Origin of the sequence: Agrobacterium tumefaciens (assembly GCF_031801495.1) — a bacterium.
Taxonomy (GTDB): domain Bacteria; phylum Pseudomonadota; class Alphaproteobacteria; order Rhizobiales; family Rhizobiaceae; genus Agrobacterium; species Agrobacterium tumefaciens_K.
On sequence record NZ_JAOEGC010000001.1, the window covers coordinates 944,185 to 1,001,855 of the forward strand.

Here is a 57,671-nt window from a genome sequence, read left to right on the forward strand (position 1 = left end):
TTCTGCTCGTCATCGGCGTTCTCGGCATTTCGGTTCCGGTTGGAACGGTGCTGGGCCTTGTCGCCGGTTACTTCGGCGGCTGGGTGGAAAAGGTCATCAGCGGCCTGACCAACGTCATGCTTGCCATGCCGCCGCTCGTCATGGCGCTCGCTGTCTCCAACCTGCTCGAACCGACGCTGATGAATGCCATGATCGCGATCACGCTGCTGTGGTGGACCTGGCATGCCCGCCTGATCTACTCGGTGTCGAAGTCCATCGCATCGGAAGATTATATCGAAGCCGCGCGTCTCGCCGGGGCCGGACCGTTGCACATTCTCTTCCGCGAAATCCTGCCCAACTGCGTCTCGGTCATTTCGGTCAAGACGACCCTGGATGCCGCCTTCGTCATCCTGTTTGGCGCAACGCTCAGCTTCCTTGGTTTCGGCGTCAAGCCGCCGACACCTGATCTGGGCTCGATGGTGGCCGATGGCCGGCAGTTCATGCCGGAGTTCTGGTGGGAAGTTCTCTGCCCCGGCGCTGCCGTCCTCTATGTGACGCTGGGCTTCAACCTCCTGGGCGATGGCCTGCGCGATATGTTCGACGTGGAAAGCTGAGCAATGACTGAACCGCTTCTCAAGGTCGAAGACCTCAACGTTACCTTCACGAATTATGGCCGCACGCGGCAGGTGCTGCGCAATGTCGGCTTCACCGTTGCCGCCGGAGAGCGCGTTGCGCTGATCGGTGAAACGGGATCGGGCAAGTCGGTCACCGCCAAGGCGATCATCGGCACCCTGCCCAAGAACGCCACGATTACCGCCGGATCGATTGTCATCGAAGGGCGTGAAGTGCTGGCGATGCCGCGTTCGGAACGCGAAGCGCTGAAGGGAACGGCCTTCTCACTCATCATGCAGGACCCGCTTTCCTCGTTCAATCCGGTCTTCAAGATCGGCACGCATCTCGATGATGTCATGCGCTTTTCCGACCGTCGTGACGGCATCTCGTCCAGCAAGGCGGAGCGCCGCAAGCGTATCGCGGCCGTCCTGCGTCGCGTGCAGCTTGGCGATACCGAGCGTGTCATGAATGCCTATCCGTCAGAGCTTTCCGGCGGTATGCGACAGCGCGTGCTCATCGGTCTCGCGCTGCTGCACCAGCCCAAGCTCCTGATCGCGGACGAACCGGGCACCGCACTCGATGTGACGACACAGGACGAGATCCTCAATCTCATCAACCAGCTCGTCGCCGAAGAAAACATGGCGCTGCTGATGATTACCCACAATCTCGGTGTGGTGCGCAAGGTGGCCGACCGCGTGGTCGTCATGCATCACGGCGATATCGTCGAAACCGGCCCCTGTGCAGAAATCCTGCGTGAGCCAGCCAAGGACTATACCCGCTCGCTGCTGGATGCGGTTCCGCCGCTTTACGGTCCGCGCGTGGCCGACCTGCCGCAGAGCACGCGTGCGCCCATCGTGACGATTGATGGTCTGAACAAGATTTACGGCCGCCGCAACGGGTACCATGCGGTGCGCGATGTAACGCTGACTCTCCGCGAGGGCGAGATTTTCGGTCTTGCCGGTGAATCCGGCTCCGGCAAAACCTCGGTTGCGCGCATGGTCATGGGCCTGTCGCGTCCGACATCCGGCAGCCTCGTCATCGATGCGCCGGATCCCGGCCGGGGCAAGCGCCTGACGCAGATCGTCTATCAGAATCCCGGTACCTCGCTCAATCCGAAGCGGACGGTGAAGCAGACGCTGACCTTGCCGTTGAAGTCCATCGGCATGGACACAACGGCGCGCGACGCCCGCATGGCGGAGTTGCTGGATCTGGTGCGCCTGCCGAAATCCTATCTCGCCAAGTACCCGCACGAGCTTTCCGGCGGCCAGAAACAGCGCATTGCGATTGCCCGCGCTCTGGCTGCCGAACCGAAAATCCTCATCCTCGACGAGCCGACGGCGGCTCTGGACGTGTCCGTGCAGAAGACGGTCATCGATCTGCTTCTGCAGCTGCGCGAGGAACTGGGGCTGACATACATGATGATCTCCCACGATCTGTCGCTGATGCGGAATTTCTGTTCGCGCATCGCGATCATGTTGCGGGGAAGGATCATCGAGGAGGGCGCGACTGCCGAGGTCTTCGCCAATCCGGAACATCCCTATACCCGTGCGCTGATTGCCGCGATCCCCGTCGTGACGGACGAGGAAGAACGCCTGAAGCCCACCGTGACGGAGGAAGAGCGCATGCGCTTCCTCGTAAAATCCACCGATTGATAAAAGAGGAGTCTGGCGTGTATCGCGTTGGAATTGACGTCGGCGGCACGAATACCGATGCTGTCGTGTTGCAGGAAAAAACCGTTCTGGCGGGGGTGAAGGCATCCACGACGGAAGATGTAACCTCCGGTGTCATCGAAGCCCTTGAAAAGGTGATCGAGGCCTCCGGCATCGATCGGGCGGCAATTGGTGCCGTGATGATCGGCACGACGCATTTCACCAATGCGGTGATCGAGCGCCGTCATATGGATGAGGTCGCGGCCATCCGGCTCGGTCTTCCGTCCGGTGCCGGTCTGCCTCCGATGGTCGATTGGCCTGCCGATCTCAAGGAGATCGTCGGCAATCACGGCTATCAGGTTAAGGGCGGCTATGAATTCGACGGGCGTGAGATTGCGCCGCTCGATGAGGATGCGATTATCCGCATCGCCTCCGACATCCGCGCCAAGGGTCTGAAGGCTGCTGCCGTGACCTGCGTTTTCAGTGGTATCAACGATGCCATGGAAGTCCGCACCAGGGAAATCCTGCAGGAGCGTTGCCCCGGCCTGCCGGTGGTCATGTCGAAGGATATCGGCCGTCACGGCCTCTTGGCCCGTGAGAGCGCCGCTATCATGAATGCGAGCCTTCTGTCGCTTGCCGACCGCACGGTCGAGGCATTTGGCAAGGCGCTCAAGGCGGCCGGCATTACCTGCCCGTTCTATATCACCCAGAACGACGGTACACTGATGGCGGCGGACGTAGTTCGTGCATTCCCTGTTCTGACCTTTGCTTCGGGCCCGACAAATTCCATGCGCGGCGCTGCCTTCCTCACCGGCCTCAAGGATGCCGTCGTGGTCGATGTCGGCGGCACGACATCTGACGTCGGCTCGCTTGCCCACGGTTTCCCGCGTCAGGCTTCAACGACCGTCGATATCGGCGGCGTTCGCACCAATTTCCGTATGCCGGACGTTTTTTCGATCGGTCTTGGCGGCGGGTCGCTCGTCGTCAATGGTGATCACGGCCTGACTGTAGGCCCCAAATCCGTCGGCTATCGCGTTCGTAAGGACGCCCTGTGCTTCGGCGGTTCAACGCTGACGGCCACGGATATCGCTGTTGCCTCCGGCAAGGCGGATGTCGGCGACAGGGCGCTGGTTTCGGGCCTCGATCCGTCGCTGGTGGAAGCGGCCGTCGCCAAGATGAACGCCATGCTCGAATCCTGCGTCGAACGCAGCCGCATTTCCTCGACACCGGTGCCGGTGATCGCGGTCGGTGGCGGGTCCATCCTCATGCCGGATCGCATCGGTGAGCTTGAAGTCATCCGTCCGGAAAACTTCGCCGTCGCCAATGCCGTCGGTGCGGCCATAGCCCAGATCAGCGGCGAGACGGATCGCGTCTTTTCTCTGATTGATGGACGCACGCGTGAAAGCGCGCTGGCCGAGGCGGAAGCCGAAGCCCGCGAAAAGGCAATCGCCGCAGGTGCATCCGCCGAGACGCTGGAAGTCATCGAGCGCGAGGATATGCCGCTCGCCTACCTGCCCGGCAATGCCACCCGCATTCATGTGAAAGTCGTCGGAGAAATGGGAGCCCATCATGGCTGAGACGAGCAAGCTCAAATATGACGAGGCGGCACTGCGCACGCTGACGGTCGAGGATCTGGATGCGCTGGAAATCGGCGCGGGCATTCTTGGAACGGGCGGCGGCGGCAACCCCTATCTGGGCAAGCTTTTGGCGCTGGAGGCGATGAAGGCCGGTTACGAGCTGAAAATCCTCGCGACCGACGCTATCGAGCCTGATGCGCTCTGCATGTCCATCGGCGGAATCGGTGCGCCGGTCGTCGGTGTCGAACGTATCCGCGAAGGTCGCGAAGGCCTGCGTTGCCTGCGGGCAATGGAAGAGCTGATCCGCACGCCGATCGATGCCATCGTCTGCGAGGAAATCGGCGGTTCCAACTCCATGAACCCGCTCGTCACGGCAGCGCTCGGCGGCCTGCCGATCCTCGACTGCGACGGTATGGGCCGCGCATTCCCGGAAATGCAGATGACGACCTTCTCCATCTACGGCCACAGCTCCACGCCGTCCGTGATGTGCGACCTGCACGGCAATGCCGTCATCTTCAGCCATGCGGTTTCCGAAATATGGCATGAGCGCATGGCGCGCGCCTGCGTGGTTTCGCAGGGCGGCGGCGCGATGCTGGCGACGGCACCGATGCAGGCGCATTACGTGCACCAGTACGGCATTCCGAAAAGCTACACCAAGGCAATCGCTCTTGGTGAGGCGGTCATCCAGGCCCGCAAGAATCAGGAAGACCCGATTGCCGCCGTCTGTGCGCTGGAAGGCGGACGCCGCATCTTCAATGGCAAGATCACCGATCTGAAGCGTCACCTGCGCGGCGGTTTCGCTGTTGGCGACATCGAGCTTTCCGGCTTTGACGATTGCACGGGCCAGACGGCAAGCGTCGCCATCCAGAACGAGTTCCTGCTGTTCAAGCGTGACGGCAAGGTTGAAGTGACGGTGCCTGACCTCATCGTCCTGCTCGATGTCGATACCGGTTACCCGATCACCACCGAGGTTCTGCGCTATGGCCAGCGTGTCGCGGTGCTCGCCATTCCCTGCCACGACCTGCTGCGGACTGCGCGTGCGCTCGAAGTCGTCGGCCCTGCTGCCTTCGGATATCCGGAGATCGCTTTTTCGCCACTGCCCGCTCTGACGCGGAAGGCTGCGTGACCATAAGCGGGACGTTCCCGCATAAAGAGGAGAACTAAAATGAAAGTGCATGCCCTTCATTCCCGTCTCGCCGTGCTGGCGCTCGGCACGGCTCTTGCGTTGCCCATGGCCCTGTCGGCCAAGGCTGCGGAAGAAAAGGTGTCGATTGCGGTCAACACCATGCAGATCTTCAACTCGCTCGACCCGGCGAAGGTGACCGATTACACCGGCTACATGGCCATCGTGAACATGTATGACGGCTTGACCACGGTGAACCCCAAGGGTGAGATCGTTCCGCATCTGGCGAAATCCTGGGATATCTCCGAGGACGGTCTGACCTACACGTTCCACCTGCGCGACGATGTGAAGTTCCAGGACGGTACCCCGGTCAAGGCATCGGATATCGCATGGTCCGTGCAGCGTCTGCTCGGCATCAACAAAGGACCGTCGAACCTCATCGTCGGCGTTCTGAAGCCTGAAAACGTAACGACGCCGGATGAAAAGACGATCGTCATGAAGATCGACCGTCAGTTCTCGCCATTCATGGCGGCAACGCCGCTGATGATGGCGATGAACAAGACGCTTATCGAAGCCAATGCGAAGCCCGACGACAAGTGGGGCGAGGCTTATGTCGGTGAACATTCTGCTGGCTCCGGTCCATACAAGCTCGTGAGCTACAACCGCTCCGCCGATATGGTCATCGACCGTAACCCGGATTACTTCCTCGGCTGGACGAAGGGCAAGCCGATTGATGAGGTTCGTTTCGTCCAGACCAGTGACGACGCGACGGTAAAGGCGCTTGCCGAGAAGGGCGAACTCGGCCTGACCTCGCATGGCCTCGGTAACGACACCTACGAATCCATCGGCAAGATGGAAGGCTACAAGCTGATCCAGACGCGTACCTCCGGCGGCTTCGTCATCAAGCTGAACACCAAGGTGTATCCGACCGACGACGTTCACGTTCGCCGCGCGATCGCCTACGCGACCGACTACAAGACGATTCAGGAAGTGATCTATCCTGGCTTCGACATGCAGGGTCCGCTGTCGACTGCGTTCAAGGATGCACATAACGGCGACATTCAGCCGGGCGTCTACGATCTGGAAAAGGCAAAGGAGGAGCTGGCGAAATCCAAGTACGCGGGACAGAAGATCACGCTGGTCAACAGCTACGTCGCCTCGCTCGCGTTTGAGGCCGAAGTCGCGCTGCTTCTGCAATCCAGCCTCGAACAGATCGGCATTACGCTCGACATCAAGCCGGAGCCGTGGAACCGCATCGTGGAATTGTCTTCGAAGGTGGAAACGACACCTGCCTCTACGCAGGTGAACATTTCGCCGACCTATCCTTCGCCGGACGCGATGTTCTACAACCAGTACCACTCCAAGGCATCGGGCACATGGATGTCCATGGAATGGTTGCAGAACGCTGAAATCGACAGCCTGATCGACAAGGCACGTTCGACGACCGATGTTAACGAGCAGAACGCCACCTACAAGGAACTCCAGACTAAGATCGCCGATCTTCAGCCGGATGTTTGGGCTGTATCGCCGAACCGTCGCTACGGTGCGAATAAGTGCCTTCAGGGTTACGAGTTCATTCCGATGCAGAGCTGGGATCTGAACTTCTCCAACTTCCATTGGGACTGCAAGGCGAACTGATCGCCTCCCTGTGACGACCATTGGCCTCGCCTCTCAGGCGGGGCCAGCTTCCACACGCTTCCGCGCATGCATTTCGACAGGCCTGCGCAATCTGAAAAAGGACAGGGCGCCCTTGTCGCATCCGGTCGGATGCCGCGGCGCTTCAGGGTGACGCATGTTCCAGGAATTTTCCGAAGACGATATCGAGCCTCTTGCCACTGGTGCGTGGATATTGGGTACTGGGGGCGGGGGAAACCCGTATATCTCCACCCTCAATCTGCGCCGTCTCTATGCCGAAGGCCGCCGCGTCCAGGTCATGGACCCGATGGCGCTCGAGGATGATGACATGGTTGCGGTCGTTTCCAAGATGGGCGCGCCACTTGTCGGGCAGGAGCGTCTGGGCGACCCCGTCCATCTGGCCCGCGCCGTCGAGGTCATGGAAGATTATCTCGGCAAGCCGTTCCGCGCGATCATGAGCGTCGAGATCGGCGGTTCGAATGCGCTTTCGTCTTTCCTCGCTGCCGCCATGCTCGACCGTCCGGTCGTCAATGCGGATGCGATGGGCCGAGCCTATCCGGAAGCACAGATGACATCCTTCGCCATCGGCAACCTTCCGATGTTCCCGCTGTCGCTGGTCGATGTGCGCGACAATGAGGTCATCGTCACCCGCGCCGCTTCTTGGAAGTGGATGGAGCGCATCTCGCGCAAGGTCTGCACCGAGGTCGGCTCGACCGCAGCTACCTGCAAGGCGCCTCGCACCGGCAAGGAAGTCAAGGAGTGGGGCATCCACTACACGGTCACCAAGGCGACGGCACTTGGCCGGGCTGTCATGGAAGCCCGTGCACGCCATGACGATCCCGTCCGGGCGGTTCTCGATCATGAGGGCGGCAAGCAGCTGTTCCGTGGCAAGGTTATTGACGTGGCCCGCGAAACGACCGGTGGCTTCCTGCGCGGTAGCACCATCATCGAGGGTATCGATGCCGACAAGGGCTCGCGTATGGAGCTGGCGTTCCAGAACGAATGGGCTGTCGCTTTCCGTGACGGCGAGCCTGTCGGCATGACGCCGGACCTGCTTTGCCTGCTCGACACCATTTCCGGCAGCGCCATCGGCACAGAGTCGGTTCGGTACGGACAGCGTGTGACCGTTGTTGCGTTGCCTGCGCCCGAGCTTTTGACGACGCCTGCCGGCATCGCTGCCGTCGGTCCTCGCGCCTTCGGTTATGACATTGATTTCAGATCGGTATTCCCATGAAACGCATCGGTATTGACGTTGGCGGCACCAATACGGATGCCGTGCTGATTGATGGAGAGAAGATCGTTGCATCGATCAAGATGCCGACGACACAGGATGTTTTGTCCGGCGTGAAAGCGGCGCTCGGTCACGTTGCGGGTTATGTCGGCCCGACGGATCTTCCCATCGATGCCGTCATGATCGGCACCACGCATTTTACCAATGCGGTCGTCGAGCGCGCCCGCCTGGAACGGGTCGCGGCTATCCGCATTGCGTTGCCGACCGGTTCGTCGCTGCCGCCGATGTGCGACTGGCCGAAGGATCTATATGATGCTGTCGATCCGATGATCTTCATGGTTCACGGCGGTCATGAATATGACGGCAGCCCGCTGGTGCCGATGATCCCCGGCGAAATTCGCGATGCGGCGATGAAAATCCGCGATGCAGGCATCACCTCCATAGCCATTTCGGCAACCTTTTCGCCGCTGACGACGGAATGTGAAGTCCAGGCAGCGGAAATCGTCCGTTCGGTTATCCCGGATGCGCGTATCACGCTTTCCCACACGCTCGGGCGCATCGGCCTTCTGGAACGTGAAAACGTCGCACTTCTCAATGCCGCCCTGCAGACGCTCGGCAAAACCACGGTGCAGGCATTCTCTGATGCCCTTTCCGAAGCGGGCGTGACGGCGCCGTTCTATCTCACGCAGAACGACGGCACGGTGGCGTTGGCGGATATCGCCGCGGCAAATCCCGTGCACAGCTTTGCCTCCGGTCCGACGAACTCCATGCGTGGTGCCGCGTTCCTCACCGGCCTGTCGGATGCCATGGTTGTCGATGTCGGCGGAACGACGTCGGACATCGGCTGCCTTGTCGGTGGGTTCCCGCGTGAGGCGAACAACATCGTCCACATCGGCGGCGTGCGCACGCTGTTCCGCATGCCGGACCTGTTGCCGATCGCCCTCGGCGGCGGCACGATCATCGATCCCGAAACCGGCAAGATCGGTCCGCGCTCCGTCGGGTATCGCATTCTGACCGAGGCCCGGGTGTTCGGCGGTGAGACGCTCACCACATCGGACATCGCCGTTGCGGCAGGTTTGATCGAGATGGGTGACAAGGATCGCGTCAAAAATCTCGACCCTGCCTTCGTGAAGGCGACGCTTGCCCGTATCCGCGACATGGTGGCTGACAGCTTCGACCAGATGAAGACATCCGCCGACGACGTGCCGCTCGTGGCAGTCGGCGGCGGCGCGTTTCTCATTCCGGAAGACGTGCCTGGTGCATCGGAAGTCCTGCGTGTCGAGAACGCGGGCGTTGCCAACGCGCTGGGTGCTGCAATGGCGCAGGTATCCGGTGAAGTCGATCAGGTCTTTTCCGGCATGAGCCGTGACGAAGCACTCTCAAAGGCGGAATCTGAGGCGCAGGATGCCGCAGTGTCGTCCGGAGCGGAACGCTCCAGCCTGAAGACGCTCGAGGTCGAGGATATCCCGATTGCCTATTTGCCGGGTGGTGCGCGGCGTGTTCGCGTCCGCGTCATTGGCGATATCGCATTCGGTTGATAGGAACGGCTTAGCCGTAAGGGAGTAACAGAATGACGAAAATCGCATTGGCGATCCATGGTGGTTGCGGCGTTATGCCGGAAGACAGCATGACAGCGGAGGAGTGGGCCGGAGCGCGTACCGATCTGGCCGCTGCGCTGCGTGCCGGTTATGCCGTCCTCAAGGCGGGCGGGACGGCGCTCAAGGCAGTTGAAGCGGCTGTTGTCGTGATGGAAGACAGCCCTCATTTCAATGCAGGCCATGGTGCGGCTCTCAATGAGAACGGCATTCATGAACTGGATGCCTCAATCATGGATGGCGCGACGCTGGCCGCCGGTGCCATCAGCGCGTCGCGCGCCATTCGCAATCCGGTCAAGGCGGCACGCGCCTTGATGGAGGATGAGCGTGCCGTCTACCTGACGGGTGCTGCCGCGGACGGATTTGCCAGGGAGAAGGGGCTTGCGGTTGAACCGCAGTCCTATTTCACCACGCAAAAGCGTGTGGAAGCCCTTCAGGCAATGAAAGCTCATGCCGCAGCGGGGACCGAGGCAACAGAAAATGAAAAGCACGGCACGGTTGGAGCCGTCGCGCTCGATGCGGCGGGCCATCTTGCCGCGGCCACATCCACGGGTGGTTACACCAACAAGCCGGATGGCCGCGTCGGTGATAGTCCCGTGATCGGTGCGGGTACCTATGCGCGTGATGGCGTCTGTGCCGTCTCGGGTACCGGCAAGGGTGAGTTCTTCATCCGATATGTCGTCGGTCATGAAATCGCGTCTCGCATCGCCTATCTCGGGCAGGATCTCAAAACCGCTGCTGGTGGTCTCGTGCATGAGGATCTGGCACCGTACGAGATTGGGGCTGGCCTCGTTGCAATCGACGGCGAAGGTGTGGTCGCCGCGCCTTACAATACGCCGGGCATGTTCCGTGGTTGGGTGACGCCGGACGGCCATGCATCTGTTGCGACGCATGATAAGGTTTTCGAAGTAACGCTTTGAAAAAAAGCAAGTATTTCGGGCTGATGCGATGATTTGAATGGCCGCCCGGCCTGGACGGCATCAGCCAGTGATCCTTAAGATTTCACGTAACATTGATAGGCGCTGGAATAGCTGTTCCAGCGCCTTTTTCCGTGCCCCTATTCTTCGCCCTAGTGTGTAATCCATTGATCCCGATGGAGGATTTCGTGTCCCTTTAATGCCGGGCCGTTTCATCGGCAATTCACGTCCTGAACTTTCCGTGCGGTTTGGTTGTCTTCATCACGCATCAAATAAGGAAAAGATTGACGTCTGGTCAAAAAATAGAATAAATATACCGAACATTGGGCAAATCGGTTCCAATATTCCGTTTTGTCGATGTGAGAAGGAGCGGCAGGACTTCGTGTTCTGCTTCCGGCTGGGAGAGGTGGCGCCGGACACCGAGGAGGAGAAAATCAGAATGAGAAAGCTTATTATCAGCGCGGCCATGTCGGTGCTGCTCGGGACCGCCGCGCATGCTGAAACCGTAGGTGTTTCAATGGCTCTGTTTGACGACAACTTCCTGACGGTCCTGCGCAACGGCATGCAGGACTACGCCAAGGGCATGAACGGTGTGACGCTGCAGGTGGAGGATGCGCAGAACGACGTTGCCAAACAGCAGAGCCAGATCCAGAATTTTATTGCGTCCAAGGTTGATGCGATCATCGTGAATCCGGTGGACACCGATGCAACGGCGGCGATGTCGAAGATCGCAGCTGACGCGAAGATCCCGCTTGTTTACGTGAACCGTCAGCCGGTAAATGTCGATAGTCTTCCCGATGGTCAGGCATTCGTGGCGTCCGAAGAGGTGGTTGCCGGTACGCTGGAAACCAAGGAAGTCTGCCGCCTTCTCGGTGGCAAGGGCAAGGCCGTCGTGATGATGGGCGAGCTTTCCAATCAAGGCGCGCGCATGCGTACGCAGGCCGTGCATGACGTGCTGAAGACCGATGACTGCAAGGGCATCTCCGTCGTTGAGGAGCAGACGGCGAACTGGCAGCGCACGCAAGGGGCCGACCTTGTGACGAACTGGCTCTCCAGTGGCATCGAATTCAACGCGGTCATCGCCAACAATGACGAGATGGCCATCGGCGCTGTTCAGGCTCTCAAGGCTGCCGGCAAGGACATGAAGGACTACGTCGTTGCCGGTGTGGATGCCACGCAGGACGCACTTGCTGCCATGCAGGCTGGCGATCTGGACGTCACGGTGTTCCAGGACGCTGCGGGGCAGGGCAAGGGTGCACTGGACGCGGCGCTGAAGCTCGCCAAGGGCGATAAGGTCGAGAAGAAGGTCTACATTCCCTTCCAGCTCGTAACGCCTGAAAACGTCAAGGACTACGTGGCGAAAAACTAAACCTCCCCGAAGGGAAGGGCGCAGAGCAGGCGCCTTTCCCTTCGAATTATCTGGTTTTTGTGGAGGATAAGATGGTCGTCAGTCCGTCTACGATGGCTGCCGTGCGCGCCAGTGGGGCAGTACCGAATGCGGAGTTTCTTCTCGCAGCGGAAGGAATTCGCAAGGAATTTCCGGGCGTCGTCGCGCTTGATGATGTTTCGTTTCGCCTGAAGCGCGGCAGCGTTCATGCCCTGATGGGAGAAAACGGCGCTGGCAAATCGACGCTGATGAAAATCCTTGCCGGCATCTACCAGCCCGACACCGGCGAGATACGTCTGAAGGGGGCTGCGATCCGGCTGGATTCGCCGCTCGACGCCCTGGAGAACGGTATCGCCATGATCCATCAGGAACTGAACCTGATGGCCTACATGACCGTCGCGGAAAACATATGGATCCGCCGCGAGCCGAAAAACCGTCTTGGTTTCATCGATCACGGCGAAATGTATCGCCGTACGCAGGCACTTCTCGACAGGCTCGGCATCGATATTGATCCCGAAACGCCGGTGAAGGAGCTGTCCGTTGCCAGTCGGCAGATGGTGGAAATCGCCAAGGCCGTTTCCTACGATTCCGATGTGCTCATCATGGACGAGCCGACCTCGGCGTTGACCGAGCGCGAGGTGGAGCATCTTTTCCGCATCATCCGCGACCTGCGTGAGCGCGGCATCGGCATCGTCTACATCACGCACAAGATGAATGAACTGTTTGAGATTGCCGACGAGTTCTCGGTCTTCCGCGACGGCAAATACATCGGCACGCATGCTTCGACGGATGTGACCCGTGATGACATCATCCGCATGATGGTGGGGCGCGAAATCACGCAGATGTTCCCGAAAGAGGAAGTCCCGATCGGAGACGTGGTGCTTGCGGTAAAGAACCTCACGCTCGATGGCGTATTCCGTGACGTCTCATTCGAGGTTCGCGCTGGCGAAATTCTGGGCGTTGCCGGGCTTGTCGGCTCCGGCCGTTCGAACGTGGCCGAAACCGTTTTCGGCGTTACGCCCGCGTCGTCCGGCGTGATCGAAATCGATGGCAAGCCTGTCACGATTGCAAGCCCTACGGAGGCCATCCGGCGTCGTATGGCGTTTCTGACGGAAGACCGGAAGGATACCGGTTGTCTGCTGATCCTCGACATTCTCGAGAACATGCAGATTGCCGTCCTGCAGGACCAATATGTCAGCAAGGGGTTTGTGCAGGAGGGCGCGTTGTCGGACGCTTGTGAGGACATGTGCCGCAAGCTCCGGGTCAAAACGCCAAACCTGCAGGAGCGCATCGAAAATCTGTCGGGTGGCAACCAGCAGAAGGTACTGATCGGCCGATGGATGCTGACCAATCCGCGCATCCTCATTCTCGATGAGCCGACGCGCGGTATCGATGTCGGCGCCAAGGCGGAAATTCACAAGCTGGTCTGTGAAATGGCCCGGCGTGGTGTCGCCGTGATCATGATTTCATCTGAGATGCCGGAGGTTCTCGGCATGAGCGACCGTATCATGGTCATGCATGAGGGGCGGGTAACGGGCTTCCTCGACAGAAGCGAAGCAACGCAGGTCAAGGTGATGGATCTCGCGTCGCGCTAGGCTGCACCGGGATTTTTGGGAGGATAAATCATGAATACGAACGTCGCCGCCAAGAGCGAACAGGACGTCAAACCTGGCCGCAAGCCGCACCGTCGCCTGCCGCCGGAAGCAAACATTTTCTTTGTCCTGATCGGTATTGCGCTGGTTTATGAAGTGCTGGGCTGGATTTTCATCGGTCAGAGCTTTTTGATGAACCAGCAGCGCCTGACAATCATGATCCTGCAGGTTTCGGTGATCGGCATCATTGCCGTGGGCGTTACGCAGGTCATCATCACCGGCGGCATTGACCTGTCATCCGGCTCGGTGGTGGGGATGACGGCCATGCTGTCAGCCAGCGTCGGCCAATCCTCGACATGGCCGCGTGCGCTCTACCCCGGCCTGACGGATCTGCCTTTCTTCATCCCTCTGGCTGTCGGCATTCTGTTCGGCATGCTTGCCGGGTTCATCAACGGGCAGCTCATTGCCAGAACGAAAATCCCGCCCTTCATCGCCACGCTTGGCATGATGGTGACGGCGCGCGGTATTTCAAAATGGTACACGAAGGGCCAGCCGATCTCGGGCCTGACCGATGGCTTCAACTTCATCGGTTCGGGAATCTGGCCCGTCGTCGTCTTCCTGGTCGTTGCGGTGATCTTCCATATCGCTCTGCGCTACACGCGTTACGGCAAGTTTACCTACGCCATCGGCGCGAACCAGCAGGCGGCTCGCGTTTCCGGTATCAACATCGAAGCGCATCTCATCAAGGTGTACGCGATTGCCGGCATGCTGGCGGGACTGGCGGGTGTCGTGACCGCGGCCCGCGCACAGACCGCGCAGGCTGGCATGGGCGTGATGTACGAGCTCGACGCCATCGCTGCGGCGGTCATCGGCGGCACGTCGCTTGCCGGTGGTGCGGGACGCATCACGGGAACGGTGATCGGCACGATCATTCTCGGTGTCATGACGTCAGGTTTCACCTTCCTGCGCGTCGACGCCTATTATCAGGAGATCGTCAAAGGCCTGATCATCGTCGCGGCCGTGGTTGCTGACGTCTATCGCCAGAAAAAGCGCGCAAAACGCTGAAGCTTCCTCCCGGTGCCTTGGGGGCAGGAGCGATCTTGCCCCATTTTTTTTGGAAAAACTCATGACACATCCACGCTTTGCGCTGAACCACATGGTCGCGCCACGTATGCACCTCGAGGATTTTTTCGATCTGGCCGCAAAACTCGGAATTTCGGCAGTCGAAATCCGCAATGACCTTGCTGGCAAAGCCATTCTCGATGGTACGGAACCCGCAAAGGTCAGGGGACTGGCTTCGGAGCGGGGGCTTTCAGTCCTCTCGATCAACGCCTTGCAGCTTTTCAATGAATGGACGGCTGAGCGGGAAAAAGAAGCGAAGGAGCTTGCCATCTACGCGCGGAGTTGCGGCGCGGAAGCACTTGTTCTGGTGCCGGTCAATGATGGTTCAGGGCGGGCAGACGGTGAGCGGCAGACGAACCTGCGCGCAGCGCTCAAAGGCTTGCAGCCAATCCTTGCGGATGCGGGGCTTGTCGGGCTCGTGGAGCCGCTCGGTTTTTCGGTCTGCTCGCTGCGTTCCAAGCGCGAAGCGCTTGAGGCGATTGATGAGCTTGGTATCGGCGACCGGTTCCGCCTGGTGCACGATACGTTTCATCATCATCTGGCTGGCGAGCCGGAGCTTTTTCCTCAAAGAACCGGCCTTGTTCACATCTCGGGTGTGACGGAACGCGCTGTCACTGTCGAGGATATGCGCGACGCACACCGCGTCCTTGTGGATGGCAACGACAGGCTGGGTAACTTCGCGCAGATCACGGGGCTGATAGCAGGTGGTTATGATGGGTATTTCTCTTTCGAGCCCTTCGCCGACACGGTTCATTCACTCGGTGATCCTGCCGCGGATTTGATCGTATCCATGCAGCATATCCGTGCTGCGCTTTGAGTGTTCCTTTTCCCGCATGAAAAAGGCCGCTTTCGCGGCCCTTTTTATTCTGCGATCTCGTTTGTCATCACCCATCGTCGCTCCGCGAAGGAACGCGCCATGGCGTGAATGCTGCGCTCAATTTTCAGGCCGTTCTCGAAGTCGATGAGATGTGCTTTTTCACCATCAATTGCCGCCATGAGTTCGCGGCATTCGATGACTTTGAGGTCGTTGAAGCCGAGGCCGTGGCCGGCTGCTGGGATAAAACGATCATAGGGCTTGTGATGCGGTGCGGTTAGTACCGTACGGAAACCCTGCTCTTCAGGCCGTCCGTCGGTCGTATAGATCTGGAATTCGTTCATCCTCTCCTGATCGAAGAGGATGGAACCTGTCGACCCGAAAATCTGGATGGCGATGCGGCCCTTACGGCCCCAGGCGGAGCGGTTCGCCATCAGCACCGCGGATATGCCGCCCTGCAATTTCAGGAGCACGCTGGCCAGATCATGCGTTTCGACCGCACGGTTCCCGCCACCTTTAAGCGGACGTGTCTCGTAGGGCTTAACCATGTCGGTGATTGCGCTTTCGACATGACCGAACAGCGCGAAAAGCAGTGACAATGGGTGAACGGCAAAGTCGTCCAGAGCGCCGTATCCGGAGGAGGCCTCGCTCTTCCAGTAGAACGGCTGAGTGGCATCCGCCATGAAGTCCTCGTCCATCTCGGCACGGACATGATAGACGGTGCCAATCGCGCCCTCATCGATCAGGTGGCGCATATGACGGATGGCGGGGTTCTGAATGTAGTTGTAGCCCATGGCGGCGCTCTTGCCGGAACGACGCGCTGCATCCCGCATCTTCACCGCATCGGCAAAAGCAGGCGCCATCGGCTTTTCGCACCAGACATGCTTGCCGGCATCCAGAGCGGCAATCGCCATTTCTGGATGGAAAGCATTGGGTGTCGTCACCGAGATCACATCGATTTCGGGATCGGACAGCAGGTCGCGCCAGTTCCCCGTGGATTTCGCAAAGCCGAATTCCTGCGCCTTCTTTTCGGCCAGTTGCGGATTGACCTCAGCAAGTGTCACCAGCTTCGGACGCGCAACGTCACCGAAGACGCTTGCCACGTTATTCCATGCGAGGGCGTGGCACTTGCCCATATAGCCCGTGCCGATAAGACCCACACCGAGAGCGGCCATCGTTTCCTCCTCCAGAAAATATGAGATGCTGAAAGGCGCGATCAGGGATTGTCGCGCTTGAAAATCCAGTCGTGATCGGGATGGTTCCTGAAACGCCATTTGCGCATCGGACCGGCCATGACGTTCAGATAATACATCTCGTAGCCATAGGGTGCGCCGCAAGGGTGGTGTCCCTTGGGAACGAGCACCACATCGCCATCGGCAACGGCCATGGTTTCGTCCAGCGATCCGTCTTCCGTGAACACGCGCTGGAAACCAAAGCCCTGGGCCGGGTTGAGGCGATGGTAGTACGTTTCTTCCAGATAGGTCATGTCGGGGAAATTGTCTTCGTCGTGCCGGTGCGGCGGATAGGACGACCAGTTGCCGGAGGGCGTGAAGACCTCCGTGACAAGCAGGCTGTCGGCAACATCCCGTTCTTCCATGGCGATGGGGAAAATATAACGCGTGTTGGCACCCTTGCCGCGTTCCGTCAGTTGGATGCCGGTCGGACCGATCTGCTGGGCTTCTCGGCTGCCTTTTTCTGCGGGGGCAGTGCAAACGCCAACGGTGCAATCCGTCGTCGCCTCCAGCGACCATTGCGAGCCTGCCGGAACATAAACGCAATGCGGCGGCTTGCGCTCGAATACATTCATGCGGTCGCCGAGTTCGCCGAAATCCTTGCCTCCCGCTGAGATTTTCGCCTTGCCTTCGACCAGGACGAGGATGACTTCCGTGTCTCCGGTTTCCTCAGCGGACGTTTCACCCGGTTTCAGGCGATAAAGGCCGAAACCGACATAACCCCATTCCGCGCTTTGGGGCGTGATATCGTGCACCTTGCCGGTTTTTGCTACGGGCTTGCGCAGAAGTGAGGTCATGGTGTGTCTCCGTATCATTTCTAGCGTCAAGCGGCTTCCGCTTTGTCGAGTCCGGCCTCGTTGGCGAATGCCTTCAAGGATGTGAGGCCGAGGCTCTGATATTCGAAGGGGTTGCGGACATCCGGGTCCTGCTCCGCTTCGATGACCAGCCAGCCGCTGTAACCATGCTCTGCCGCGATCTTCAGCACGGGCAGGAAATCGACGCCGCCCTCGCTGTCGCCAGGCACCGTAAAGACGCCGCGGCGTACCCCTTCCAAAAATGAGAGGCGCTCGCCCCGAACCTGATCGGCAATGACCGGACGCACGTTCTTGGCATGGATGTGGCCGACGCGGTTCATGTACTTCTTTGCGACGCGAGCCGGATCGCCACCGCCGAACAGGCAATGGCCGGTATCGAGCAGAAGATGCGTCTTCGGGCCGGTATGCTGCATCAAAAGATCGATCTCTTCCTCGCTCTCGACCACGGTTCCCATATGGTGGTGGTAGACGAGTGTAATGCCCTGTTCGGCGGCAAAAGCGGCGAGTGCCTCCACGCCGGCGCCAAAGGCAGCCCAGTCTTCTGCCTTGAGACGAGGCCGGTCAACCAGCGCCTTGCCATCATCGCCGTGAATGGCGTTCGAGGTTTCGCAGACGATGATAACCTTTGACCCCATCGCCTTCAGCAGATCGAGTGCGGGCTGCATCGCCTTCTTTTCCGATTCGATGCTATCCGTCAGAAGGTTGAGCGAGTGCCAGCCGGATACGTAGGAAAGTCCGCGTGGAGAAAGCACAGCCTTTAACCCTACCGGATCCTGCGGGAACTTGTGACCTTTTTCGATGCCGTCGAAACCGATCTTGGCGGTTTCATCGAGGCACTGGTCGAGGCTGATGTGGCTGCCGAGCGTGCGGTCGTCGTCATTGGACCAGGCAATCGGGTTGGTTCCGTAGCGGATCATCTTACTGTCTTTCCTTCAGGGCGGATTCATAACGGATACGCGCATCTTTGACTTCGCGGCGCTCGGACACTTCCGGCACGGCGACGTCCCACCAGTAGCCACCGGCTCCTGTCGTTGGATAAGGGTCGGTATCGATAACGATCACCGTCGTCCGTGTAGCGGCGCGAGCGGCATCAAGCGCGGTTTCAAGTTCGGTGATGGTGGAGACTTTCCTCGCATCGGCACCCATGGATGCCGCGTGCGCGGCGAAATCGATGGCGATCGGGTTGACGTTGGTGTGGGCATAGAGATTGTTGAACTCGGCGCCGCCCGTTCCCATCTGCAAACGGTTGATGCAGCCGTAACCACGATTGTCCGTAATCACGACGGTAATCTTCGCGCCCATCGCGACGGAGGTGGCAAGCTCGGAATTCATCATCATATAGGAGCCGTCGCCGACCATGACGATGACGTCGCGATCCGGTTCCGCCATCTTGATGCCGAGGCCGCCGGCAACCTCATATCCCATGCAGGAAAAACCGTATTCCATATGATAGGAAAGCGGCAGGTTCGCTTTCCAGAGCTGATGCAACTCACCCGGCATGGTGCCTGCGGCGCACATGACGACCGTATTGTCACGCGAAGCACGCTGTACGGCACCGATGACCTGCATATCGGTCGGCAGGCTGTTGGCATCGCCGGGCGGCGCGGTTACGGCATCGGCCTTTGCAAACCATGCCGCCTTCAGACCGGAATCCGGCGGCGTGTAACGGTGGTTTCCAAGCGCCGCCGACAGTTTTTCAAGGCCGATCCTTGCGTCTGCCGTCAGGCTGATCGCATCGTGCTTGGTGCTGTCATAGTGTTGCACATTCAGCGCCAGTATCTTCCGGTTCGGGTTCTTGAAAAGCGCCCAGGAACCGGTGGTGAAATCCTGAAAGCGTGTGCCGATGCCGAACACCAGATCGGCGTTCTCGCTGATGATATTGGCACTTTCCGCACCCGTCACGCCAACCGGGCCGAAGTTGAGATCGTGATCCCATGCGAGTGCGGACTTGCCCGCCTGCGTCTCGACAACGGGAATGGAATGCTTTTCGGCAAAGGCTTTCAGCGTTTCGGTCGCGTCGGAAAAATGCACCCCGCCGCCCGCGACGATCACGGGATTTTTTGCGGCTTGCAGCGCTGCGAGGGCACTTTCGAATTCGGCAAGATCGGGCTCAGGGCGGCGCTGTCGCCAGACACGCTTTTTAAAGAAGCTTTCCGGGTAATCATATGCCTCGGCCTGCACGTCCTGACAGAAGGCGAGCGTCACCGGCCCGCAGTCGGCCGGGTCCGTCATCGTCCGCATGGCACGGGGCAGGGCAGTCAATAACTGTTCGGGGCGCATGATCCGGTCGAAATATCGGCTGACGGGCCGGAAGCAATCGTTGACCGTGGTCGTGCCATCGCCGAAGTCTTCCACCTGTTGCAAGACGGGATCGGGTCCGCGATTGGCGAAGACATCGCCGGGGATCAGAAGAACAGGCAGGCGGTTCACATGGGCAAGGGCAGCGGCCGTCACCATGTTCGTGGCGCCGGGGCCGATGGAGGAGGTAACGGCCATGGCGCGTCTGCGGCGCAGTTGCTTGGAATAAGCAATCGCGGCATGCGCCATCGACTGCTCGTTCTGGCCGCGATAGGTCGGCAGCTCATCGCGTATGCCGTAAAGCGCCTCGCCGATACCCGCAACATTGCCATGGCCGAAGATGGCCCATACGCCGGCGATATAGGTTTCGCCATGGTCATTCATCTGCGCGGCAAGATAGCGAACCATCGCCTGCGCAGCCGTCAGTCTTATCGTTTTCACGCTGCCTCTCCCTTTTTGGCGCGCGCCTCATCCCATACGCGACACAGGCTCGTGTAGCGCTCTGCCATATCCTTGATTGCGTCTTCGTCGCTGATCCTGCCGCCCAGCCAGGCGCGTGCGGCCTCCGCAAAAATTGTGCGCCCAACGGCAAAACCCTTGACTAGATCGAATCCTGCCGCGAGGCGGAAGCTCTCTTCCAGATCGCTTTGTGGTGCCTCCAGACCGAGGACGACGATGCCCCTGACATAAGGATCGTGTCGCTGGACCGCATCGCAGGCGTTTTTCCAAGCGGCTCTGGTCTTCATCGGTTCCAGTTTCCACCAGTCGGGGTAGATACCGATCTCGTAAAACCGGTCCACGATGCGGGCCACTGTCATATCATCCGTAGGTCCGACCTTGGACGGGATAATTTCCAGAAGCATTTCCAGTCGGTTACGGCGGGCAGCCTGGAAAAGACGCGTGACTGTCTCTTCCTGTTCAGAGCGCATTTCGGCGGTGTCGTCGGGGTGGTAGAAGCACAGTACCTTGACGACATCCTCCACCGGCCACTCAGAAAGACCGCCAAAATCAGCGCCAAGTTCAGGCTCCAGTGTCAGGGGGCGGGAGCCGGGCCATTCGACTGGCCTGCCGATCCACAATCCGGAGCCGCTCGCCTCATAAAGCGCATCACGCCCAAGCCGACCGTCGCAGAGAATGCCATAACCGGATCCGTCGCCAGCAACCTTTCGCGTTGCCGCGAGGCAGAGTTTCTTGAAGGCACCGATCTTCCCGTGATCCGCGCCCAGCTCGTCGGCTATCGCTTCAAGCTGCATGCGGTGATCGAAGGCGAAAACGCGCATCGTGTTCCAGTCGCCCTTGCGGTTGGTGGACCAGTGCACCTGTTCCAGCGCCTGATCCTTGCGGAGCGCCCTGTTGCGAATGCCGGTCCGGAAGAAATATTGCAGCTCCTCCCAGCTCGGATAGGCGGGGGTGCAGCCGTGGCGGGAAACGGCAAACGCCCCGCAGGCATTGGCGTATTTCAGTGTGGTCGGCCAGTCCTCGCCCCGCAGCCAACCGCGGAAGATTCCGGCCATGAAACCGTCACCCGCACCAAGCACATTGAAGACCTCGATGGGGAAACCTTCCCCCGTCTCGCCATCGTCTAGGCTGGCAGGAATATCGCCGGCAAAAACTGAAGCGCCCATGGGGCCACGCTTGCACACCAGCGTCGCATTCGAAACCTTGCGCACGGCCTTTAACGCGGTCAGCGTATCCGTCGATCCTCCTGCAATGTGGAACTCTTCTTCCGTTCCGACGATCAGATCAAACAGGTGGAGTGTCGATTGCAGTTTGGCCGTAACTTTCTGCGACTCGACGAACCTGCTTTCGCCATCGCCATGCCCGGCGACGCCCCATAGGTTGGGGCGGTAGTCGATGTCGAGCGCGGTTCTTGCCCCGCTTTCGCGTGCTATCCTCAGCGCCTTTAGAACAGCTGCTTCCGTTTGGGGATGCGACAGGTGCGTGCCGGTTGCGCAGACACAGGCCGCCTCCGAGATGAAGGCCGGGTCTATATCGTCTTCGCACAAGGCCATGTCGGCGCAGTTTTCGCGGTAGAAAATCAGCGGAAACTGGTTCTGGTCGCGAATGCCGAGAAGAACCAGTGCCGTAAGCCGCTCAGGGTCCGTCTTGACCCCGCGGACGTCGACGCCCTCACGGACCAGCTGTTCGCGAATGAACCGGCCCATATGCTCGTCACCAACCCGTGTGATGACGGCGCTGCTAAGGCCCAGCCGTGCGGCGCCGGCGGCAATGTTGGTGGGAGAACCGCCTATATACTTGTTGAAGGAGGCCATGTCCTCCAGACGCCCGCCCACTTGCGCCCCGTATAGGTCGACCGACGAGCGCCCAATCGTGATGAGATCGAGTGTTTTCAAAAAGGCTCCTCCTTGGCGGCTGGAAATCAGTCGCCGATGTCAGACGAGCCTCCTCTGCTCATCTGTCTTTCCCGCCATCATCTGGCGCTTTGAGAAAACGGCAGCTTTGGAATGCCGTTTCATTAATTTGGAGCATAAATTCTATTTTTTCGATTTTCAATCAAAATATTCAGGCTGTTTTCTTTGCTCCAACGGCCACCGCAAGCGTTATCGCGACGCAAAGCGTGGCGGAAAGCGACCGAAAAGCACCGAAATCGATTTCCGTTACGGTCAGCAGCGTTGCACCGGATTTTCGCAGTGGATTAACGGCCGAATCTGAGAGTGCGATAACGGGTATGCCTTTGGCGCGCGCGGCCTCCGCAAGATCGAGCGTTTCCGTGGAATAGGGAGAAAAGGTGATCGCGATCAGGGCGTCATCGGGTGAGATTGCGCTGATATTGCCAAGCCCGCCTACGGCGCTGTGAAGCACGGCAGGCACCTTCATTTTCTCGAACGCATAAGCCAGGTAGCTCGCAACCGGAAAAGAGCGGCGCAGGCCGATGATATGGACCGTTTTCGCCTTCGCAAGTACGGAAACGGCTTCATCAAGCTGACGGGTATCGACCGATTTCAACAGCGATTCTAGCGATGCGCGGCCAGCCTCGACAAACTCTGCAAGCAGACCCGAAGCGCTCTCGTCGCCTTTTTCGCGCAGATGATACAGCCGGGTGGCATAGTCTGGCCAGCCGCCGACGTAGGAATCCCGAAACAGGCGTTGCATTTCCGAAAAACCGGAAAAGCCCATGATCTGACAGAAACGCATGAAGGCAGAGGGCTGAACGCCAGCACCATCCGCCATTTCCGCCACCGTCGAAACGGCAATACGGTCCTGATTGGATGCCACGTAGTCAGCGCATTGCCGCAGACGCTTGGGCAGACCCTCTGCCACCTGATGCAACCTTTCCTCAAACGCCTTGACTGAACCCGGAGCCTCGATGACGGTCATTGTTCGTTCCATTCCCTGTGATAGCGACTCATTTTAACGGAATGGAATTTTTATTCCATGATGTTTTTGGTGCTGTGGCTCTCGCATTGTCGTCTCCCGGCGAAATGCTGATGCTCGTGTTTGCTCAAACCGCCGCTTCCACTTGACGATGCTTCGACCACTCGGCCAAAAAGAGCCGACGCTAGGCTGAAGGAAGGCGGCGGCGGACGTTAGCGGTACAAGCACGTGGTAGGTTTCGCCTCTCTTGCGCGAGTGTTGCTTGAAGATTCTAGCGGTGAGACGCCTGTTGCCATTGGCCCATGTCGTCCATCACCGCGGGTATCTTCGTCCGATCTCGCAACGTCAAACAATCCGGCAGGACAAAGTACGGCCTAAATCGATCTGGCTGAAACCTATAAGACATCAGTGGGTTATGTTTTTGTTCTGTGAAGCTGAACGAGCGATTTAACACTGTGGATTTTGTGCTGAACCCGGTTGCCTTGATGAGGTGTGCGGCAAGAAGTCGAAAATATCGCGCACGCAGTTAAAGATGATTAAGTTTAGCTGCGGGGGCGTCCAGACGCTCAACTGTACGGCTACTTTTCGGAAAAGTTATGAGATAACACACATTCGCCTTCGGATAAGTCGTAACTGCGGATACCAGTTCCCTGCAACGGAGAATGAAACGCACACTCACGCCAGAGGAGCCAGTTTCTCGAGATGTTTCCTGGATGACAAGCTAGCAGGCAGCAGTGCGTCGAGCGTAAGATGTCATTCAGATCGAAGCGACATTCTGACCTCTTCCGAAGCAGTCTACTGATTGGCAGTTATCGCATGGTCATCGCGACGCGTTTCCTGTGGCGTGATATAAATCACTTATGTATATGCCGGGCAGTGTAGCCCACGTCGAGGGCATCAGTCGCAACCTTATTGGGCTTTCAATGAACATTCTTTTGACAGGTGGAACAGGTTACATCGGCAGTCATGTCGCCGTGGTTTTTGCTGAGCTCGGCCATGATGTCGTTCTATATGATAATCTGTCCAATAGCACAGCAGCTGTTGCGAATCATATTGGTGAGATCGTGGGCAGATCCTGCAGTTTCGTATGTGGAGACATTCGCGACACTGATCTCCTCCAAGCTACGCTTCGGGAGTACCAGATTGATGCAGTTGTTCACCTCGCAGGCCTGAAAGCAGTTGGTGAATCTGTCGAAAAGCCTGTTGAATATTATGCAAATAACGTGACGGGAACGATAAGCCTACTGGAGGCAATGAAAGCGGAAAGCGTCAAGACGCTGGTTTTCAGCAGCAGTGCCACGGTATATGGCAAGCCTCAATATCTGCCGATCGACGAGAGCCACCCGACAAGCGCCACCAACCCTTATGGGCGCAGCAAGCTTCACATCGAAGAAATGCTAAGCGATCTCGCGGCCTCCGACCCCGAATGGCATATTGCATGCCTGCGCTATTTCAATCCCGTGGGCGCGCATGAAACCGCGCTTCTTGGAGAGAAGCCTTCGGGAAAACCCAACAATCTCGTACCGTTCATCGCGCAAGTTGCAGCGGGAACAAGGGCTATTCTCAGTGTGTTCGGAGACGACTACGACACGCCGGATGGAACCGGACTAAGGGACTACATCCACGTCATGGACCTCGCTGAGGGGCATGCGATGGCATTGCGATTTTTGGGGTCAAATGCTGGCTGGCACGCAATCAATTTAGGCACAGGTCAAGCCTACAGCGTTCTGCAGATGATCAAATTCTTCGAAAATGCCAGCGGTCGAAAAGTGACATTCGAAGTGATGCCGCGTCGCCTTGGAGATGTCGCGTCGTGCTACGCCAACCCGAAAAAGGCGCGTGAGTTGCTTGGTTGGACCGCAAGCAGGACGCTGGATGAGATGTGTTCAAGCACATGGCGATTCCAGCAAGCCGTTGATAAAGCCAACGTCTAGTGTCATCAGAGACCGAAACGAGCTAAATCGCGGGATCTGGGTGTTAGGATAGCTGTTGTGCAGATAAGCATGACCGACCGTCAATAACGAAACGCAGATTGTCCGCACGTGGAGTGAACAATGACTGAAGCGCTAAAGATTTACGTCGCCGGCCACCGTGGCATGGTGGGTTCCGCGATCGTGCGCGTACTGCAGCGGATGGGGCAGGCAAACATCGTTACGCGAACTCACCGCGAGTTGGATCTAACTGTACAGGCCGATGTGCGGAAATTTTTCGAAACCGAGAAGCCGGACCAGGTTTATCTTGCTGCCGCGAAAGTCGGCGGTATTCACGCTAACAACACGTATCCTGCGGAATTCATCTATGAAAACCTGATGATGGAAGCGAACGTGATCGATGCTGCCTTCCGGTCGGGGGTAAAGCAACTTCTGTTTCTCGGCTCTAGCTGCATTTATCCCAAGCTCGCTCCGCAGCCCATGAGTGAGAACGCATTGCTTACTGGCGAGTTGGAGCCGACAAACGAGCCTTACGCGATCGCAAAAATTGCGGGGATCAAGCTCTGCGAAAGCTATAATCGCCAGTATGGACGCGAGCATGGCATAGATTACCGGAGCGTCATGCCGACGAATCTCTACGGGCCGGGTGACAACTACCACCCCGAAAATTCACACGTCATTCCTGCACTGATCCGTCGATTTCATGAGGCCAAGATACACCAAACGCCTTCAGTACAGATTTGGGGCACTGGTACGCCGCGTCGCGAGTTTCTGTACGTCGACGACATGGCAGAGGCGAGCGTTCACGTGATGAATCTGGATAAGGAAACCTATTCCCAGAACACGCAACCTATGCTCAGCCACATTAATGTCGGATATGGACAAGATGTAACCATACGCGAGTTGGCAGAAGCGATCGGCCAGGTCACTGGTTATAACGGCGAGATCGGGTTTGACACTTCCAAGCCAGATGGAACTCCACGGAAGTTGATGTTAAGTACCCGGCTGAACAATATGGGCTGGGAAGCCAAGGTGTCACTGCTGGAGGGACTGGCGATCGCCTACGATGATTTTTTGGATCGGAGCGCAAGCAATGAAAAGTAAAGTGGCGCTCATTACGGGCATTACCGGACAGGATGGGTCGTATCTTGCCGAATTCCTTCTGGAAAAAGGCTACGAGGTACACGGTATCAAACGGCGCTCGAGCAGCTTCAATACCAACCGGGTGGATCACATCTACCAGGACCCTCACACCGAAAATCAACGCTTCACGCTGCACTACGGCGATCTTTCCGATACTAGCAATCTGGTGCGGATCATTCAGCAGGTGCAGCCGGACGAAATTTATAATCTGGGCGCCCAGAGCCACGTCGCCGTCAGCTTCGAGAGTCCCGAATATACAGCCGACATCGATGCACTCGGTACTCTTCGGCTTCTCGAGGCCATCAGGATTCTAGGCCTCGACAAGAAGACTCGTTTCTACCAGGCGAGCACCAGCGAACTGTACGGGCTTGTTCAGGAAACGCCGCAGAAAGAAACGACACCGTTCTATCCGCGGTCACCTTATGCCGTCGCCAAGCTCTATGCCTACTGGATTGTCGTGAATTATCGGGAAGCTTACGGAATCTATGCTTGCAACGGCATCCTCTTCAATCATGAAAGCCCGCGTAGAGGCGAGACGTTCGTGACGCGAAAGATAACGCGCGGGATTGCCAACATCGCTTTGGGCCTGGATCGCTGTCTCTATATGGGCAACATGGATGCGTTGCGCGACTGGGGCCACGCACGTGACTACGTCCGCATGCAGTGGATGATGTTGCAACAGGAACACCCAGAGGACTTTGTCATTGGCACAGGTGTGCAGTACAGCGTAAGGCAATTCATCCAGTGGTCTGCCGCCGAACTCGGCATAACGCTTGCGTTCAAGGGCGCAGGCGTGGACGAATACGCGGTTGTCGAGCATATCGATGGCGACAAGGCGCCAGCTCTGAAGGTCGGCGATGTCGTGGTTCGAGTAGACCCACGCTATTTCCGGCCCACGGAAGTCGAAACCTTGCTCGGAGACCCAACAAAGGCACGTGAAAAGTTAGGTTGGGTTCCGGAGATTACCGTTCAGGAGATGTGTCGGGAAATGGTTGCGCATGACATTGAGCAGGCCCGGCAGGGAGCGCTCCTAAGGAGCCACGGCTACGCCTTCACTGTAAATCGCGAGTAGATTCATTGCTATGAGAGAAACTGTTCTGTCGGCAAATTCCACCGGCGCAAAATCCGCGTTGAAGGCGCTGTGGGGGGCGAGAGAGCTACTGGTCTTTCTTGCTTGGCGCGACATCGTCGTTAAGTATAAGCAGGCTGTACTGGGGATTGCTTGGGCTGTTTTGCGGCCGGTCCTAACAACGATGGTATTTACGCTCGTATTTGGGAAGATCGCGCGCCTACCCTCGGGTGAAATTCCGTACCCGCTACTTGTGCTGTCTGGAATAACGCTTTGGCTGTATTTCGCGAACACCGTCAATGATTGTGGTAATAGCCTTGTCGCCAACTCGACGCTGATCAGTAAGGTTTATTTTCCTCGGCTTGTTGTCCCTGCAAGCTGTGTGATCGCCAACTTGGTTGACCTGTTGATCACTGTGCTGCTTTTGTGTGGAATGCTTCTCTGGTTCGGCGTCGGCCTGAAGCCGACAATAATGCTTGTACCTTTGGTCGTGTTGGCGCTGGCAATGCTGACTGTTGGCATAGGGATCTGGGCGGCCGCGTTGAACGCAAAATATCGGGACGTTTCATTCATAATGCCGTTCCTGGTTACGTTTGGCCTATATCTGTCGCCAATTGGTTTTTCCTCGGGAGCTATACCGGAAACTTGGCGTACCGTTTACGGTCTGAATCCGATAGTTGGCTTGGTTGACGGCTTTCGTTTTGCACTCTTCGGCGAACAGTACCCGTTCCAGGTCTGGACCTTGGCATACTCGTCTGTTCTTGCGCTTTTGCTAATCGTGACCGGCATCATGTATTTCCGCCACGTCGAACGCGATATCGTTGACATAATCTGAGGTCTGATATGAGTTATTCGGTACGCGTCGAGGGCCTCGGCAAGCGCTATATGATCAAAGGCAGCAATCGCCGGAATCAACTCCTGCGTGATGAGATCATGAGTTTTGTTAAAGAGTTTCCTCGAAAGGCGGGACCTCGCCAGGAGTTTTGGGCGTTGCGCGATCTTGGATTCGAGATCGCTGAGGGCGATAAGGTCGGTATAATCGGTAAGAACGGTGCTGGAAAGTCCACGCTACTTAAGTTGTTGAGTCGTGTGGCCGAGCCGACGACAGGCGAAATACGCTTGCGCGGACGCGTATCAAGTCTACTTGAGGTCGGAACAGGTTTTCATCCCGAACTTACCGGAAGAGAGAATATTTTTCTCAACGGCGTTATCCTTGGGATGAGCCGTGTTGAGGTTCGACGTAAGTTTGACGAGATCGTCAGTTTTGCAGGTGTCGAGCGTTTTCTTGAGACACAAGTCAAACATTATTCGTCTGGGATGTATATGCGGTTAGCCTTCTCGGTTGCCGCACATCTTGATCCTGAGATTCTGATTGTGGACGAAGTGCTGGCCGTTGGCGATGCGGAATTCCAGAAAAAATGTCTCGGCAAGATGCAAGATATTAGTACTGGTGGTCGAACGGTTATCTTTGTCAGCCACAGTATGCAAACCGTAACCTCCCTTTGTAATCAATGTATTTTGTTGGATGGGGGGCAAATTCGGAAACAGGGCAGGCCGTCGGAGGTTATCGTTGAGTATTTGGGGGGCGATGCGGAGTCGGTCGGCCGGGTTGACTTTCAAAGGCAAGGGAAGACCGTAGCTGACGAACATGTACAGCTTTTGTACGGCGAGGTCCTCAATGAGGATGATCAGCCCATTTTGGAAGCCGATATCCGGAAATCAATACGGGTCAAGATGGGCTTTCGTGTGAAAAGCAGATCAGGCATTCGTTTCATGCCTAATTTTCATTTCGTTGTGCCTGGCGGCACATATGCCTTTGTGAGTACGCCCGATGTTTTGAACGAACTCGCACCCGGTGACTACGAGGCGAGTTGCTACATTCCGGGTGATTTCCTGAATGAGGGTAGTTACTTTGTTGGATTGGCAATTAGCTCTTATGCGCCGGGGCTCACAATTCACTTTTTCGAGCCGAGTGCCATGACTTTTAATGTCCGAGACTCGATGGATGGCAGTGTCGGCCGCCATGGATACGCAAATGTAATGCCTGGCGTCGTGCGACCACGCCTGCAGTGGAAGGTTGAGGAGGCGTAAAATTGAAAGCGGTAATTTTAGCGGGCGGGTTTGGGACAAGGCTCTCCGAAGAGACGCATCTGAAGCCGAAGCCAATGGTCGAGATAGGTGGTAAGCCTATCCTTTGGCACATCCTAAAAATTTACGCTGCCCATGGTGTCAATGATTTTGTGATCTGCTGCGGCTATAAAGGTTATGTGATCAAGGAATACTTCGCGAACTATTTTCTGCACATGTCGGACGTGACGTTCGACATGGCTGATAATCGCATGATTGTTCATCAGCAGAAGGCGGAGCCTTGGCGTGTGACCCTTGTAGATACGGGTGATGACACGTTGACTGGTGGACGTTTGAAACGCGTTAGCGATTATGTCAAAGACGAAGAAGCTTTTTGCTTTACGTACGGCGATGGTGTTTCTGATGTCGATATTACGGCCGCAATTGCTTTTCATCGTGCACACGGAAAGCTCGCGACGGTCACGGCCGTTTCGCCGCCCGGGCGTTATGGAGCGCTCAAGCGCGAGGGTAATGAAGTCAAAGGTTTTATTGAGAAACCTCGCGGCGATGGTGGTATGATTAATGGCGGTTACTTCATTCTGTCGCCGAAAGTGCTGGATTACATTGAGGGCGACCGTACAAGCTGGGAGGTTGAGCCGCTGACTAAGATTTCTGCGGCAGGACAACTGATGGCATATGAGCACACCGGTTTCTGGGCAGCTATGGACACCCTCCGGGAGAAGAATGCCTTGGAAGACCTCTGGCTAAATGGAGCTGCACCATGGAAGGTGTGGAGATGAGTGCCAGGCCGTCGCCCGAATTCTGGGTCGGCAAACGTGTTCTGATCACTGGTCATACAGGCTTCAAGGGCAGCTGGCTGGCACTGATGCTGAATCGGCTGGGTGCCGACATCACAGGCATCAGTCTTGAACCGGAAACGTCGCCAAGCCTGCATCGATTGGATGATGTCGGCTCCTGCTGCAAAACGCTTATCTGTGATATCCGAGATCGCCCTCGTTTCGAGCACTTGGTGCAAGACGCCCAGCCACAAATCGTCCTGCATCTCGCGGCCCAGCCTTTGGTGCGGGCGAGCTATAAGCATCCGGTCGATACATTTGCAACTAATGTCATGGGTACGGCGCATTTGCTAGAAGCCTTGCGGTCAACGCCTGATTGTCGTGTTGCAGTGATGGTAACAACGGACAAGGTTTACGAGAATCGAGAATGGAACTGGCCATATCGTGAAACTGATGGGCTTGGCGGACATGACCCCTATAGTGCGAGTAAGGCGGCCAGCGAGATTGTCATTGCCAGTTACCGCAAGTCCTTTTTGCAGGCGCGCGGCTTGGCAATTGCGAGTGCGCGTGCTGGCAACGTCATTGGTGGCGGAGACTGGTCGCAGGATCGATTGCTTCCGGATGCAATTCGCGCTTGGCAAGATGGCGCCTCGTTGTCCATCCGCAATCCCTCTGCGATCCGGCCCTGGCAACATGTTTTGGAACCTGTGACAGGCTATTTGGTCCTCGCCGAAGCGCTGTGGTCGCACGTTGAGTTTGCGGATGCCTGGAACTTCGGGCCGGATCCCGCAGAGGCGGCGAGCGTGCGCACTGTTATAGAACTTGCACGAACGGCATGGGCTGGCGCCGAAGTTGAATACGGTGATCTTGGCGGACCACATGAAGCTGGACGGTTGTCGCTGGAGACGGCGAAAGCGCGGGAACTGCTAAAAGTACGTCCGCGCTGGAATCTTCAGCAGTCAGTCACGCGCACCATCGACTGGTATCGCCGACAGTACGCTGGGGAATCGGCGCGTGTCCTCTGCGAGATGGATATGGATGCCTGGGAGCGTGGCGAGTGAGCCGTTTTTCGTTAACGACGTGTCCGATCGACGGCTTGATGTTGATCGACCGCGGCCAGATTGGTGATAGCCGCGGCTTTTTAAGCCGCGTGTTTTGCAGCGATGAGCTGAGCGCCGCAGGCTGGCACAAACCCATTGCACAGATCAACCACACGCGGACTGAACGTCGTGGAACATTGCGGGGTATGCATTTCCAAACCCCGCCGCATGCGGAGCTGAAGCTTGTCAGTTGTATTCGGGGCGAAGTCTGGGACGTTGCCGTCGACCTGAGAACCAACTCCCCCACCTTTTTACATTGGCACGCGGAACATCTCTCGGCCGAAAACCGCCGGGCCTTTCTGATTCCAGAGGGGTTTGCACATGGTTTTCAGGTGTTGTCCGATGGTGCGGAACTTCTATACTGTCATTCAGAGCCTTACACGCCGCAAGCCGAAGCTGGGGTGCACCCGCAAGATCCAAAACTGGGGATTTCCTGGCCACTGCCCATTGCTGAAATTTCTGAGCGTGATAACCAGCGTCCTGCACTTACGCCATCGTTTACGGGTGTCAGACTATGAATTGCCGCCACTGCTCAACGCCGCTCGAGCACAGTTTTGTCGACCTCGGCCACGCGCCCCCTTCAAATAGCTATCTCACGCTTGAGGGCTTGAGCAGGCCCGAAAAGACGTATCCTCTCAAGGTCATGGTATGTACAGAATGCTGGCTTGTGCAGACATTGGACTATACGGATGCTGGCGAACTTTTTGATGCTGACTATGCGTATTTCTCGAGCACCTCAACTGGATGGCTGGCTCATGCGCGGCGGTACTGCGACGAAATCCGCTCTCGCCTGGCACTCGATGAGCGCAGCTTGGTCATCGAGGTTGCTTCCAACGATGGTTACCTTCTGAAGAACTTCGTGGAATGGGGCATTCCGTGCCTTGGGGTCGAGCCGACAGCCAGCACAGCGGCCGCCGCCGAAGCGCTGGGCGTTCCCGTAACGCGTGAGTTTTTCGGCGAAGTGCTTGCTCGTCGTTTGCGCGCCGAGGGCAAGCAAGCGGATCTGATCGTGGGAAACAATGTCTATGCGCACGTCCCTGACATCAATGACTTCACACGCGGCTTGAAAACCGCGTTGAAAGCCAGTGGAACCATCACGCTTGAATTTCCGCATCTGCTACGTCTCATTCAAGAGGTTCAGTTCGATACGATCTATCACGAGCACTTCTCCTATCTATCGCTGACGTCTGTAAGCAGGATCTTCAAGGCAGCGGGCTTGAAGGTTTGGGATGTACAAGAGTTGCCGACACATGGTGGTAGCCTGCGCGTTTTCGGCTGTCACGCAGAGGACAGTCGACCGATTGCACAGGCCGTTTCCGACTTGCTTGAAAATGAAGAAAAGGCCGGCCTTCTGTCGCTGAAAGTGTATGAGGATTTCCAAGGAAGGGCCGAGCAAGTAAAACTCGGATTTCTGGATTTTCTGATCGAGCAGAAGAAAGCCGGCAAGCGTGTGGGGGCTTACGGCGCCGCCGCAAAAGGCAATACGTTGATGAATTTTGCGGGTGTCAAACCTGATCTTCTGCCATTCGTGGCCGACGCCGCGCCATCGAAACAGGGCAAGTTCATGCCTGGAAGCCATTTGCCGATCGTGACACCGGACATTCTGCGGAAAAATCGTCCTGACTTTGTGATCATATTCCCATGGAATATAGCAAACGAAGTCCGTGCGCAAAATGCGGATCTTGTTAATTTGGGAACCCAGATGGTGACATTGGTTCCGAGGTTGGAGGTTATATGAAGACGCGTATCCATTACACACGTCCTTCAATCACCGACCTAGAAGTCAGATACGCGAGTGACGCTGCCGCAAACGGTTGGGGTGACCAGTGCTATGACTATATAGATCGTTTCGAGAGAGCTTTTAAAGATCATCTTGGTGTCGAATTCGCAATAGCTACCTCGAGCTGTACCGGTGCGATGCACATAGGTATGGCTGCTGCCGGTATAACTTCTGGAGATGAAGTAATTTTGGCCGACACAAATTGGATTGCGTCGGCCGCGCCTATTGTTCACTTAGGTGCGAAGCCAGTTTTCGTGGATATCCTGCCTGATACATGGTGCTTGGATCCGGCTGCCGTAGAGCGCGCTATTACGCCGCGTACGAAGGCTATTCTTGCCGTACACCTTTATGGAAATCTTTGTGCAATGGAGGATTTGCTGGCTATTGGCAGCAAATATCAGATACCGGTCATCGAAGATGCAGCAGAAGCAATCGGCTCAGTATATCGGGGGCGTCGCGCAGGTTCGCTTGGCTTGTTCGGTGCATTTTCTTTTCATGGTACAAAGACCATCACTACCGGCGAAGGTGGCATCTTTGTTACCAACAATGTAAGTCTCTTCGAACGTGCTTTGACACTCAGTAACCACGGTCGCGCACGTAACCAAGAACGGCAGTTCTGGCCTGATGAGCTGGGTTTCAAATTTAAAATGTCCAACATTCAGGCGGCGCTTGGTGTGGGGCAGATGGAGCGTGTCGAGGAGCTAATTGGCCGAAAGCGCTCTATTTTTCAGTTTTACCGAGACCATCTTGCTTCGTTACCCGATGTCACCATCAACGCTGAGCATGATGGAACAACTATCGGCGCATGGATGCCTACATTGGTATTTTCGCACCGTTCCGGCGTCACGCGCGAGCGCCTACAGCACGCATTCAAAAATGAGAACATAGACGCTCGTGTCTTTTTTTGGCCGTTGAGCTCGTTGCCTTTTTTCGAACCGGTCCCGAGCAACGTCCATTCTTGGGATATTCCACAGCGCGCAATTAATCTTCCTTCCTATCACGATATTGCTGAGGAGGATTTGAGGCGGGTGGTGAATGTGGTGCGCGGTGTGGTAGGCGAGGCTTGATGCTTATGCGAATGGCTTTGTTTGCGCACGGGAACGTGGGTTTGGCGATTGCCGAATTTCTAATCGCTAACTTTCGTAACGATCTAGCGGCCGTTGTCGTTAACTCAGATGATACAATATCGCGCATTGCGGATGCGGCGGGATTGCGTGTTATCCACTTTGAGAGCGAAGAACAGATTGTATCGGATTTACCTACCGAACTTGACCTTGGCGTGCTAGCTTGGTGGCCTAAAATCATCAAAAAGCCACTGCTGGGTGTTGCTAAGCTGGGCTTTATCAACACTCATCCTAGCTTGCTCCCGTTCAATCGTGGCAAGAATTATAATTTCTGGGCATTGGTGGAAAATTCTCCCTTTGGAGTAACGCTGCATAAAGTAGATGATGGCGTAGACACTGGGGATATTATCGCTCAGCAAGCGATCACATACGATTGGACCGATACTGGCAAAACGCTGTACGAGAAGGCGCAGTCAGCGATGGTGGAGTTGTTTGAGCGAACGTGGCCAAGAATTCGCGGTGGAAAATTCTTGGCGGTTCCGCAGCTAGATGAATTAGCCACATTCCATCGTGCGTCAGAACTCGAAATGGCTAGCAAAATAGTGCTGGATCAACACTATCGGGCTGACGAGTTGTTAAATGTGCTTCGTGCCCGTACGTTCCACCCGCATCCAGGCTGTTGGTTTGAGGTAGATGGGCAACGTTACGAAATTTCTATCGAGATCAAGAAAGTAAATCCATGAACCCGCATGATGAATTCAAGCAACAGCGCATCTACGAAATCGAGGCCATGGGTCAGAACGAGCGAGCGCAATCGGAGTCGCGTGCCTTCCTAGAGACCGTTAATAGTCTACGTTATTCTTACCACTTCGATTGGATGGGGCGTCCAATCATTCAATATCCGCAGGATATTGTTGCTATGCAGGAACTGATTTGGGAAATTAAGCCTGACCTAATTATCGAGACCGGCATTGCGCACGGCGGGTCGCTGATTTTAAGCGCGTCAATGCTTGCATTGCTCGACATGGCGGAAGCTATAGAGAGTGGCAGCAAATTGGACCCCCGAAAGTCGTCACGTCGCGTTGTTGGCGTAGACATTGACATTCGAGAACATAACCGTGCAGCAATTGAAGCGCACCCGATGTCTTCTCGAATTACGATGATTCAAGGGTCTAGCGTTTCTGAAGATGTTGTAAGCCATGTTCATGAAATAGCGAAGGACTACAATCGTGTACTTGTTTGCTTGGACAGCAACCATACACACGATCACGTACTGGCCGAGTTGAATGCATATGCCTCGCTAACAAGTGTGGGTAGCTATTGCGTTGTGTTTGATACCGTGGTTGAGGATTTGCCCAAATCAATGTTCCCAGATCGACCTTGGGGACCCAGCGATAACCCGAAGACCGCTGTGCACGAGTTTCTTAAATCCCACTCTGAGTTTGAGATAGACAAATCGTTCCAGAATAAGCTGCTATTGACTGTCGCGCCGGACGGCTATCTGCGTCGCCGGTCTTAAGAAATACCAATATGGGAAATAGAGACCAAATTCCTCTTTACGATGTATTAGTGAGTGTGGGCGTTCCAACTTACAATCGGGCAGATTTGCTTGAGCTTGCGCTTAAGAAGTTACTAGCGCAAACCCATAAAAACATTGAGATTATAGTCTCGGACAATGCGTCAACTAATCCAAGTGTCGCTGGTGTTATCGCTAGTTATGCTTCAAAAGACTCCCGTATTAGGGCATTTAGGCAGCCTTCGAACATTGGGGCAATGCCAAATTTTCTCTTTGTGCTTAGGGAGGCGAGAGGTGAGTTTTTCATGTGGGCAGCTGACGATGACGAATGGTCACCTGACTGCATAGAGTTTTATTTAGCGAACATTGGTTCTGCTGGGCTCGTGAGTGGAAATTTCGAAACTGTGTTTCATGCTCAAAACAAGGTACTACTCACCGAAGTGCCGAGGCTCGATCCCGATAAGCCTGTTTACAAAAATGCGGAGGCATTTATTGCCAATCTGCAGCCTAGCATGATTTATGGTCTTCATAAGACGGAATGCTTACGCGCCAATATTCCTGCTGAAAATTTCGACTTTTGGGACTGCGCGCTCGTCTATTCAATCTTGTTGGATCAAGGGGTAAAAACCGTGGCGGGAGCGCGCTATCGTGCGGGTGTGCACTCGCTTGAGTATGAAATCAAACTAGCAAATCCCGCCGTAGCAAAGCTTCAGTTTCGTGGGTTCCTAGTGCATGCGCTTAAAGAAACGTTGCGTTGCCCAAAAATCTCATCTTTTGGCAAATTCTCTCTTTTTGTCGCCATAGTGAAGCTGGTGCAGACCCTTAAGAAACATCATCGCGCGCGAGTTAGAGAACAGTATTCGAGAAACAATGAAAAATAAGATTATACGGTTTTGCCAGCGTCTGCTCACGAAGCATCATGGCCGGATTTCGTTCTCTCAATCCGGAGAGGATATGATTATCGATTTCATTTTTCGGGCGCTGCAAATCTCCGCGCCGACCTATTTGGACATAGGTGCGAACGATCCTCGGATGTTCAACAACACTTACTTCTTTTATCTCAAGGGTTGTAAGGGGGTATCGATCGAGCCTGATCCAGATCTTCTCCGCGCCCTAGTCCGGGAGCGGCCGAACGAGACGCTATTGAACGTGGGAGTTGCTGATGCGCCATCGCCAAGTCTGCCTTTCTACGTGATGTCGACGCCGACACTAAATACGTTTTCAGAATCGGAAGCAAATCGCTATGCCGAAACCGGCATGCATAAGATAGTGCGCGTCGATAGCATCGAAGTTCTTACTGTCGAACAGATTGTAACCGATCATTTTGATGGCGCGTCTCCTGACTTGCTGTCGGTAGATGTCGAAGGGATGGACTTCGAGATTATAAGCTCCATCGATTTCGACAGAATCCGGCCAACCGTCATCTGTGTCGAGACGTTGACCTTCAGCGAATCGCGGGACGAGATAAAGCTTGAAGACATACGCGATCTCATATTGGGGAAAGGCTACAAGCTTTATGCCGACACCTACATAAACTCCATATTTGTGGATGAACACAAATGGCTCAACCGGCATTGATTGGCGCCAAACTAAAAACGCGAACTTCATGTTTCATTTGCACGGACCATTATGGGGTACCCGGCGTCGGCCTGATGAGGATTTGGCATTGAGTTTCATTAAGAGAGTACTTGGTGCAGACAAGAACATAACTGTCGGCACCCACAATGCTGCCGTACGGGAAAAATGGATTGAGCAGACACTTCAGTCTGTGCCGACGGGAGCACGCCTTCTTGACGCGGGGGCCGGCGAATGCCAATTCCGGCGTTTTTGCAAACACCTCAATTATGTTTCTCAGGACTTGGCGCAATACGACGGCTCGGGAAATGATGCCGGGCTACAGACGGGAACCTGGGACACCTCTGCAATCGATATCGTGTCTGATATTTGTGATGTTCCAGAACCAGATGGCTCCTTCGATGCAATTCTTTGTACTGAGGTACTTGAACATTTACCGGATGCGACCCCCGCTCTCAAGGAGTTTGCCCGTCTATTGCGCCCAGGCGGACGACTGATTCTGACGGCACCTTTCGGCAGTCTGACGCACTTTGCGCCGTATCATTTTGCAACTGGCTTCAATCGGTATTACTACTTGCATCACTTGGAGCGTATGGGTTTTGTCGATATTGAGATCACGGAAAACGGTAACTTCTTTGAGTTTGTGGGCCAAGAACTCAGACGCGTCGATCAATGTGCTCAGCAATACACGGGCACATCGTTGACCAAGTTGCAACGCTTAGCGCTAAAGATCCTGCTCGCAGCCTTGGAAAAGTTTTCTGCAGATGACAAGGGAAGCAAAGAGCTTCTCAGCTTTGGCCTTCATGTGACAGCAATCCGTGGTGGTGCCAACGCTTGATGGAAAGCATGCAGCAATCCTCGCCGAAAGTTAGCGTCATCCTGCCTGTCTATAATGGGGCGGAACTGCTGAATGACGCGATCCAGTCTGTGCTTTCACAGACCATGGGTGATTTCGAGCTGATTGTGCTGGATGATGGGTCCACAGATAACACATGGGAGTTGCTCCAGACGTTGTCCGATCCGCGCATACGGGCCTATCATCATGATAATATGGGGCTGCCGGCGACGTTGAATCGAGGGATTTCCCTTGCAATTGGCCATTACATCGCTCGGCTCGATCATGACGATCTCATGATGCCGTTAAGGCTCGATACGCAAGCACGTTATCTTGACGCCAATCCAACCATCGCTCTGCTGGGTACGGCAGCCCAGATATATGTCGGTAGTCAACCGACTGAGCGATACCATCGACACCCGTCGTCAAGCAAAGCGTTGAAGTTGCGTCTCCTCTTCGACAACCCCTTCGTGCATGCATCGATCATGTTCCGTCGTGAAGCGATTGTGGCGATTGGCGGTTACTGCACCGATAAATCGCGTCTCCCACCGGAAGACTACGAACTTTGGTCGCGCATCGCGCGTACTCATGATGTGGCTAATCTTGAAGACGTTCTCACGATTTACCGCGAAGTGCCGGGTAGTCTTTCGCGAATCGGCGAGAATCCTTTCTTGGAGAAGGTGTTGATGTTCTCGACTGAGAACATTTTCGCCATTGTTTCACCAAACTATTCTATGCAAGATTGCAGAGCATTGGCTGAGATTTACCACGGTGTTGAATCGGCAGCCTCCCGAATGAGCTACCGTCGGGCCATGCGCATTTTATATCTGGCGGCAACGCGTATTGCTGATGGTCACCACGACGCGGAGTTTTTATCGACGCTGCAGTCGATGAAACGTTTGTTTGAGTTCCGCTTTTCGAAGCGCTGGATACCGCAGAGACTAATTCCCTTGGCCCGAGCAATCCGTAGGCGTTTTTTCAGATGAAGCTTCTATTCTGCGTGGAATTTTACTATCCAAGTATCGGTGGTGCGCAGGAGGTTGTGCGCCAAGTTGCCGAACGTCTGGCTGCACGCGGCCACGATGTCACGGTTGCCACGTCGTGGTTGCAGCAAAGGTCCAGCGATATCATCAATGGTGTTAAAGTCGTCGGATTTAACGTCAGCGGCAATAAGGTGCGCGGACTGAGCGGCGACATAGATGCCTATCGCGACTTTATTCGTCAAAGCGATGCCGATGTCCTTTTCTTCTATGCTGCCCAGCAGTGGACTTTCGATGCCGCGTGGGAAACATTTGCGGATGTACGTGCGAAGAAGGTCTTCGTTCCTTGCGGGTACTCAGGCCTTTATAACAGCGCGTATGCCGACTACTTCCAAAAACTACCCGCTATTCTGAGACGACTGGATGCCGTCGTATATCATGCGGAGTCCTACCGGGACATCGACTTTGCGCGCGACCATGGCTTGACCAATTCGATTGTCATTCCAAACGGCGCGGCCGCAGAAGAGTTTTCAGTTGATCTGGATCCGGAGTTTCGCTCCTCCATCGGGGCAAAACAAGACACGCAGATTCTGCTGACTGTCGGTAGCGCAACCGGCTTGAAAGGTCATCTGGAACTGGCCCGTGCGTTCGCGCTCGCTGATTTCGGTGGGCGTGAGGCTCTGCTAATCATAAACGGCAATCAGCCGTCCAATGGCGGCCATCGGCGATCTTATTTGCGACGATTTCAGGAATTGGTCCGCACGTATGGCTTGGTTTATGCGTTCAGGCACTCTGTGAAGATGTTTTTGATTGCTGCTGGGTGGCGAGGAGGCAACGCCAATTCGATCGAGATGTGGGTGGCAAGCGTCAATGATGGTCGCTACGGAAAAAAACGGGTGCTGCGAGTGGACTTGCCACGAGCGAAACTCGTCCAGGCTTATCTGCAGTCCGATCTCTTCGTGTTTGCGTCGAACATAGAATATTCGCCCTTGGTGCTGTACGAAGCTTGCGCTGCCGGGCTGCCTTTCCTGACTGTTCCGGTCGGCAACACAGCGGAAATTGTTGCCTGGACAGGCGGTGGAGAGATGTGCGATGCGCCGCACGATTCAGAAGGCTATACGCGGGCCGAGCCTGAAGTCTTGGCCCGTGCGATCAAAAAGCTGCTCGATGACCGAGAGCGACGCGCAACACTCGGCGTGAAAGGTAAAGCGGCGAGCGAAGCAAGGTTCAACTGGGCCAGCCTTGCCAAGGAGTATGAGGACTTATTTAGTTCCTTGATACAGCGGCATCCCCAGCGCTAAGATTTATACTACGGAGTTTTGAATGAGTTCGGTCGTTGTTCCGCTGATTGGCGGCTTGGGAAACCAGATGTTTCAGTATGCAGCAGCCAGAGCCGTTGCACTGAGGACTGGTTCGGCCGTAAGGCTGGAACTTTCCTGGTTCGGAACCGACCCTGATCGGCAGTACGCACTTGAGCCATTCGCTATCGATGCAATGACCATGGTTAGTGAAAAACAGGCAGCTCCTAAATATGACCTTTTGAGTAGAATTGTAAGGCGGTTGCCGATAGCGCGTAGGCAGAACGGGCTACCCGTTTTTAAGGAGACGTCCTTCCGATATGATTCAGGTATCGAAGAGCTGCGCTCGCCGGTCTTTCTTGATGGCTATTTTCAGAGCGAAAAGTATTTCTCGAATTATCGAGACCAGATCGCTGCGGATTTTAAACTCCGCAACGCGCCCTTGCCCCCGACGGCTGCGATACTAGAGCAGATCGGAAACTGTGACGCGATCTGCTTGCACATACGGCGCGGTGACTACGTAACCAATAAAGCTGCAAATGCGCATCATGGCACCTGTTCGCTGGAGTATTATAAGTTGGGTTTGGAACACGTTATTGAAGGCTTGGCACGGCCGCATTGTTTTGTCTTTTCGGATGATCCAGAGTGGGCTCGCGGAAATTTTGTACCCAAGATTCCGGTAACGTTCGTCGACATCCACGCGACGAACCAAGCTCACGAGGACCTCCGCCTTATGGCCGCGTGTCAACGCTATGTAATTGCAAACAGTTCATTGAGTTGGTGGGGAGCGTGGCTTGGCTCACATAGCAACAAGAAAGTGGTTGCGCCTGCACAGTGGTTCCAGAAAAGAGATATGGATACGTCTGATCTGGTGCCGTCATCTTGGATCAGAGTGTAAGCCGGAAACTTCCGAGTAAAGCTTCAGCGTTTCCCTTACCACGATTTCTGTCGAAAACTCCTGTTCGATACGCTCCTTTCCACGCCTACCCATTCTTAGACGCAGGTCTTCATCCAAAAGCAGACGTTCAAGGGCGTTCGCGAGGTGAAGCGGTGAGCGCGCGGGAACAAGTATACCGTTGTCTTCATCTCGGACAGCCTCCCTGCAGCCGGGGGTGTCTGTTGTCACGCACGGCAATCCCGCTGCCATAGCCTCCAGAAGTGACTTTGGCAGGCCTTCTCGATGAGACGGCAGACATGCGATGTGGCTTTGAGCAAGGAGGGTTGGGATATCGCTGCGATATCCGAGGAACTCTGCCAGCCCCTCTTTTTTCCATTCCGCGAGCGTCTCGGCGTCGATGCATGCCGGATTATCGGTGTCTGGATCCCCTACAAAAATGAAGCGTCCAGCCACACCTCGTTGCCTCAGGAGCCGAATTGCCTCAATCAGCTCACCGGCACCCTTGTCCCAGAGCAGGCGAGCCACGAAGATTGTCACTGGTGGCAGACGGCGTTCTTCGGCCACCCAGTACTGGTTGGGCTCGACTCCGGCGCCGCGAATGAGAACGGCATCCTGTTTTCGCACTGCCCCTGCCTCAACGAAATCCGTGAGATCGTCGTTGTTCTCAAACACGACCTTGCTGCCAGCCGGATTGAGAAAGAGGCGGAAACCCAGCCGAACGAGCGGTCTGACCAGGCGCGAGACAAAACTGTTGCCGGTAAAAATGTATCCCATTCCGACAATAGCGTTCACAATCGACTTCGGTGGAGCGAATACCGATGCCAGTCCGCCAATAAGGATCGGTTTTATCGCGACGTGATGGACAATATCCGGGCGCTCACGTCGATAAATCTTCGCGACGGCCGTCGCCGCTTTCAGTGTCGCAATCGGATTGAGGCTGCGTCGCTCAAGCTCTATCGGAATAGCCCTGATGCCAGCGGCCTCCACGATGTCTTTGTGGCGTTCGAACTTGCTGACGAGCACAACATCGTATCCGGCATCCTTCGCGGCAATGGCGCGTTGCAGAAAGTGCGAGCAAAAGAACCAATCCACGCTCACAAAAAACATCAGCTTAGGATTTCCGGAGGTCATTCTCAGAACCACTTTCGATTTCTGTAACGCCGTGCTCCCGGAAGCCAGGGGGCGGCAATAGCCTTGAAAAGCGAGATAACCAGCCCTTGTCCGGTAAAGGCGCTCGGTGACAACAGGAATTCGCGAAGCCAAAGACCCGCAACTTCTGCATATCCCGTTCTAGATCCTATGGATTGCGTGCTGTGCACACGATACCGAAGCAGCGGTTCGGAGAGATTCTGCATTTTGGCTCCGGCTCTTTTTGCCCGGAGCCAAAGGTCCGTATCCTCAGACGCAAAGCCTCCTAGGTAGCCGCGTATGTCGATCAGAAACTGTCGTCGGATCGCGACGGAGGGATGACAAAAAACGGTTTGCCTGGGGAGGGCCCTTACAATCTCAACGTTATTGGTCGGCAATGACATTTGACCGACCGTGTTGCCATGCTCATCGATTATGGAGACGCAGGAGCCAATGATATCGGGTTGGCCTTCAATGATAGCGCGTCTCAGTTTCTTTATCCGATGAGGCTCGCACACATCGTCCGAATCCATTCGTACGACGTAATCGCTCTTGGCACGATCAATCAGGATATTGAGATTGAAAGATAACTGACCGATTTCGCTCCTGAATAACTGAACTCTCGGATCTAGTTTGACCTGTTCTTGCAGTTGATGCCAAAGTTCGTCTGAGCAGGCGTTAGCCGAAATGAGAAACTGAAAATCGGGGTCATCCTGAACGAGTACACTATCGATGGCTTCAATCAACCATGGATGCGTTCGATGGACGCACATGATCACAGATAACGTGGGAGAAGTCGTGGTGCTTTCTGGAAGGTCGCTCAGTGGAATAAACTCCAATATGCTGTTCAGAGAGCGCGGCGGATGAAGCGGCTTACGTCCAATAGATATATACAGTCAATGGCTATCGGCAGATTTCCATACTGAGTACCTTGAGCAATGGTTGTCCACAGGATGCCGGCCAAACCGCCCGCAGTTCCAACATGCTGCGCCCGGCGTGCTTTGCTGGTCATCACCGCGTGAGATGATGGAAGCCGATCCGATTGAACGCCGTCATTTCTGCGGCTTGAGGGTGAGGGTGCCGGCGGGCGAGAGCGTAACCAGCGTGTCCGCGTCAAGGCTGCTCGGTACCGCTCCGCAAAGACTACCTGTCGTCATGATCTGCCCTCGTTTCAGGAGGCCGCCTGTGTTCAGGGAAGCATTGGCGAAGGCAACGAGCGGTGCCAGTGGGTCGATTGCCGGGTGTTTTACCGTCGAGTCGAAAAGTGTCGTCGTACCCTCTGTGACCGTGAGATGTGTTAGCGCATCATTACCCTGAGCGAATATATCGACAATCGCGGGATCGATTTCGGGTCCGAGGACGAAACTGTGATTGGCAAGACGATCCGCGAGAAAGAGCGGGAAGGGGACCTGGTTTTTCTCGGCAAGACGATAAGCCAGCAACTCCACGCCCAGGTGGACCTTGTCGATGTGCCGGAGGATATCTGTCCTGCTGAATGGAGTGGCGGTCGCGGCCGGGATATCGGCGGCAAGTGTGAAGCAGATCTCTACCTCGAGCGCACTGATACCTTGCCCCGGAAACGACGCGATGCTGTTTGCGTCTATCTGGTAACAATCAATCATTGGCGCTGCGACGGCCCGGCCATCGGAAATGATCGCCAGCTTCCATCCCGCCAGCGCTTTGCCAGAGGTTTCGACGAAAGCTCGCTGCACAGCCATCGCCTCTTCGAGGCTCTTAGGGACAAGCCCGTTGTGCTCAAGCGTTGCCAGCGGAATTTTCTCCTCGTCCGCAACTGCGTTTGCAAATTTACGGGCAAGTTCTTCAATCATCGCCATTCACACCATCATCCATGCCGTTGTGCTTTGCGCCGATGCTGTCACGATTTGGCGATGTTTGCCAAGGTCACGAAACAGTGCGGTCGGAGTATCGGGGATGCAAATTGTAAGCCGATCGAGGGGAGCTCTTCACTGAAGATCAGATTCTCCGCAGGGGTGGACCAACGATACTGGGGCGGCACACGCGCCGCCCGGCGTAAAAGATCAGGCGACGTCTGCGTCGAACTGGATGCTGTGAAGACGTTTGTAAAGTCCGTCATTGGCGAGCAGTTCGCGCCGGCTCCCCTGTTCCGCAACCTCACCGTTGTCCATGACCACGATCTTGTCAGCGCGGTTGATCGTGGAAAGCCGGTGGGCGATGACGATCGACGTCTTGTTGAGCGTGAGCCGTTCCAGTGCATCACGGACGAGTGCTTCGGATTCCGAATCCAGCGCACTGGTTGCCTCATCGAGGATCAGGATGTCGGCGTCTCTCAGCATGGCGCGCGCGATGGCTATGCGCTGACGCTGGCCGCCGGACAGGCCCGCACCGTTCTCTCCCAGCCAGGTATCGTAACCTTCCGGCATCTTCATGATGAAATCATGTGCATTGGCTGCCTTTGCTGCAGCGATGATGTCATCTTCGGTCGCATTGTCGCGACCAACCGAAATGTTGTGCCTGATGCTGCCGGAAAAGAGGAAGGTTTCCTGCCCGACATAGGAAACCTGCTCCCGTAGGCTCGCGAAGGAAACGTCGCGCAGATCCATCCCGTGTATTTCCACGGAACCGTTCTGCGGATCGTACAGGCGCATAATCAGATTGATGATGGTGGATTTTCCGCTGCCTGACGGACCCACCAGCGCGGTCATCTTGCCGCCCTCGAAACGCAGGTTCACGTCCTTGAGAACGGGCTGGCCTGCGACGTATTCGAAGCTGACATTCTTGAGTTCGACATCGCCGTTGGCGCGCGGCAAAGACAATGCGTCCTTCTTTTCGGTAAGGGTCAGGGGTGCATCCAGAACCTCGAACATCATCCGTACACCGATCATGCCGCTTTCGATCTGAACGCGCATGCGCGCCAGCCGCTTCGCAGGCTCATAGGCGAGAAGCAGAGCCGTAATGAAGGCCATCAGGTCGCCCGGAGAACCGCCTTTTTCGAGCACGGAGTAACCGGAAACGGCGATGACCGCCGCAATCGCCAGACCAGACAGCGTTTCCATGATCGGGCTCGTCGCAGCTTCCAGCCGCGCAATGCCGTTGGCGCGATGTTCGACATCGGATACCGCCTGGTTCATCCGCTGGCTCATCAGCTTCTCGAGCGAGAACGCCTTGATGACGCGTACACCGACGCTGGTTTCCTGTACGACGTTGACGATTTCACCCAGAGAGGCGAGTTCCGCCTCCATGATCTTGCGCACACGCCTTGTCACGAGGCGAACGCTGTAGATCGCCAGTGGACCTACAATCATGGAAATCGTGCTCAGAAGAAAATTCTGTGTGAACATGACCACAAGAAGCCCGATCAGCGACAGCAGATCGCGGACGAAAGTCGTCACAATCGTGTCGATGACGCTGCGTGCGGACTGCGCGTTATAGGTCACGCGGACGAGAAGCTCGGACGACGGCAGGTTCTGAAAGAAGGAAACACCCTGCTTCAGCAGGCGGTCGTAGATCTTGCGCTGCTGTTCGGCAACGATGCTGTTGCCCGCCTTGCTCAGATAGAAGCTCTGCACAAAGGTGGCGAGGCCCTTGACGATGAAGATTGCCGCAACCGCAAAGGCGATATTGAGAACGACGTTGAAGCCCTGATTGAGATAAACGCTGTTGACGATATCGCGCATGATCCAGGCGCTGAGCGAGGTCATGCCAGCAACGACGACCATCGCAGCGATAGCTGCAGAGTACCAGCCAACGTGTTTCCTGAAGTTTTCCTTGAACAGTCGTGCCAACAACTTCTTGTCGTCTTGCGACAGAAACGATCCGATCACGAAAATATCCTTGCTTTGGTGGCTGCTCTGATACGAACTTTATGTCGAGACCTAACTGGCTCGAATACGATGCGAGACGGCTTCCTATGTTCCATTCACGAGCACATAGCGGGAGACTTTCTCACCGTGCGAAGCTAAAATGCCAGGAGTTTCCTTCTGGATTGATGACATCATGCACCCGATTTTCAGAGCGCCAATTACGCTCCGGTGCTTTTGGTGTCAACCTTCGGGGAATGAAAGGCCCAGAGTTTGTAACAGATGCCGAGTGGTTGTCAGTCGGAGAGGTACATCTATCCGTCTTGTGTCCAGACGCGTGACAAAAGCAAAGGCACACGCCGATCAGGCTCCCAGGACAGGGTTTTGCAAGTCGCCGTCACGTCGACCTGAAGGCTGTCAGTCAGGCGTTGCAGGGCTTCTCCGCGGCCTGACATCTTGCCGGTTAGCTGAAGGAATTTAAGCGGCACCGGCAGGGATCGCGGTGTTTTTCCGGTGCCTCTGGTCAAAGCGCTGAGCAACTCGTGCGTTGAAACGTCGCAATCGTCGCTGGCTAGGAATATTTTTCCCGCTGCGTTCGGGTGATCGATCACACGGATCAACAGATCACAAAGATTGCCAACGTAAATGAGCGAGCGTTTGTTTTGTACGCACGGGAAGATCGAGGGAGCGCCGCTCACGGCCCATTTCATCAAAAGTCTGAAATTTCCTCCCACACCCGGTCCGTAGACCAAAGGTGGACGGACAATGACGATTTCCATTCCGGTTTCATGGCCAAGAGCGAGAAGCGCTGCCTCTGCCTCGGCCTTTGACCGGCCATAGGGATCCTGCGGGTTGGGGTGATCCGCCGACGTGAAAGGGCGATCCAGCTGCGTGGTTTCGCCATTCACCTTGATCGTGCTCACAAACACGAAACGCTTTACGCCATGGCTTGCAGCCTGACGAGCCAGATTGAGGGTTGCCTCGACATTGGCCTCACGAAACGCGGATAGGGGATCGCTTGACGTTTCCCTCATGACGTGCACTCGCGCGGCAAGATGAACGACGGCCCGGATGCCATTGAGGCTATTGGTCCAGTCTATATCGGGGCCGTATGATGGAATAACAACAGCAGAATTTTTGTCGGTTCGCGAAATATCGCGAACCTGCATGCCGCGCTCTCTCATCATGGCGACGAGGGCTGACCCGACAAATCCGGAAGATCCTGTCACAAGCGTAATGCTGTCGCTCATAGAGGAGGGCATCATGCCGTCGCTGTCCGGTTGCTGACGTGCTCCTCCGTATCGATCACACTGAACAACAATGCTCTTGCTTCCTGCTCGTCCTCGTCATCAAGTGCAGCCTGAAGTTCGAGCAGCGGCTTGGTCATGTCGTAGCGTGCTATTCCTCCCGAATCCGCACGCATGATCTTCGTATGCTGTGTCTGTTTTGCATTGTCGCGATTATAGAAGAGTTCTTCGAACGGCTTTTCTCCGGGCCGCTTGCCTATAACTTCGATAGCGATGCCGCCGTTGGGGTTTTGTGCGTTGCGCACCTTGAAACCTGCGAGGCGGATCATGTTTTCGGCCAGGTCGCCGATCCGGACAGGCTCGCCCATGTCCAGAAGGAACACATCGCCCCCAATTGAAAGCGCGCCAGCCTGCACGATGAGTTCCGCGGCCTCGGGAATGGCCATGAAGTAACGGGTCATATCTGGATCCGTTACGGTTACAGGTCCGCCCCTGGCAATTTGTTGCTTGAAGAGCGGCACAACGGAACCGTTCGATCCGATCACATTACCGAAACGCACGGCGCAGAATATTTTGCGTTCTGCGTGGCTCTCCACTTCCTGGGTCATCTGTCGAACGATCAACTCTGCCCAGCGTTTCGTTGCGCCCATGACGTTGGTGGGGCGCACGGCCTTGTCGGAAGAAATCAAGACAAAGTTAGACACGCCTTCTGCCGCTGCAACTTTCGCCACGGTCAGTGTTCCAAACACATTGTTCCGCACGGCTTCCAGGACGTTCTCCTCAACCAGTGGAACATGCTTGTAGGCGGCAGCATGGTAGAGAACTTCAACGGCATGGGTTCGGATAAAACGGCGCAAAAGCCGCTCGTCGGTAACCGAGCCGAGAATTGGTATGATCTCTGGACCGTCCAGATGCCTAAGCTCCCGTTCGATTTCGTAGAGCGCGAATTCACTGGTATCGAGGAGCAGCAGCTTGCGTGGGCGCCATTTGACGATCAGCCGGCACAGCTCGGACCCGATCGATCCGCCGGCGCCCGTTACCATGACAACGCGGTCCGTGAGTGCCTGGCTGAGCAGGCTCTTTTCGGCCGGTACACAGGATCTGCCCAGTAGTTCGTCAATCTCGATTTCGCGGATCTGGTTGACGATATATCGGCCGTCCACAATGTCCGCCATGTCAGGTACGCTACGTACTTTGACACCAAGGCCGGTCACCCTGTTTATGACTGATATGCGTGACTCCATGGGAATGGAGGACATGCTGAGGACGATTTCTTTGATTCCGTAGCGGTCGATCAGTGATGGCAGATCGTTTGAGTGAAAGACTCTATAGCCCCCGATATCCCGTCCACGGTTGGTATTGTCGTCGTCAATGAGGCCCATGACATAACGATTTGCGTGACCACGCAGCGCCCGCGCCAACTGAGCTGCAGATGGTCCCGCTCCATAGATCAGGATGGGTTCTTCGTCACGACGCATGCCCGTGCCGGAATTCAAGACCCATTTGGCTCCAAACCGAACGCTGCCGATGAGAAGCGTGGATAGCACGAAGTAGAAGAATGGCACGGAGCGCGGGACGATGCCTTGACCTGTCATCTCCATGAGAAATATCACGATGACCCACGTCATCGTCGCGGCCAGTGTTGCCCGGATAATGGTCCAGATGGCGGCCTCAGGAAGATAGCGGATAACCGAGCGATAAAGCCCAAGGCGTATGAAAATCGGTATGGCTATGACTGGAGCGCACAGTGCCAGCAACAGCCGTTCGGCTGTTATGTCAGGGGTCCATTCCGAAAGACGCAAGGCATAGGATCCCCACATCGCGAACAACAGCAGACAGATGTCTGCGCTGATCATGAGAACACGTTTCCACAGCCTCGGTGTGCGAATAATCCATTCCCGCATCCCATTCACAATCGGGTGCTCGGTAAGGCTGCCCTGCATCATCGTTCTACTTGCACTCCGGTCGGCAAATTCATGCGGGTTGTCTTCTCGCAAGGCTCAATGTGACACACCTTTGGAACGGACGACCCTGATGGCCGTTAGAAAGAGTATATGTAAATCAAAAAAGAAGCTACGCCGGCGGAGGTACTCCGCGTCGTATGCGACTTTTCGAGGTATCGGCAGATCATCTCGCCCGTTCACCTGCGCCCAGCCAGTCAGGCCAGGGGGCAGGCTTTCGACGCCTTGCGCTGTGCGCGCTGCGATCAGGTCGTCCTGATTGAAGAGGGCAGGTCGCGGACCCACGAGCGACATGTCGCCGTTCAGAATGCACCAGAGCTGCGGAAGTTCGTCAAGACTTGTCTTGCGAAGAAAACTGCCGATGGGCGTCAGGTGTTTCGAGGGGTCGGAAAGAAGATGCGTGGCAACAACTGGCGTATCGATCAGCATTGTCCGGAACTTGGGCATCGGGAAAAGTTTGTTATTCCTGCCCACGCGTTTTGACCAGTAAAGTGCAGGACCACGCGATGTCAGCTTCACTGCCGTTGCGATGAACAGCATCGGTACAGAGAACAAAACGATGCAAATTACGGACATGGAAATGTCGAAGAGGCGCTTCAGGCACATGGGTTCGCTACGATGAAAATCATACAGGTTACGGACTAGTTTTCATAACGCGTCGGGCCTTGGTCGGCCAACGGGTTGTTTTGTTTGTCCACCGATGTCGTCGCGGGATGCTCGTTCAGCGCGCGCAAAACCTCATCGGCGACAATTCGCCATGTTCGAAGCGCCGGTTTGGAAGCAGCAATTCTTTCCTTGAGCGAGGTGAGAAAAGCTTTGTCGCCCTGCAGTTTTTTTATGATCTCGGATAGAGCATCGGCATCATCCGGATCGAAATACAGGCCAAGATCGCCGCTGACCTCTCTCAATACCTCGGCAGTCGAGCAGACTGCAGGCGTTCCGCACCACAGTGCCTCTCCGGCAGGAAGACCCCAGCCCTCGATGTAGCTAGGGATGACAAGCGCGAGGGCGTTTTCATAAAGCCTTACCAGGTCTGTCTGGTTGGGGTTGTTGACGAAGGTTATACGATGTCGAATGGATGCAAACTCCCGCCGTTCGACATAGCGTTTCAGCCGTTTGCGATTGGCGCCCGCAATCGCGAGATTCGGGATGTCGCTCCCCTGTTGATCCATGCGGCGAAGCGCTTCCAGTACAATCTCGATATTTTTGCGCCCAAGGTTGAGGCCCACTGTCAGAAGGTATGGCTGAGCTGGAAGGCTAATCTCCGCTTTTTCCGTTCCCGGCGGGCATTCATGCACCAGCGGCACTGTTACGACCGGACCCGGTTTCGGTAATATTCCAGCGTTTGCGAAGCGGTCGAGTTCTTCCCGTGTGAACTGGGAATTGGTCAGAAGCATATCTGCGTTTTTTATCACATATTGATTATCGCGCAGAAAATTTCGGTCGAAACGTCTGAAACGCTTCGCCCCTATGCGGTGAAGAGGCATGAAGTCATGGAGCAGCGCAACGACCTTGGCCGTACTGCCGGGCGTCCTGATCGATTTGATCATGTCCACGATCAGTTTCGGACGGCCAGCGGATAAAAAAATGCCGTTGTCGACCTCTATCTTCTTGAGAGCGGAGGCGTTTTTCTCCCAGAGGTCGTTATTCCTCTTGTCGGCGATGATGTTCTTCAGTCGTGAGAAAAGCGAAAGAAGAATGTTGCTGCCCGCATGGGAACGAGACCAGCGCTGACCGACGTCTTTCGGCAGATCAAACACGATATCGCCGCTGGCGGTTTGGTGCCAATGCACCTCATAAAATGCTTTTTTCCCGAATGAGAAAACGACAAAGCGAACGTCGCTGGTCCGTGTCGCCATGTTGAGTGCGATCTCGATCACCGTTCTCGCGATCCCGTAGTATTGTACCCGTTTCGCTGACGTCGAGAGGAGAGCCTCTGTCATGTCGTAATAGATCGGCGTTGCTTCGCTCATCGAAAAGGCCTCACATCAATTCCCGTTTGCGTCTCAGGTCGCAGGTCCAGGCGTAGAGAACCCCGCATAGGAAAGAGTAATAGTGGGTGTAGAATTTCAGGTTGAAAAAGGAATCGAACATCATTGCCACGCCCCATAGCAAGGTAACGGCAATCAGTATGATCATGCGGTCTGGTACACCCAGTCCGACGGATATCAACCATGGTGTTGCGAGGAAGGCCAAGCCAATGATCAGCCCCACCAGGCCGCCGGTGACGAGCCAGGAAAGATACTGGTTGTGATTGTGCTCAAAGCCGAACCGTTCGGTTATCAGCTTTTGCAGGTAGAGGGCTCCGTGTCCGAACACTGGCTTTTCTTTGATCGCCGCGATGGACGCGTCCCACATGGCAAGACGCAAGCTGATTGACTGATCGGTGTCGCCGATTTTTTCGACGGCTTCAGGGTGGATTGCGGACGGCGCCGTTGCCGCTGCTGGAATGTCCTGTCGTGCTGTGGCGGGAGACAGGTCTGCGTTGGCAATTGGAGCCGGCGCGTGTTGCAGCAGAATGATCGCGCTGTCGATGACCGGCTGAATACGGGTCATCGGGCCGCATCCAGTTGCCATGCCGATGAGTGCCGACATTCCAACGCCACCTGCCACAGCGACAACGATGTTACGCCAGTTTGGCAACGAGCCGGAAAATCTGCCGAGTATGCCTAAAAGAAGTAGCGCCGCTATTGCCGCAAACTGGCCAACGGCAACACCGCGCGAGGCTGTGTAGGCATTGACCACAACTATGCTGCAGGCAAGCAAGACGACCCGCGCTCTTTTCTCGAACTTGGAAAATGTGTTCCATCCAACATACGACAGGAGAGTAAGTGTCGTGAATAGCAGTGCGGGTATGAATGGCCACGGCGCTGCTCCGCGCACGCGACATTGATTTTCTGCTTCAGAAAACATCAAGACGGTCAGCACGATAAACGACACGAACAAGGCTGCCGGAACGGCATATCTGAACAGCTTGGACAGGTCGCGAGTTTGCAGGCCCCGAACAGCACCCAGGACAACCATGACAATAGCTATGATATAAGATTCGTAGCTGGGGTTTATCGGGCGGATATCGCCGGTATCGAGACCCGTAAAGAAAACATACGCACCTATATTATAAGCAAAGTAGGCTGCGAACGGGAAGACCAGTCGGCTTTTTGGAACCGTGTTGTTATTTTTACGCAATTCGCGCAGCAGAAATGGAAGCGGTATCGCGCCTGCTATAATGAGCGCAGGCGTCACCTTGCTTCCGAGAAACAGGGAAAATACCAGTCCCGTGATGAAGGCAATGTCGAGAACCGTGTGAAGTTGTTGGCTGACCTCGACCGCGCGCGTCTTTTTCAAAAAGAACCTTCCTTTTGGCGGGGATATTGCGGCGCGGATTTTGTTCATGTTTGCCGCAGGGCTCCGTGTCTATCCGAATGGTTAAATCGACTTATGGCAGAGATCGAATAGATCGTGACTTGCCGCGTTCCTGCAATTGCGCGGCTAGGTACCCTTGTCCAATGGCCCCGTCAAATATTTTAATCGGATTGTTGCGAGTATCGCCTGCGAAAGCAGGGCGTTGTGACATTCTTCGAGAGCTTCCCCTATAACTTGTTTTTCGGGCATTTATATTAGCCTTAGTTGAATTAGACTTTTATAAACAATCCTGCAGCATAGTGCGCCCACGGGTGTTTCTTCACGGGCAGGGAGAGTGCATTATGTTCACGGTTCTGGAATGCGTGGTCATACAGCATGACTGGACGATCGTTTTCCTGGCGGCCGTGATATGCCTTTTGGGGATGCTTGCATTTTTCCACCTTCTGCTGCGTGCGGAAGAAAGCCCGGCCGGTCGCAAGCGATACTGGATGTGGGTGGCTGCCTTCGTGGGGGGGCTTTCAGTCTGGGCTACACACTTCGTCGCGATGCTTGCCTACAAGGGCTCTGTGCCGATCAGCTTCGATTTGCAATTTACGTCGCTTTCGGCTGTCGTCATTATCGTTGGTTTCTGGCTGGCTCTGCGAACATTCGAGTTCGCGAGATATGGCGCGGTCCTATCCGCCTCGGCGGTCACGCTTGCCGTTGCCGTCATGCATTTTGTCGGCATGGCAGGAATGGATGTCGCAGCCACCGTCAGTTATCGGTGGGGCGAAGTGTTGGGCGGTTCTGTCGTTGCATGGATTTGCTTCCTAGCGTCCTTCCATCTGTTTGGACGGTTGGTTTCTTCAAAACGGGTCTTTGCTGGCGCGGGTTTTGCAATTGTTGCCATATGCGCCCTGCATTTCACGGCGATGTCGGCAACGGTGTTGTCTCCTGACCCGTCTATGCCTGGCCCGGATCCCGACAGCCTTGCACGGATACTCCTGATTGCAGCGATTGTGGGGGTGACGCTCCTTGTTGTTTCGGCAACGGCTGCTGCTGCTCTGGTCGACCGATATCTGGTCGATCTCAAGGGGTTGGTCGATGCGACGCTCGACGGTCTTGCCGTGGTGCAGAACGGCGCGATCGTTGAGCTTAATACCCGTTTCGCCGCGCTTCTGGCCTGCGAGGAGGCGACCCTTATCGGGAAACGCCCGGATGATCTGCTGCAGGCCGATGACGGTCAGCCAGCACATCTGGCGCGCCGGACACCTGTGGAGGCCATCAGGCAGGTCGAGGGGAAAACGCGGGTCTTCGAACTGGCGGTCAGAACCATCGAGTATCGCGGACGGCCGAGCGAAGTCCTCGCCATCCGTGACCTTACCGAAAATCGCGAGGCGCAAAGAGAGATCGAATATCTCGCCCGCCATGATGTGCTGACCGGCCTTGCAAACAGGACCATGTTTCAGCAGCAATTGCAGGTTCAGATACGCGAATGTGCCGAGGGGCAGGGATTTGCGCTGCTGACGCTCGATCTTGATCGTTTCAAGGCAGTCAACGATTTGTTCGGGCACGCGGAAGGCGACCGGATCCTCAAGAAAGTGGCGGGTATCTTCAAGGAGTGCGCGGGTCCGGGAGACATTGTCGTCCGTCTCGGTGGTGATGAGTTCGTCATTCTCACGACCCGGGATACGAAGGCGGAGCAGGCGCAGGCGCTGGCGGAAACGGTCCTCACCACCTTTGCAGAAAGGATGAACTCTGCCGGTGACCCGACAGCTGTTGGTGTGAGCATCGGCATCGCTGTCTTCCCGAAAGATGGTCATGATATGGAGGGTCTGATGCATGCCGCCGATCTCGCCCTCTATCGGGCGAAACTGGGCGGTCGCGGAATTCTGGCGTTTTATGATCCGGTCATGGATCAGGAAGCGCGCGAACGCAGACAACTTGAAACGGATCTTCGTCTTGCAGTCACCCGCAACGAACTGGTCCTGAATTACCAGCCAATATTGTCGGTGGAGTGCGGAGAGGTCGTTGGCTATGAAGCACTCGTCCGCTGGCAGCATCCCGTGCACGGGGTTATCCCACCGGACAAGTTTATTCCCATTGCGGAAGAAACAGGCATCATCATCCCCCTTGGAGAGTGGGTGCTGCGAGAAGCCTGCAGCAACGCCGCGCAGTGGCCTTCCCATCTGAAGGTTGCGGTGAACGTGTCGCCCCTGCAGTTCTCATTGGTAAACCTTGGCCAGATGGTCTGCCTCATTCTCGCGCAAACCGGGTTGCCTCCCAAACGCCTGGAAATCGAGGTGACGGAAGCCGCGCTGCTGAAGGATCGCAATGTCACGCTGGCCATCTTGCGGCAGTTCAAAACTCTCGGCATCAGTGTCGTCATGGACGATTTCGGCACAGGTTATTCGTCGCTGAGCAACCTCCAGAGCTTCCCGTTCGACAAGATCAAGATCGACCGCAGTTTCATTGCAGCCATGGGCGAGGATGAGAGTGCACGTGCCATCGTGCGTGCCGTCATCGGCCTTGGCCGCAGTCTCGACCTGCCCGTGACGGCTGAGGGCATCGAAACGGACGCTCAATATCGCATGGTGGTCGATGAGGGCTGCGCGCAGGCGCAAGGGTATCTGTTCGGAAAACCCGGCGGTGCCCCGGAACAGCAGAGCCAGATTGCCACACAGACAAGGCAGTCTGTTTAATCGGGCGTGTCGGTATGAGGCGGTTATGACAGGCGGGAAACCAGATTTTTCCCGCCGCTACCTGATATTTGAACGCTAGCCGAAAAGTCCGGTCAGCCAGAAGACGGACGCTGAGATCAGTGCCGCTGCAGGCATGGTGACGATCCAGGCGATCACGATATTCCCGGCAAGTCCCCAGCGTACCGCAGAAACGCGCCGGGCTGCGCCGACGCCGACAATTGCGCCGGTGATCGTGTGGGTCGTGGAAACCGGGATGCCGAGCCAGGTTGCGCCAAAAAGTGTCAGCGCGCCGCCGGTTTCAGCGCAGAAGCCCTGCATCGGGTTCAGCCTGGTGATCTTCGATCCCATTGTATGGACGATCCGCCACCCGCCGAACAGAGTGCCAAGCGCCATCGCGGACTGGCAGGTGATGACCACCCAGAACGGCACATAGAAGCTGTCTCCCAGATAACCCTGGCTGAAAAGAAGCACAGCGATGATGCCCATGGTCTTCTGTGCATCGTTGCCGCCGTGGCCCAGCGAATAGAGAGACGCCGAGACGAACTGCATGACGCGGAACGTGCGGTCTACGGCAAAGGGCGTCTGGCGAACGAACAGCCATGAGACTGAAAGCACCAGCAGCAGGGCGAGGAAGAAGCCGATGGCTGGCGACATGAAGATCGCGCCTACGGTCTTCAACAGACCGGAAAAGACGATGGAGCTGAAGCCGACCTTCGCAAGGCCCGCCCCGACAAGGCCGCCGATCAGCGCATGAGACGAACTGGACGGTATGCCGAAGATCCAGGTCACGATGTTCCAGACAATTGCCCCCATCAACGCGGCGAAGATCACCTGCGGGGATACGATGGCCGGATCGATGATGCCGGTTCCCAGCGTTTCCGCCACATGCAGGCCGAAAAACAGGAAGGCGATGAAATTGAAGAAAGCGGCCCATGCGACCGCATATTGCGGACGCAGGACACGGGTCGAGACGATCGTGGCGATGGAGTTGGCGGCGTCATGAAGACCGTTCAGAAAGTCGAAGAACAACGCTATCCCGATGAGGCCGATCAGAAGCGGCAAGGCAAGGGCGACATCCATCAGACGTTCTCGATAACAATGCCGCTGATTTCGTTGGCGACGTCCTCAAAGCGGTCGACAACCTTTTCCAGTTCACCGTAAATTTCGCTGCCGATCATGTAGGCCATGGCGTTTCCAGCAGCGCCATGGCGCTTGAACAGATCCTTGAGGCCCTGGTCATGCAGATCGTCGGATCGGCCCTCGACGCGGGTGATTTCCTCGGCAATCGCGGAAAGACGCTGGGCGTTTGTGCCGACCTTTTCGAGAAGCGGAATGGCTTCGGCGATAAGACCGGCTGCTTTGACGATTTCATGTCCCATCTGCCGCATCAGAGGGTCGAACTCCTTCTGTTCGAACAGCCTGATCGTCTTGACGGTTTTGTGCATCATGTCGATCGCGTCATCCATGGACTGGATGAGATCCTTGATATCGCCTCGGTCGAACGGCGTTATGAAGCTTCGGCGAACGGCCAGTAGAACCTCGCGCGTGATGTCGTCGGCCTTGTCTTCAAGCGTGACGATCAGGTCGCAGTTCGCTTCGACGTTCTCACCGCTCAGAAGATGGTCGAGTGCCTGTGCTGCGCTGACGACGGTTTCCGAGTGTTTGTTGAACATGTCGAAGAACCGGTCTTCACGCGGCATCAGTTTGCGGAATATGCTCATCATGCGAATTTGCCTTCTATGGCGCTGCTTGTCATAAAAGTGTCATAAATGCTGCCCTGCCATTGATGCAACCCGGAAAATCAGCTCTATCAACCGATATGAAGCGTCCGAAAAAAGACCGCAAAACCAGCTTGCCCAAACCGCGCACACTGCTGCAGCAACTGGCGCGTGTGCCGGAAAAGCTGTTCAGTGGTGCGTTCCAGCAGCAATATGCCGCCTTGTGCTTTCGTTCGGCGAGGGACGATGAGCTTGAGATATTGCTGGTTACGTCCCGTGACAGCGGCCGATGGCTCATCCCCAAGGGCTGGCCAATGAAGGGCAAAAAACCGCACGAAGCGGCGCTGATCGAGGCGTGGGAAGAGGCGGGCGTCCGGGGGCGCGTTAAAAAGAAACCCGTTGGGCGATATACCTACCTCAAGATGCTCGACAACGGGGATGTCACACCCTGTGTCGTCGATGTCTTCCAGATCGAGGTGAGCGATACGAAGACAAGTTTCAAGGAGCGGGGTGAGAGGCGCGTCGACTGGGTTTCTCCCGTCGAGGCGGCTAGACGTGTTCGGGAAATCGAACTGAAGTCACTGCTTGTCGATTTCAAGCCTGTCCGGAGCAAGAAAGACATTTCGGACTGAAGGCGCCGAAGTTGGCTCTTGAGTGTGACCCGACTACTCCCTTCGTTTCATTTATGACAAGAGGCCCGTACGGGCTGGGGGATAAATACGGGCCTCTTGAAACCACATTTGGCGGTGTGGTGCGCTGAACTTGCAATCCTCCAAATGAACGGTGGATGAATTTCAGTCTGCGTTGATTACCTATATTTTACCCGT

At 56.0% G+C, this 57,671-nt stretch carries 49 protein-coding genes (1 of these 49 running past the window's edge); 32 read left to right on the forward strand and 17 right to left on the reverse strand.

From position 1 onward, the window contains the following. From N7578_RS04380 to N7578_RS04435, 12 genes are all read left to right on the forward strand, one after another. Positions 1-593: the 3' portion of an ABC transporter permease gene (locus tag N7578_RS04380; protein ID WP_311109076.1), read on the forward strand. The gene continues 289 nt to the left of window position 1, outside the view; 593 of the gene's 882 nt are visible here — the last part of the coding sequence; its start codon lies beyond the left edge, outside the window; it ends in the stop codon at positions 591-593. A gap of 3 nt (positions 594-596) precedes the next feature. After that, complete coding sequence (locus N7578_RS04385; RefSeq protein WP_311109077.1) at positions 597-2,243, forward strand: ABC transporter ATP-binding protein; 1,647 nt, start codon at positions 597-599, stop codon at positions 2,241-2,243. Between the two features lie 17 nt (positions 2,244-2,260). Beyond that, positions 2,261-3,817, forward strand: a complete 1,557-nt coding sequence (locus N7578_RS04390; RefSeq protein WP_311109078.1) for a hydantoinase/oxoprolinase family protein — start codon at positions 2,261-2,263, stop codon at positions 3,815-3,817. Further along, complete coding sequence (locus tag N7578_RS04395) at positions 3,810-4,943, forward strand: DUF917 domain-containing protein (protein WP_311109079.1); 1,134 nt, start codon at positions 3,810-3,812, stop codon at positions 4,941-4,943. The genes N7578_RS04390 and N7578_RS04395 overlap by 8 nt, the downstream gene beginning before the upstream one ends. Positions 4,944-4,982: 39 nt before the next feature. Further along, positions 4,983-6,578 carry an ABC transporter substrate-binding protein gene (locus N7578_RS04400; protein WP_311109080.1) on the forward strand — a complete coding sequence of 532 codons (1,596 nt, stop codon included), beginning with the start codon at positions 4,983-4,985 and terminating at the stop codon, positions 6,576-6,578. A 154-nt stretch (positions 6,579-6,732) separates the two neighbouring features. Next, positions 6,733-7,809, forward strand: coding sequence for a DUF917 domain-containing protein (locus tag N7578_RS04405; protein WP_311109081.1), 1,077 nt, complete (start codon positions 6,733-6,735; stop codon positions 7,807-7,809). Beyond that, positions 7,806-9,344 (forward strand): hydantoinase/oxoprolinase family protein, encoded by a 1,539-nt coding sequence (locus N7578_RS04410; RefSeq protein ID WP_311109082.1) that lies wholly within the window; start codon positions 7,806-7,808, stop codon positions 9,342-9,344. Before N7578_RS04405 ends, N7578_RS04410 begins: the two co-directional genes overlap by 4 nt. Positions 9,345-9,376: 32 nt before the next feature. Next, entirely contained in the window at positions 9,377-10,321 is a 945-nt protein-coding gene (locus N7578_RS04415) for an isoaspartyl peptidase/L-asparaginase (protein WP_311109083.1), read from the forward strand. A gap of 436 nt (positions 10,322-10,757) precedes the next feature. Continuing rightward, a complete protein-coding gene (locus N7578_RS04420) occupies positions 10,758-11,687 on the forward strand; it encodes a sugar ABC transporter substrate-binding protein (RefSeq protein ID WP_311109084.1) in 930 nt (309 codons plus the stop codon). A gap of 71 nt (positions 11,688-11,758) precedes the next feature. Beyond that, positions 11,759-13,300, forward strand: a complete 1,542-nt coding sequence (locus tag N7578_RS04425) for a sugar ABC transporter ATP-binding protein (protein WP_311109085.1) — start codon at positions 11,759-11,761, stop codon at positions 13,298-13,300. 30 nt (positions 13,301-13,330) lie between these two features. Continuing rightward, entirely contained in the window at positions 13,331-14,362 is a 1,032-nt protein-coding gene (locus N7578_RS04430; RefSeq protein ID WP_311109086.1) for an ABC transporter permease, read from the forward strand. Between the two features lie 61 nt (positions 14,363-14,423). Then, on the forward strand, positions 14,424-15,236 hold the full coding sequence (locus N7578_RS04435) for a TIM barrel protein (protein ID WP_311109087.1): 813 nt from the start codon (positions 14,424-14,426) through the stop codon (positions 15,234-15,236). A gap of 44 nt (positions 15,237-15,280) precedes the next feature. Here N7578_RS04435 and N7578_RS04440 read toward each other — a convergent pair whose 3' ends face one another. The 6 genes from N7578_RS04440 to N7578_RS04465 form a co-directional block, all read right to left on the reverse strand. Then, complete coding sequence (locus N7578_RS04440; protein ID WP_311109088.1) at positions 15,281-16,408, reverse strand: Gfo/Idh/MocA family oxidoreductase; 1,128 nt, start codon at positions 16,406-16,408, stop codon at positions 15,281-15,283. A gap of 41 nt (positions 16,409-16,449) precedes the next feature. Then, positions 16,450-17,262, reverse strand: coding sequence for a 5-deoxy-glucuronate isomerase (gene iolB, locus N7578_RS04445; protein WP_311109089.1), 813 nt, complete (start codon positions 17,260-17,262; stop codon positions 16,450-16,452). Between the two features lie 26 nt (positions 17,263-17,288). After that, positions 17,289-18,197, reverse strand: a complete 909-nt coding sequence (iolE, locus tag N7578_RS04450; RefSeq protein WP_311109090.1) for a myo-inosose-2 dehydratase — start codon at positions 18,195-18,197, stop codon at positions 17,289-17,291. A gap of 1 nt (position 18,198) precedes the next feature. Beyond that, positions 18,199-20,019 (reverse strand): 3D-(3,5/4)-trihydroxycyclohexane-1,2-dione acylhydrolase (decyclizing), encoded by a 1,821-nt coding sequence (gene iolD, locus N7578_RS04455; RefSeq protein ID WP_311109091.1) that lies wholly within the window; start codon positions 20,017-20,019, stop codon positions 18,199-18,201. Next, on the reverse strand, positions 20,016-21,932 hold the full coding sequence (gene iolC, locus N7578_RS04460) for a bifunctional 5-dehydro-2-deoxygluconokinase/5-dehydro-2-deoxyphosphogluconate aldolase (RefSeq protein ID WP_311109092.1): 1,917 nt from the start codon (positions 21,930-21,932) through the stop codon (positions 20,016-20,018). The genes iolD and iolC overlap by 4 nt, the downstream gene beginning before the upstream one ends. Before the next feature lie 169 nt (positions 21,933-22,101). Continuing rightward, complete coding sequence (locus N7578_RS04465) at positions 22,102-22,929, reverse strand: MurR/RpiR family transcriptional regulator (protein WP_422646667.1); 828 nt, start codon at positions 22,927-22,929, stop codon at positions 22,102-22,104. A 908-nt stretch (positions 22,930-23,837) separates the two neighbouring features. Here N7578_RS04465 and galE point away from each other — a divergent pair. The 18 genes from galE to N7578_RS04555 all read left to right on the forward strand — a co-directional run bounded on the left by galE (position 23,838) and on the right by N7578_RS04555 (position 40,967). Beyond that, positions 23,838-24,848, forward strand: a complete 1,011-nt coding sequence (galE, locus tag N7578_RS04470; RefSeq protein ID WP_311109094.1) for a UDP-glucose 4-epimerase GalE — start codon at positions 23,838-23,840, stop codon at positions 24,846-24,848. Positions 24,849-24,968: 120 nt separating this feature from the next. Next, positions 24,969-25,949 (forward strand): GDP-L-fucose synthase, encoded by a 981-nt coding sequence (locus N7578_RS04475; RefSeq protein WP_311109095.1) that lies wholly within the window; start codon positions 24,969-24,971, stop codon positions 25,947-25,949. Continuing rightward, the gene (gene gmd, locus N7578_RS04480; protein WP_311109096.1) at positions 25,939-27,060 is read left to right on the forward strand and encodes a GDP-mannose 4,6-dehydratase; all 1,122 of its coding nucleotides are present in this window, start codon (positions 25,939-25,941) and stop codon (positions 27,058-27,060) included. Before N7578_RS04475 ends, gmd begins: the two co-directional genes overlap by 11 nt. Positions 27,061-27,070: 10 nt before the next feature. After that, positions 27,071-27,892, forward strand: coding sequence for an ABC transporter permease (locus N7578_RS04485; protein WP_311109097.1), 822 nt, complete (start codon positions 27,071-27,073; stop codon positions 27,890-27,892). Between the two features lie 8 nt (positions 27,893-27,900). Continuing rightward, positions 27,901-29,148, forward strand: coding sequence for an ABC transporter ATP-binding protein (locus tag N7578_RS04490; protein ID WP_311109098.1), 1,248 nt, complete (start codon positions 27,901-27,903; stop codon positions 29,146-29,148). 2 nt (positions 29,149-29,150) lie between these two features. Further along, positions 29,151-29,924 (forward strand): glucose-1-phosphate cytidylyltransferase, encoded by a 774-nt coding sequence (gene rfbF / locus N7578_RS04495; protein ID WP_311109099.1) that lies wholly within the window; start codon positions 29,151-29,153, stop codon positions 29,922-29,924. Further along, entirely contained in the window at positions 29,906-30,982 is a 1,077-nt protein-coding gene (gene rfbG, locus N7578_RS04500; RefSeq protein WP_311109100.1) for a CDP-glucose 4,6-dehydratase, read from the forward strand. Before rfbF ends, rfbG begins: the two co-directional genes overlap by 19 nt. After that, positions 30,979-31,539: a dTDP-4-dehydrorhamnose 3,5-epimerase gene (gene rfbC, locus N7578_RS04505; protein ID WP_311109101.1), complete on the forward strand. Its 561-nt coding sequence runs from the start codon at positions 30,979-30,981 to the stop codon at positions 31,537-31,539. The genes rfbG and rfbC overlap by 4 nt, the downstream gene beginning before the upstream one ends. Next, positions 31,536-32,759: a class I SAM-dependent methyltransferase gene (locus N7578_RS04510; protein WP_311109102.1), complete on the forward strand. Its 1,224-nt coding sequence runs from the start codon at positions 31,536-31,538 to the stop codon at positions 32,757-32,759. Before rfbC ends, N7578_RS04510 begins: the two co-directional genes overlap by 4 nt. Beyond that, entirely contained in the window at positions 32,756-33,868 is a 1,113-nt protein-coding gene (locus N7578_RS04515; RefSeq protein WP_311109103.1) for a DegT/DnrJ/EryC1/StrS family aminotransferase, read from the forward strand. Before N7578_RS04510 ends, N7578_RS04515 begins: the two co-directional genes overlap by 4 nt. A 41-nt stretch (positions 33,869-33,909) precedes the next feature. Then, the gene (locus N7578_RS04520; RefSeq protein WP_311109104.1) at positions 33,910-34,608 is read left to right on the forward strand and encodes a formyltransferase family protein; all 699 of its coding nucleotides are present in this window, start codon (positions 33,910-33,912) and stop codon (positions 34,606-34,608) included. Beyond that, complete coding sequence (locus N7578_RS04525; protein ID WP_311109105.1) at positions 34,605-35,384, forward strand: cephalosporin hydroxylase family protein; 780 nt, start codon at positions 34,605-34,607, stop codon at positions 35,382-35,384. Before N7578_RS04520 ends, N7578_RS04525 begins: the two co-directional genes overlap by 4 nt. Before the next feature lie 11 nt (positions 35,385-35,395). After that, positions 35,396-36,262, forward strand: coding sequence for a glycosyltransferase family 2 protein (locus N7578_RS04530; protein ID WP_311109106.1), 867 nt, complete (start codon positions 35,396-35,398; stop codon positions 36,260-36,262). A gap of 73 nt (positions 36,263-36,335) precedes the next feature. Continuing rightward, complete coding sequence (locus N7578_RS04535) at positions 36,336-36,959, forward strand: FkbM family methyltransferase (protein ID WP_311109107.1); 624 nt, start codon at positions 36,336-36,338, stop codon at positions 36,957-36,959. 88 nt (positions 36,960-37,047) lie between these two features. Continuing rightward, the gene (locus N7578_RS04540) at positions 37,048-37,794 is read left to right on the forward strand and encodes a methyltransferase domain-containing protein (RefSeq protein ID WP_311109108.1); all 747 of its coding nucleotides are present in this window, start codon (positions 37,048-37,050) and stop codon (positions 37,792-37,794) included. Next, on the forward strand, positions 37,794-38,777 hold the full coding sequence (locus tag N7578_RS04545; protein ID WP_311109109.1) for a glycosyltransferase family A protein: 984 nt from the start codon (positions 37,794-37,796) through the stop codon (positions 38,775-38,777). Before N7578_RS04540 ends, N7578_RS04545 begins: the two co-directional genes overlap by 1 nt. Continuing rightward, positions 38,774-40,072 carry a glycosyltransferase family 4 protein gene (locus N7578_RS04550; RefSeq protein ID WP_311109110.1) on the forward strand — a complete coding sequence of 433 codons (1,299 nt, stop codon included), beginning with the start codon at positions 38,774-38,776 and terminating at the stop codon, positions 40,070-40,072. Before N7578_RS04545 ends, N7578_RS04550 begins: the two co-directional genes overlap by 4 nt. A 22-nt stretch (positions 40,073-40,094) precedes the next feature. Next, a complete protein-coding gene (locus N7578_RS04555; RefSeq protein WP_311109111.1) occupies positions 40,095-40,967 on the forward strand; it encodes an alpha-1,2-fucosyltransferase in 873 nt (290 codons plus the stop codon). Here N7578_RS04555 and N7578_RS04560 read toward each other — a convergent pair. From N7578_RS04560 to N7578_RS04600, 9 genes are all read right to left on the reverse strand, one after another. Further along, entirely contained in the window at positions 40,947-42,074 is a 1,128-nt protein-coding gene (locus N7578_RS04560; RefSeq protein ID WP_311109112.1) for a glycosyltransferase family 4 protein, read from the reverse strand. The genes N7578_RS04555 and N7578_RS04560 overlap by 21 nt on opposite strands. A 26-nt stretch (positions 42,075-42,100) precedes the next feature. Beyond that, the gene (locus N7578_RS04565; protein ID WP_422646687.1) at positions 42,101-42,868 is read right to left on the reverse strand and encodes a glycosyltransferase; all 768 of its coding nucleotides are present in this window, start codon (positions 42,866-42,868) and stop codon (positions 42,101-42,103) included. A 279-nt stretch (positions 42,869-43,147) separates the two neighbouring features. Further along, positions 43,148-43,930 (reverse strand): 2-keto-4-pentenoate hydratase, encoded by a 783-nt coding sequence (locus N7578_RS04570; RefSeq protein ID WP_311109113.1) that lies wholly within the window; start codon positions 43,928-43,930, stop codon positions 43,148-43,150. Between the two features lie 204 nt (positions 43,931-44,134). After that, on the reverse strand, positions 44,135-45,898 hold the full coding sequence (locus N7578_RS04575) for an ABC transporter ATP-binding protein (protein ID WP_311109114.1): 1,764 nt from the start codon (positions 45,896-45,898) through the stop codon (positions 44,135-44,137). Between the two features lie 290 nt (positions 45,899-46,188). Beyond that, positions 46,189-47,139 (reverse strand): NAD-dependent epimerase/dehydratase family protein, encoded by a 951-nt coding sequence (locus tag N7578_RS04580; protein WP_311109115.1) that lies wholly within the window; start codon positions 47,137-47,139, stop codon positions 46,189-46,191. Then, on the reverse strand, positions 47,136-49,025 hold the full coding sequence (locus N7578_RS04585) for a nucleoside-diphosphate sugar epimerase/dehydratase (RefSeq protein WP_311110056.1): 1,890 nt from the start codon (positions 49,023-49,025) through the stop codon (positions 47,136-47,138). Before N7578_RS04585 ends, N7578_RS04580 begins: the two co-directional genes overlap by 4 nt. A gap of 96 nt (positions 49,026-49,121) precedes the next feature. Further along, positions 49,122-49,688 carry a sugar transferase gene (locus tag N7578_RS04590; RefSeq protein ID WP_311109116.1) on the reverse strand — a complete coding sequence of 189 codons (567 nt, stop codon included), beginning with the start codon at positions 49,686-49,688 and terminating at the stop codon, positions 49,122-49,124. A 35-nt stretch (positions 49,689-49,723) separates the two neighbouring features. Continuing rightward, entirely contained in the window at positions 49,724-51,055 is a 1,332-nt protein-coding gene (locus N7578_RS04595; protein WP_311109117.1) for a glycosyltransferase, read from the reverse strand. 10 nt (positions 51,056-51,065) lie between these two features. After that, the gene (locus N7578_RS04600) at positions 51,066-52,475 is read right to left on the reverse strand and encodes an O-antigen ligase family protein (RefSeq protein ID WP_311109118.1); all 1,410 of its coding nucleotides are present in this window, start codon (positions 52,473-52,475) and stop codon (positions 51,066-51,068) included. Between the two features lie 311 nt (positions 52,476-52,786). Between N7578_RS04600 and N7578_RS04605 the strand changes: the two genes are divergently transcribed. Further along, a complete protein-coding gene (locus N7578_RS04605) occupies positions 52,787-55,126 on the forward strand; it encodes an EAL domain-containing protein (protein ID WP_311109119.1) in 2,340 nt (779 codons plus the stop codon). A gap of 75 nt (positions 55,127-55,201) precedes the next feature. Here N7578_RS04605 and N7578_RS04610 read toward each other — a convergent pair whose 3' ends face one another. After that, positions 55,202-56,206, reverse strand: coding sequence for an inorganic phosphate transporter (locus N7578_RS04610; RefSeq protein WP_311109120.1), 1,005 nt, complete (start codon positions 56,204-56,206; stop codon positions 55,202-55,204). Then, positions 56,206-56,850: a DUF47 domain-containing protein gene (locus N7578_RS04615; RefSeq protein WP_311109121.1), complete on the reverse strand. Its 645-nt coding sequence runs from the start codon at positions 56,848-56,850 to the stop codon at positions 56,206-56,208. The genes N7578_RS04610 and N7578_RS04615 overlap by 1 nt, the downstream gene beginning before the upstream one ends. A gap of 95 nt (positions 56,851-56,945) precedes the next feature. Here N7578_RS04615 and N7578_RS04620 point away from each other — a divergent pair, with 95 nt between their 5' ends. Next, entirely contained in the window at positions 56,946-57,476 is a 531-nt protein-coding gene (locus tag N7578_RS04620) for an NUDIX hydrolase (protein ID WP_311109122.1), read from the forward strand. The last annotated feature ends 195 nt before the right edge of the window (positions 57,477-57,671 follow it).

Coding starts and splice junctions, on each gene's coding strand:
- N7578_RS04385 (WP_311109077.1), top strand. CDS start 597: ATGACTGAACCGCTTCTCAAGGTCGAAGACCTCAACGTTACCTTCACG.
- N7578_RS04395 (WP_311109079.1), top strand. CDS start 3,810: ATGGCTGAGACGAGCAAGCTCAAATATGACGAGGCGGCACTGCGCACG.
- N7578_RS04400 (WP_311109080.1), top strand. CDS start 4,983: ATGAAAGTGCATGCCCTTCATTCCCGTCTCGCCGTGCTGGCGCTCGGC.
- N7578_RS04405 (WP_311109081.1), top strand. CDS start 6,733: ATGTTCCAGGAATTTTCCGAAGACGATATCGAGCCTCTTGCCACTGGT.
- N7578_RS04410 (WP_311109082.1), top strand. CDS start 7,806: ATGAAACGCATCGGTATTGACGTTGGCGGCACCAATACGGATGCCGTG.
- N7578_RS04415 (WP_311109083.1), top strand. CDS start 9,377: ATGACGAAAATCGCATTGGCGATCCATGGTGGTTGCGGCGTTATGCCG.
- N7578_RS04420 (WP_311109084.1), top strand. CDS start 10,758: ATGAGAAAGCTTATTATCAGCGCGGCCATGTCGGTGCTGCTCGGGACC.
- N7578_RS04425 (WP_311109085.1), top strand. CDS start 11,759: ATGGTCGTCAGTCCGTCTACGATGGCTGCCGTGCGCGCCAGTGGGGCA.
- N7578_RS04430 (WP_311109086.1), top strand. CDS start 13,331: ATGAATACGAACGTCGCCGCCAAGAGCGAACAGGACGTCAAACCTGGC.
- N7578_RS04435 (WP_311109087.1), top strand. CDS start 14,424: ATGACACATCCACGCTTTGCGCTGAACCACATGGTCGCGCCACGTATG.
- N7578_RS04440 (WP_311109088.1), bottom strand. CDS start 16,408: ATGGCCGCTCTCGGTGTGGGTCTTATCGGCACGGGCTATATGGGCAAG.
- iolB (WP_311109089.1), bottom strand. CDS start 17,262: ATGACCTCACTTCTGCGCAAGCCCGTAGCAAAAACCGGCAAGGTGCAC.
- iolE (WP_311109090.1), bottom strand. CDS start 18,197: ATGATCCGCTACGGAACCAACCCGATTGCCTGGTCCAATGACGACGAC.
- N7578_RS04465 (WP_422646667.1), bottom strand. CDS start 22,929: ATGGAACGAACAATGACCGTCATCGAGGCTCCGGGTTCAGTCAAGGCG.
- galE (WP_311109094.1), top strand. CDS start 23,838: ATGAACATTCTTTTGACAGGTGGAACAGGTTACATCGGCAGTCATGTC.
- N7578_RS04475 (WP_311109095.1), top strand. CDS start 24,969: ATGACTGAAGCGCTAAAGATTTACGTCGCCGGCCACCGTGGCATGGTG.
- gmd (WP_311109096.1), top strand. CDS start 25,939: ATGAAAAGTAAAGTGGCGCTCATTACGGGCATTACCGGACAGGATGGG.
- N7578_RS04485 (WP_311109097.1), top strand. CDS start 27,071: ATGAGAGAAACTGTTCTGTCGGCAAATTCCACCGGCGCAAAATCCGCG.
- N7578_RS04490 (WP_311109098.1), top strand. CDS start 27,901: ATGAGTTATTCGGTACGCGTCGAGGGCCTCGGCAAGCGCTATATGATC.
- rfbG (WP_311109100.1), top strand. CDS start 29,906: ATGGAAGGTGTGGAGATGAGTGCCAGGCCGTCGCCCGAATTCTGGGTC.
- N7578_RS04510 (WP_311109102.1), top strand. CDS start 31,536: ATGAATTGCCGCCACTGCTCAACGCCGCTCGAGCACAGTTTTGTCGAC.
- N7578_RS04515 (WP_311109103.1), top strand. CDS start 32,756: ATGAAGACGCGTATCCATTACACACGTCCTTCAATCACCGACCTAGAA.
- N7578_RS04525 (WP_311109105.1), top strand. CDS start 34,605: ATGAACCCGCATGATGAATTCAAGCAACAGCGCATCTACGAAATCGAG.
- N7578_RS04530 (WP_311109106.1), top strand. CDS start 35,396: ATGGGAAATAGAGACCAAATTCCTCTTTACGATGTATTAGTGAGTGTG.
- N7578_RS04535 (WP_311109107.1), top strand. CDS start 36,336: ATGATTATCGATTTCATTTTTCGGGCGCTGCAAATCTCCGCGCCGACC.
- N7578_RS04545 (WP_311109109.1), top strand. CDS start 37,794: ATGGAAAGCATGCAGCAATCCTCGCCGAAAGTTAGCGTCATCCTGCCT.
- N7578_RS04550 (WP_311109110.1), top strand. CDS start 38,774: ATGAAGCTTCTATTCTGCGTGGAATTTTACTATCCAAGTATCGGTGGT.
- N7578_RS04555 (WP_311109111.1), top strand. CDS start 40,095: ATGAGTTCGGTCGTTGTTCCGCTGATTGGCGGCTTGGGAAACCAGATG.
- N7578_RS04560 (WP_311109112.1), bottom strand. CDS start 42,074: ATGTTTTTTGTGAGCGTGGATTGGTTCTTTTGCTCGCACTTTCTGCAA.
- N7578_RS04565 (WP_422646687.1), bottom strand. CDS start 42,868: ATGTGCGTCCATCGAACGCATCCATGGTTGATTGAAGCCATCGATAGT.
- N7578_RS04570 (WP_311109113.1), bottom strand. CDS start 43,930: ATGGCGATGATTGAAGAACTTGCCCGTAAATTTGCAAACGCAGTTGCG.
- N7578_RS04580 (WP_311109115.1), bottom strand. CDS start 47,139: ATGATGCCCTCCTCTATGAGCGACAGCATTACGCTTGTGACAGGATCT.
- N7578_RS04585 (WP_311110056.1), bottom strand. CDS start 49,025: ATGCGGGAATGGATTATTCGCACACCGAGGCTGTGGAAACGTGTTCTC.
- N7578_RS04590 (WP_311109116.1), bottom strand. CDS start 49,688: ATGTGCCTGAAGCGCCTCTTCGACATTTCCATGTCCGTAATTTGCATC.
- N7578_RS04595 (WP_311109117.1), bottom strand. CDS start 51,055: ATGAGCGAAGCAACGCCGATCTATTACGACATGACAGAGGCTCTCCTC.
- N7578_RS04600 (WP_311109118.1), bottom strand. CDS start 52,475: ATGAACAAAATCCGCGCCGCAATATCCCCGCCAAAAGGAAGGTTCTTT.
- N7578_RS04605 (WP_311109119.1), top strand. CDS start 52,787: ATGTTCACGGTTCTGGAATGCGTGGTCATACAGCATGACTGGACGATC.
- N7578_RS04610 (WP_311109120.1), bottom strand. CDS start 56,206: ATGGATGTCGCCCTTGCCTTGCCGCTTCTGATCGGCCTCATCGGGATA.
- N7578_RS04615 (WP_311109121.1), bottom strand. CDS start 56,850: ATGATGAGCATATTCCGCAAACTGATGCCGCGTGAAGACCGGTTCTTC.
- N7578_RS04620 (WP_311109122.1), top strand. CDS start 56,946: ATGAAGCGTCCGAAAAAAGACCGCAAAACCAGCTTGCCCAAACCGCGC.